At 63.6% G+C, this 57,671-nt stretch carries 44 protein-coding genes (1 of these 44 running past the window's edge); 21 read left to right on the top strand and 23 right to left on the bottom strand.

The features are described from left to right. From B5X90_RS17300 to B5X90_RS17285, 4 genes are all read right to left on the bottom strand, one after another. A protein-coding gene (locus B5X90_RS17300) for a metal-dependent hydrolase family protein (RefSeq protein ID WP_079555187.1) crosses the window boundary here: on the bottom strand, positions 1-885 show its 5' portion. The gene continues 369 nt to the left of window position 1, outside the view; the window shows 885 of its 1,254 coding nt (coding positions 1-885); it begins with the start codon at positions 883-885; its stop codon lies beyond the left edge, outside the window. A gap of 64 nt (positions 886-949) precedes the next feature. Next, positions 950-1,405: a hypothetical protein gene (locus B5X90_RS17295; RefSeq protein WP_079555186.1), complete on the bottom strand. Its 456-nt coding sequence runs from the start codon at positions 1,403-1,405 to the stop codon at positions 950-952. A 43-nt stretch (positions 1,406-1,448) separates the two neighbouring features. After that, positions 1,449-3,122, bottom strand: coding sequence for a hydantoinase B/oxoprolinase family protein (locus B5X90_RS17290; protein ID WP_079555185.1), 1,674 nt, complete (start codon positions 3,120-3,122; stop codon positions 1,449-1,451). Positions 3,123-3,132: 10 nt separating this feature from the next. Next, positions 3,133-5,184 (bottom strand): hydantoinase/oxoprolinase family protein, encoded by a 2,052-nt coding sequence (locus B5X90_RS17285; protein ID WP_079555184.1) that lies wholly within the window; start codon positions 5,182-5,184, stop codon positions 3,133-3,135. Between the two features lie 667 nt (positions 5,185-5,851). Here B5X90_RS17285 and B5X90_RS17280 point away from each other — a divergent pair. The 3 genes from B5X90_RS17280 (at position 5,852) to B5X90_RS17270 (ending at position 9,390) form a co-directional block, all read left to right on the top strand. Further along, complete coding sequence (locus B5X90_RS17280) at positions 5,852-7,204, top strand: MFS transporter (protein WP_256860307.1); 1,353 nt, start codon at positions 5,852-5,854, stop codon at positions 7,202-7,204. Beyond that, positions 7,201-8,025: an aspartate/glutamate racemase family protein gene (locus tag B5X90_RS17275; protein WP_256860306.1), complete on the top strand. Its 825-nt coding sequence runs from the start codon at positions 7,201-7,203 to the stop codon at positions 8,023-8,025. Before B5X90_RS17280 ends, B5X90_RS17275 begins: the two co-directional genes overlap by 4 nt. A 366-nt stretch (positions 8,026-8,391) precedes the next feature. Next, the gene (locus tag B5X90_RS17270) at positions 8,392-9,390 is read left to right on the top strand and encodes a zinc-dependent alcohol dehydrogenase family protein (RefSeq protein WP_179129183.1); all 999 of its coding nucleotides are present in this window, start codon (positions 8,392-8,394) and stop codon (positions 9,388-9,390) included. Between the two features lie 188 nt (positions 9,391-9,578). Here B5X90_RS17270 and B5X90_RS17265 read toward each other — a convergent pair whose 3' ends face one another. The 3 genes from B5X90_RS17265 to B5X90_RS17255 are packed head-to-tail and all read right to left on the bottom strand — an operon-like array spanning position 9,579 to position 13,430. Continuing rightward, entirely contained in the window at positions 9,579-11,138 is a 1,560-nt protein-coding gene (locus B5X90_RS17265) for a PucR family transcriptional regulator (RefSeq protein WP_256860305.1), read from the bottom strand. Beyond that, on the bottom strand, positions 11,131-12,213 hold the full coding sequence (locus B5X90_RS17260; protein WP_079555182.1) for a DUF917 domain-containing protein: 1,083 nt from the start codon (positions 12,211-12,213) through the stop codon (positions 11,131-11,133). The genes B5X90_RS17265 and B5X90_RS17260 overlap by 8 nt, the downstream gene beginning before the upstream one ends. Continuing rightward, the gene (locus B5X90_RS17255; protein WP_256860304.1) at positions 12,210-13,430 is read right to left on the bottom strand and encodes a hydantoinase/oxoprolinase N-terminal domain-containing protein; all 1,221 of its coding nucleotides are present in this window, start codon (positions 13,428-13,430) and stop codon (positions 12,210-12,212) included. Before B5X90_RS17255 ends, B5X90_RS17260 begins: the two co-directional genes overlap by 4 nt. Positions 13,431-14,105: 675 nt before the next feature. On the opposite strand from B5X90_RS17255, the gene B5X90_RS17250 reads away from it, so the two are divergent. Then, positions 14,106-16,688, top strand: coding sequence for an ATP-dependent Clp protease ATP-binding subunit (locus B5X90_RS17250; protein WP_079555180.1), 2,583 nt, complete (start codon positions 14,106-14,108; stop codon positions 16,686-16,688). 247 nt (positions 16,689-16,935) lie between these two features. Here the strand turns inward: B5X90_RS17250 and B5X90_RS17245 are convergent, their stop codons facing one another. Continuing rightward, complete coding sequence (locus B5X90_RS17245) at positions 16,936-17,595, bottom strand: SDR family oxidoreductase (protein ID WP_079555179.1); 660 nt, start codon at positions 17,593-17,595, stop codon at positions 16,936-16,938. A 1,003-nt stretch (positions 17,596-18,598) separates the two neighbouring features. On the opposite strand from B5X90_RS17245, the gene B5X90_RS17240 reads away from it, so the two are divergent. From B5X90_RS17240 to B5X90_RS17230, 3 genes are all read left to right on the top strand, one after another. Further along, positions 18,599-18,931 (top strand): hypothetical protein, encoded by a 333-nt coding sequence (locus B5X90_RS17240; RefSeq protein ID WP_079555178.1) that lies wholly within the window; start codon positions 18,599-18,601, stop codon positions 18,929-18,931. A 1,093-nt stretch (positions 18,932-20,024) separates the two neighbouring features. Further along, positions 20,025-20,633, top strand: coding sequence for a TetR/AcrR family transcriptional regulator (locus B5X90_RS17235; RefSeq protein WP_256860303.1), 609 nt, complete (start codon positions 20,025-20,027; stop codon positions 20,631-20,633). A gap of 87 nt (positions 20,634-20,720) precedes the next feature. Beyond that, a complete protein-coding gene (locus tag B5X90_RS17230; protein WP_079555176.1) occupies positions 20,721-22,199 on the top strand; it encodes a gamma-aminobutyraldehyde dehydrogenase in 1,479 nt (492 codons plus the stop codon). 473 nt (positions 22,200-22,672) lie between these two features. Here B5X90_RS17230 and B5X90_RS17225 read toward each other — a convergent pair whose 3' ends face one another. Together B5X90_RS17225 and B5X90_RS17220 are read right to left on the bottom strand one after the other, a co-directional pair. After that, the gene (locus B5X90_RS17225) at positions 22,673-23,017 is read right to left on the bottom strand and encodes a DUF202 domain-containing protein (RefSeq protein WP_079555175.1); all 345 of its coding nucleotides are present in this window, start codon (positions 23,015-23,017) and stop codon (positions 22,673-22,675) included. 3 nt (positions 23,018-23,020) lie between these two features. Then, the gene (locus B5X90_RS17220; protein ID WP_079555174.1) at positions 23,021-23,437 is read right to left on the bottom strand and encodes a YidH family protein; all 417 of its coding nucleotides are present in this window, start codon (positions 23,435-23,437) and stop codon (positions 23,021-23,023) included. 243 nt (positions 23,438-23,680) lie between these two features. Between B5X90_RS17220 and B5X90_RS17215 the strand changes: the two genes are divergently transcribed. The 4 genes from B5X90_RS17215 to B5X90_RS17200 all read left to right on the top strand — a co-directional run bounded on the left by B5X90_RS17215 (position 23,681) and on the right by B5X90_RS17200 (position 30,102). Further along, positions 23,681-24,295, top strand: a complete 615-nt coding sequence (locus B5X90_RS17215) for a PadR family transcriptional regulator (RefSeq protein ID WP_079555173.1) — start codon at positions 23,681-23,683, stop codon at positions 24,293-24,295. 57 nt (positions 24,296-24,352) lie between these two features. Next, the gene (locus B5X90_RS17210; RefSeq protein WP_079555172.1) at positions 24,353-26,140 is read left to right on the top strand and encodes a sulfatase; all 1,788 of its coding nucleotides are present in this window, start codon (positions 24,353-24,355) and stop codon (positions 26,138-26,140) included. Positions 26,141-26,156: 16 nt separating this feature from the next. Next, positions 26,157-27,524, top strand: a complete 1,368-nt coding sequence (locus B5X90_RS17205; RefSeq protein ID WP_079555171.1) for an MFS transporter — start codon at positions 26,157-26,159, stop codon at positions 27,522-27,524. 94 nt (positions 27,525-27,618) lie between these two features. After that, positions 27,619-30,102: a beta-glucosidase H gene (locus B5X90_RS17200; protein WP_079555170.1), complete on the top strand. Its 2,484-nt coding sequence runs from the start codon at positions 27,619-27,621 to the stop codon at positions 30,100-30,102. Positions 30,103-30,714: 612 nt separating this feature from the next. Here B5X90_RS17200 and B5X90_RS17190 read toward each other — a convergent pair. The 8 genes from B5X90_RS17190 to B5X90_RS17155 all read right to left on the bottom strand — a co-directional run bounded on the left by B5X90_RS17190 (position 30,715) and on the right by B5X90_RS17155 (position 41,995). Next, on the bottom strand, positions 30,715-31,107 hold the full coding sequence (locus B5X90_RS17190; RefSeq protein ID WP_079555168.1) for a cupin domain-containing protein: 393 nt from the start codon (positions 31,105-31,107) through the stop codon (positions 30,715-30,717). Further along, positions 31,104-32,549 (bottom strand): NAD(P)/FAD-dependent oxidoreductase, encoded by a 1,446-nt coding sequence (locus tag B5X90_RS17185; protein ID WP_079555167.1) that lies wholly within the window; start codon positions 32,547-32,549, stop codon positions 31,104-31,106. Before B5X90_RS17185 ends, B5X90_RS17190 begins: the two co-directional genes overlap by 4 nt. A 15-nt stretch (positions 32,550-32,564) precedes the next feature. Further along, positions 32,565-34,229, bottom strand: a complete 1,665-nt coding sequence (locus B5X90_RS17180) for a dipeptide ABC transporter ATP-binding protein (protein WP_079555166.1) — start codon at positions 34,227-34,229, stop codon at positions 32,565-32,567. Next, positions 34,226-35,083, bottom strand: a complete 858-nt coding sequence (locus B5X90_RS17175) for an ABC transporter permease (protein WP_079555165.1) — start codon at positions 35,081-35,083, stop codon at positions 34,226-34,228. Before B5X90_RS17175 ends, B5X90_RS17180 begins: the two co-directional genes overlap by 4 nt. Continuing rightward, positions 35,080-36,105 (bottom strand): ABC transporter permease, encoded by a 1,026-nt coding sequence (locus B5X90_RS17170; RefSeq protein ID WP_372702894.1) that lies wholly within the window; start codon positions 36,103-36,105, stop codon positions 35,080-35,082. The genes B5X90_RS17175 and B5X90_RS17170 overlap by 4 nt, the downstream gene beginning before the upstream one ends. Continuing rightward, positions 36,092-37,720: an ABC transporter substrate-binding protein gene (locus tag B5X90_RS17165; protein WP_143264798.1), complete on the bottom strand. Its 1,629-nt coding sequence runs from the start codon at positions 37,718-37,720 to the stop codon at positions 36,092-36,094. The genes B5X90_RS17170 and B5X90_RS17165 overlap by 14 nt, the downstream gene beginning before the upstream one ends. 13 nt (positions 37,721-37,733) lie before the next feature. Next, complete coding sequence (locus B5X90_RS17160; protein WP_256860301.1) at positions 37,734-39,332, bottom strand: amidohydrolase; 1,599 nt, start codon at positions 39,330-39,332, stop codon at positions 37,734-37,736. A gap of 1,079 nt (positions 39,333-40,411) precedes the next feature. Beyond that, positions 40,412-41,995 (bottom strand): ABC transporter substrate-binding protein, encoded by a 1,584-nt coding sequence (locus tag B5X90_RS17155; protein ID WP_079555163.1) that lies wholly within the window; start codon positions 41,993-41,995, stop codon positions 40,412-40,414. 329 nt (positions 41,996-42,324) lie between these two features. Between B5X90_RS17155 and B5X90_RS17150 the strand changes: the two genes are divergently transcribed. After that, the gene (locus B5X90_RS17150; RefSeq protein ID WP_079555162.1) at positions 42,325-42,999 is read left to right on the top strand and encodes a TetR/AcrR family transcriptional regulator; all 675 of its coding nucleotides are present in this window, start codon (positions 42,325-42,327) and stop codon (positions 42,997-42,999) included. A 188-nt stretch (positions 43,000-43,187) separates the two neighbouring features. Here B5X90_RS17150 and B5X90_RS17145 read toward each other — a convergent pair whose 3' ends face one another. The 3 genes from B5X90_RS17145 to B5X90_RS21040 all read right to left on the bottom strand — a co-directional run bounded on the left by B5X90_RS17145 (position 43,188) and on the right by B5X90_RS21040 (position 46,988). Further along, entirely contained in the window at positions 43,188-44,111 is a 924-nt protein-coding gene (locus tag B5X90_RS17145; RefSeq protein WP_079555161.1) for a formylglycine-generating enzyme family protein, read from the bottom strand. Positions 44,112-45,397: 1,286 nt separating this feature from the next. Beyond that, positions 45,398-46,285, bottom strand: a complete 888-nt coding sequence (locus B5X90_RS17140) for a response regulator (RefSeq protein ID WP_079555160.1) — start codon at positions 46,283-46,285, stop codon at positions 45,398-45,400. A 397-nt stretch (positions 46,286-46,682) separates the two neighbouring features. Continuing rightward, on the bottom strand, positions 46,683-46,988 hold the full coding sequence (locus B5X90_RS21040) for a DUF7144 family membrane protein (RefSeq protein WP_179129182.1): 306 nt from the start codon (positions 46,986-46,988) through the stop codon (positions 46,683-46,685). On the opposite strand from B5X90_RS21040, the gene B5X90_RS17135 reads away from it, so the two are divergent. From B5X90_RS17135 to B5X90_RS17125, 3 genes are all read left to right on the top strand, one after another. Then, positions 46,982-48,283, top strand: coding sequence for a CYTH and CHAD domain-containing protein (locus B5X90_RS17135; protein ID WP_079555159.1), 1,302 nt, complete (start codon positions 46,982-46,984; stop codon positions 48,281-48,283). The genes B5X90_RS21040 and B5X90_RS17135 overlap by 7 nt on opposite strands. Positions 48,284-48,412: 129 nt before the next feature. Continuing rightward, on the top strand, positions 48,413-48,859 hold the full coding sequence (locus B5X90_RS17130; RefSeq protein WP_079555158.1) for a hypothetical protein: 447 nt from the start codon (positions 48,413-48,415) through the stop codon (positions 48,857-48,859). A 96-nt stretch (positions 48,860-48,955) separates the two neighbouring features. After that, positions 48,956-49,342, top strand: coding sequence for an SHOCT domain-containing protein (locus B5X90_RS17125; protein WP_079555157.1), 387 nt, complete (start codon positions 48,956-48,958; stop codon positions 49,340-49,342). A 736-nt stretch (positions 49,343-50,078) separates the two neighbouring features. Here the strand turns inward: B5X90_RS17125 and acs are convergent. Together acs and B5X90_RS17115 are read right to left on the bottom strand one after the other, a co-directional pair. Then, positions 50,079-52,061, bottom strand: coding sequence for an acetate--CoA ligase (gene acs / locus B5X90_RS17120; protein WP_079555156.1), 1,983 nt, complete (start codon positions 52,059-52,061; stop codon positions 50,079-50,081). Positions 52,062-52,067: 6 nt separating this feature from the next. Continuing rightward, positions 52,068-52,742 (bottom strand): acetate uptake transporter, encoded by a 675-nt coding sequence (locus B5X90_RS17115; protein ID WP_079555155.1) that lies wholly within the window; start codon positions 52,740-52,742, stop codon positions 52,068-52,070. A 1,054-nt stretch (positions 52,743-53,796) separates the two neighbouring features. Between B5X90_RS17115 and B5X90_RS17110 the strand changes: the two genes are divergently transcribed. From B5X90_RS17110 to B5X90_RS17085, 6 genes are all read left to right on the top strand, one after another. Beyond that, positions 53,797-54,141, top strand: a complete 345-nt coding sequence (locus B5X90_RS17110; RefSeq protein ID WP_143264797.1) for a hypothetical protein — start codon at positions 53,797-53,799, stop codon at positions 54,139-54,141. Beyond that, entirely contained in the window at positions 54,138-55,367 is a 1,230-nt protein-coding gene (locus B5X90_RS17105) for an Nramp family divalent metal transporter (RefSeq protein WP_079555153.1), read from the top strand. The genes B5X90_RS17110 and B5X90_RS17105 overlap by 4 nt, the downstream gene beginning before the upstream one ends. Continuing rightward, a complete protein-coding gene (locus B5X90_RS17100; RefSeq protein ID WP_079555152.1) occupies positions 55,364-55,768 on the top strand; it encodes a hypothetical protein in 405 nt (134 codons plus the stop codon). Before B5X90_RS17105 ends, B5X90_RS17100 begins: the two co-directional genes overlap by 4 nt. Next, entirely contained in the window at positions 55,755-56,102 is a 348-nt protein-coding gene (locus tag B5X90_RS17095; RefSeq protein WP_079555151.1) for a PRC-barrel domain-containing protein, read from the top strand. The genes B5X90_RS17100 and B5X90_RS17095 overlap by 14 nt, the downstream gene beginning before the upstream one ends. Positions 56,103-56,819: 717 nt before the next feature. Continuing rightward, the gene (locus B5X90_RS21300; RefSeq protein WP_179129181.1) at positions 56,820-56,963 is read left to right on the top strand and encodes a hypothetical protein; all 144 of its coding nucleotides are present in this window, start codon (positions 56,820-56,822) and stop codon (positions 56,961-56,963) included. 156 nt (positions 56,964-57,119) lie between these two features. Continuing rightward, positions 57,120-57,671, top strand: a 552-nt coding sequence (locus tag B5X90_RS17085) for an SGNH/GDSL hydrolase family protein (protein WP_143264796.1), incomplete at its 3' end; no start/stop codon positions are given.

The raw sequence follows: 57,671 nt of genomic DNA, 5'->3' as shown, positions 1-57,671 counted from the left end.
CTCTAGAACTTCCCGGTTCTTGGCCGCTCCCACTTCGGTGAGGCCGACTTCCGTGCCTCGCCGTTCCATGGCTTCGTAGGTCACCAAGGTGGGGACTAGATAGACGTCATTGTCAGCCATTAGCTGGGCGGTTTCTGCATCCAGCAGGTTGCCGTGTTCGATGCAGCGAACCCCGTTAAGTACTGAATGGCGAATGGCCTCGGGCGAATATGCGTGAGCCGTGGCGTAGCTGCCCCGGCGGGAAGCCTCCTCCGTTACGGCGCGGATTTCCGCCGCGCTGTACTGCGGAACCCGAATCGGATCGACCGGTGAAACGACCCCGCCGGAGGTCATTAGCTTGATAGCGGAGGCACCTGTGCGGAATCGGTGACGCACGGCCCGCAGCAGGTCATCGGCGCCGTCCACCACTTCGCACATGTGGCCGCCATGGAAGCATCCTCCGTGGTTCGCGGCCCGGATATCGCCGTGGCCGCCTGTCTGGCTTAGCGCCGGGCCGGTGAAGAAGTAGCGCGGACCGGGGTACAGACCCTCCTCGATGGCGCTGGCAAGGCCAACGTCACCACCGGCTACGTCACGAACCGCAGTGAACCCGCGCAGCAGGGCAGCCGCGAGGCGCCGTGCCCCGGCAAGTGCGGAATAGCTCAGTGGCCCCGTCTCGTTCCTGGCGGACGTCAGGCTCAGCGCGTAGGCATGAAAATGCGCATCGATAAGTCCTGGAATCACGGTTCGGCCACCTGCGTCAAGGACAGCGCCGGTCTCTTCCACCTCCCGCCCTACGGCAGTGATCCGGCCATCCCGGATGCTGATAGAACCCTCAATCAGGTCGGGTGATTCACCGTCGAAGATGAGGGCGTTCCGTATTGTCAGGCTTCCCCGAGTGGTCACGTGCTGTTCCTTCCTGTTGTCCCCCGCGGGCGGGCCCCCCAATTGGTGCCCGCCCGTGAAGGAACTAGTTGGCTGCGGTAAGGGATTTTTCGAGCAGATGGACGGACCGCCGTGCAACGTCCACGGCTGCGTCCACCGAATTCTGGTCGTAGCTGCCCTCAGGTGCGAGGAAGTTCATGGAACCGATAGTCCGGCCGTTGCTTAGGACCGGAACGTTGACGATGGCCCCGCAGCCCAATGACTCGATGGTTGCCGAATCAAAGAAGAATGCGCGGACCGCTTCCTTATCCGCCCCCAGGAACGGCTGCTGTCCATTGAGCACCTGCTCCAGCCACACCCGGTTCGTGTCCCCGGCGAGAGTCTTCTTCCCGCCCACCGGATAGACATTGGGATGGGTGGTGTAGACGCGGGCCATACTGGTGCCATTATCGGCAAGGACGGAGGCGGTAAAGAGCGTGACACCGACTGCCACCCGGGCGTGAGCGTACACGTCGTCAAAGGATTCAAATTGGGAACTCATAGAGTCCTTTCTTTTCTTGATGGAACCCATCCGCTGGCGGTGCTTAGTAGCCGTAGTGCGTCTTGGCGAAGTCCTCGGTGATGAAACCGTTGACGATGTCGTAGGTTATGTCCTCGCGGGAGCGCTTGGAGACCTCTCCGAAGCCGCCGCCGCCTCCCACGGCAAGGCGGACGACGTCGCCGGCCTTGACCTTGTGGGCGTTCGCCTTCAGGGTGCGGACCTCATCACGGCGGCCGGGGTTGATCACAACTTCGGGGCCCTGGGCGTCCGATCCGCCGAAGAGCCCCCAAGCGGGGGTCTTTGACCGTTCGAACCAGAGCCCGACCACGCAGTCGGCCAGGAATTCGTATTCGCGTACCACGCCGTTGCCGCCGCGGTACTGGCCGGGGCCGCCGGAGTTGGGGCGGATGGAGTACTCGTTGATCCGGAACGGGTAGCGGGTCTCCAGCATCTCGATGGGCAGGTCCTTGAGTGAGCCGTTGACGTTGTTGATCATGGCGGATTCACCATCCGTGCCCTGCCAGGCACCCCAACCGCCCAGAGTGGCTTCCATGGTGACGAAGTTCCGGCCGAAACGGGTGTCAAAACCGGCGGCGGTGATGATCATTGAGTCACCGTGGCTGGCGCTGGCGACGCGTTCCGGCATGGCCGGGGCCATTGCCTTGGAGACGAGGTCGATCAGAAGCCCGAGGTGGGAGAAGTACCACTGGCACGGGGCTGGCGTCACGGCGCCGAGCACTGAGCCGGACCGTACCTGGGTGGTCATTGGCCGGAAGGATCCGCCGTTGGAGTTGGACTCCGGGCTGACGAGGAGCTTGTAACCCACGCGCAGCGCCGAGACGGCCTGGGCGGCGCCGCAGTTGACCGGCCCCATGGTCTGGTCCGCCGATCCGGTGACGTCGAAGTCAACTGTGTCGCCAGCTACGGTGATCCGCAGCTTGATCGCAATGGGAGTGTCCAGATTGATGCCGTCGTTGTCCAGGAAGCCCTCGGCTTCGTAGATGCCGTCCGGGATGTTGCGTACCGTCGCACGCTCGATTTCCTCCGTCTGGCGGAATATCTCATCCCGGGCGGCATCGAGCTGCTCCATCCCGTACCGGCCCACGAGCTCCTTCATTCGGGTGGTCCCCATCCGGAGGGCGGCGATCATCGCGTGCATGTCACCAATGGTCTGGTAAGGGAAGCGCACGTTGGTCCGGATCAGGTCCACAACAGAAGTCTCAACTCCGGCCTCGACCAGCTTGACCGGCCCCATCCTGAAGCCCTCTTGAAAAATGTCCGTCGAGTCCATCGAACCACCGACATCCTTGGACCCCATGTCCATCCAGTGAGCACGGGTGGCCGCGAATCCGACTACCGCGCCTTCGTCGAAGATCGGAGCAAAAATGGTCACATCGTTCAGGTGGGTGCCGCCCAGGTATGAGTCGTTGAGAATCCAGATGTCCCCTTCCTGCCAGACCGTGCGGCCGTACATCTCCTCCACGGCGATGGAACAGGTTTCCAGATTGCCTAGGAACAGCGGCAGACCGGCGGACTGTCCGAGCACGCGGTGCTCGGTGTCCAGGAGGGCCACGACGCAATCCCCGCCCTCGTAGAGGATGGGTGAATAAGCGGAGCGGATCAGGGTGGCGTTCATGTCATCCGCGGCGCTGGTGAGCGCGTTGCGGATGATTTCCACGGTGACGGGATCAAGGGTTTTGACTGCTGTAATTGTCATTTTTGGTACCTCAGTTTCCTTCGACGTCTTCAGAGCGGATGACCAGGGAGCCGAACTCGTCGACCTTGACGTTGAACCCGGGGGGCACCACGGTGGTGGCGGTCTGCTCCACGATGATGGCGGGTCCTTCGAATGTGTGGCCGGCGCCGAGGTCGTCACGGCGGACCACGGTGGTGTCGTGTTCGACGTGGTCAAAGACCACCCGGCGGATTTCGTGCTTGAACTCCGGGCCCTGTGCGGTTACGTAACTCGGAGCTTCCAGCCGTCCCAGGTCGCCGACGGCCTGCGTGCGCAGCGTGACGATTTCGATCGGGGCGCCGAGATTGGAGTGGCCGTAGCGCTCGTGGTACATCGCGGAGAAACGGACAGCGAGGTTGGCGACGAAGTCCGGGGACTCGGGTTCGTCAGCGGACGTCAGCGGAACGTTCAGGGAGAACTCCTGCGACTGGTAGCGGACGTCCACGGACGCCGTGGTGGCGCGGCTTTCCTCCGGGACGCCTTCCGAGATCAGTGACGACAGGCCTTCGACTTCCATGGAGCGCAGGATGCCGGCCATGTCTGCAACGTCGATGTCTTCGTCGAGGTAGAAGTACGGTTCGGAAAAGTCCTTACGGATGTTGGTTTGCAGCATGCCCCAGGCCGAGAAAGCGCCGGGGAAGCGGGGAACGACCGTTTCCGGGATGCCAAGTTCCTTAGCGAGGAAGACGGCGTGCATGGGTCCGGCTCCGCCGAAGGCCACGAGGGAGAAGTCGCGGGGTTCGATACCCCGGGAGATGGTGATGGTCCGGATGGCCTGGGCCATCTGCGAGTTGGCCACGTCGCAGATGCCTTCGGCCATGGCGATGGGGTCCAGGCCGAGCTGGTCACCTACCGTTTTCAGGGCTGTGATCGCGGCTTCGCGGTCCAAGGCCACCTGTCCGCCGGCGAACCAGCCGGGGTCGACTCGTCCGAGCACCAGATTGGCGTCGGTAACGGTGGGTTCCGTCCCGCCGCGACCGTAGCAGGCCGGTCCTGGGGTGGCTCCCGCGGAGCGCGGTCCCACCCGCAGGCCGCCGGCTTCGAGCCATGCGACGGAGCCGCCGCCTGCGCCGACTGTGTGGATGTTCACGACGCTCATGAGCATCGGCAGACCTTCAAGGTGGGCCTCCATGGAGACGTCCGGCTTGCCGTCAACCACCAAGGAAACGTCAAAGGATGTCCCGCCCATGTCCACACCGATGAGGTTGCGGCTTCCCGAGACGCCCGCCAGTTCGACATCGCCCATGGCACCGCCGACGGGGCCGGAAAGCAGTGTCTGCAGCGGGCGCTTACGGGCGGACTCAGCGGTAAGCACGCCGCCGGAGGACTGCATAATGTGCAGCGGGGCTTCCACTCCCCGGTCAGCAAGTTTCTCTTCCAAGTCCAGGAGGTAGTTGCGTACGACCGGCCCCGTGTAGGCCTCGACGACGGCGGAGGACGTGCGCTCGTATTCGCGCCATTCCTTGGCTGCTTCGTGCGAAAGGGAGACTGTGAACTGTTCCCCGAGTTCCTCGATCAAGATTTCGCGGGCCCGGAGTTCGTGCGAGGGGTTCTTGTAGCTGAACAGGAACGCAACGGCGACGGCGCCGTAGCCCTCCTCCACTGCCCGGCGCGCGGCCTGGCGGACTGCCAGTTCGTCCAAGGGCACGAGTTCCTGGCCTTGACTGTCCAGCCTGCCACCGACGCCGATGACGTCCTTGCGCTCGATCAGCGGGGCAGGCTTGCGGTACTGGGCATTGTAGAGCTCAAGACGGGGGCCGCGGGCGATGTGATAGGTATCTTCGATGCCGGCCGTGGCCAGCAGTAGCACGGGAACCCCACGACGTTCTAGGAACGCATTCAGGCCCTGGGTGGTGCCGTGGACCAGGAAATCGATGTCCGATAGATCATCAACTATCGATTCCAGGCCTGCGATGACGCCGGCACTCAGGTTTCCCGGCGTGGTGGACGCTTTCGTAGCCGCGTAGGTTCCGGCGTCCTGGTCGTACGCCACAATGTCAGTAAAGGTTCCGCCGATATCCATCGACACCCTGTAGTTCGGCATGTGTATCTCCTCATGGTCTTGGAATGGAACTTTGTGTGTGGGAGATCACGGTACAGACGGGCCGACCAAGATGGGGGGCATACTGCATGATTCGGCTGCACCTGGACGGGCAGAGTGCATAGCAGTGGTGTGCGGGCACTGGAACTGTCGAGGCCGGTGGGCTCGGCGCGCCAGCGGCGTGAGGTTTATGAATTGGCGCTTGTCCTCCTCAGTGCGACAACGAAGGCGCTCCCGGATGGGCTGTAGTGGGACGGGTCATTCTGCCCGGGCAGGCAGAGCAGAAGTGCTGGAGACGAACCTGGCCGGCGCCCCCTTTTGGCGATCCCTCTAGGACGCCTGGCACCAGCCCGAAAGGCAATAACGGCGGATAGAGCCTGCCCATGTCACCAAAAACAAAGCCCTTTTGACCTGCGCAGAGGGTGCGCGTTTACAAGAGCAGTGCTTTCCGCCCAAACGGGCGAATCAAAGAAGTGCAAAGTGAACACCGTCTGAGCGCTCTTCGTTTGTAGTGTGAGGGCAATCACTCGGCGAGGGGTTAGGCGACCTACTCCGAGTGGAGGCTTGGGTGAGCTGCTCCGAGGTGAATTCCTTGATATCCGGACTGTTCTCCGTGCACAGAACCGCTGCGTGTACTTCTTATCCTGTCCAAAATATCGGAGGTCAAGACATGTCCAGTATCGACCCACTCATTTCAGGGCAAGCGCCCGGGACGGCGAGCCCACCTCGCTCCATGGCCGTCGGGCACGCGTTCCGCGACATGCCTTTCGGGTCCATCCACTTTAAAATCTGCGCGGTCCTCTTCTTCGCTTTCGCAATCGAAGCCTGGGAAATGCTCATGCTCACCTACGTTGCTGGTGATCTGGCTACTAGCCTGCAGGTCGGCATGACGGAGGTAGGAATCGCCATCTCGGCGCTCTTCCTGGGCATGATCCCCGGGTCACTAATTTGGGGGCCCATCTCTGACCGGATCGGGAGGAAGTCCACGTGTGCATGGAGCTTCGCCGGTTATGGCGTCTTCACGCTCCTGAGTTGCCTCGCACCGAACTTTGAGACCCTCTCGGTGGCTCGCTTCCTCTCCGGGCTGTTGTTCTCGGGCGTCTTCACTGTGACTTTCCCCTATTTTGAAGAGCTGCTCCCGGTTAAGGTCCGCGGAAAGGCCACGGTCTATCTTGCCGCAGGGTGGCCGATCGGTATCCTGGCCGCCCTCGGCACCGCTGCTCTGATCGGCGGGCACGGCTGGCGCTGGGTCATTGCTGTTAGCGCACTTGCCAGCCTGTGGGGCATCGTTCTGTACAAGATCGTTCCGGAATCCCCGTACTGGCTCGCGAGGCGGGGGCGGAATGAAGACGCGCACGATGTCCTCGACCGTCTGGGAGCACGCCCCATCTCCCGTGGCACCATTTTCACCGTGTCGGAGGGCGAGAAGCAGTCCATCTGGAGCCTCTTCAAGGGGAGAATGGGCCGGATCACGGTCATTCAAGTCCTCATCAACTTCACCTTCTCTTGGGGCTACTGGGGACTTCAATCGTGGATGCCAACATTGCTTCAGGGGCGAGGACTGAGCGCCTCATCAAGCTTTTCCTTCATTGCCCTGAGCGCGGTCCTCATGATCCCGGGATACATGACGGCCTCCTACCTGACCGGACGCTTTGGACGCAAATGGATATTCACGATCTATGTCCTCGCCGCGGCTGGCGGCGGTTTCTTCTTCGCGACAGCCTCAACCGAGACCGAGATGTATGTGGGCATGTTCTCTCTGGCCTTCTTCGCTCTGGGAGCCTGGGGTGTCTGGGACACGTGGATGGGCGAGCTCTATCCCTCGGCCCTTCGTGGCTCAGGTTACGGGTTCGGTATCTTCGGTCAGCGCGTCGCAAATACGGTCGCACCGAGTCTTGTCGGGTTCCTCCTAGCCTCCGCCACTGGAGTCACCTCGACAATTCTGTTTATCAACATGTTCTTGTTTGTCACGGTCATCCTCAGCCTGTTCTTGCCCGAAACCGAAGGAAGTGAATTGGAATGATCACCCCCACCGACAATCTTGACGATCTCTCGGAGAACGCCCGAATCCTGTGGATCAACCCGCTCTACACCGATGTGTACAATCGAGCGATGGCGGACTCCTTCCGCCAGATAGTCCGTCCGGGTACCGAAGTTGATGTCGTTTCCCTTGACGGAGAGGGCCCCTCCCACGTTGAATACAACGCCTTCGAGGCACTCATGCTTCCACAGCTGTTGCGAACGGTGCGGTGGGCGGAAGAAGAAGGCTATGACGCCGCCGTCGTCGGTTGTTTTTACGATCCGGCGCTGCGGGCGGCACGCGAAATCACCGATCGCATGGTGGTTGTAGGCCCGGCGCACTCGGCGCTGAGCATCGCCGGAAGTCTGGGCGAGCGATTCTCCATTCTCGTCGGACGAAAAAAGTGGATTCCCGAGATGGCCGAGAACGTCCATCGTTGCGGCGCATCAGAGCGTCTTGCCTCATGGCGCGTGCTCGAGATGGGCGTCGATGACTTCCAGGAGAACCCGGCGCTCACGGAAAAGCGGATCATGACCGAAGCCCGCAAGGCCGTGGAGCAGGACGGCGCAGACGTCGTCATCCTCGGCTGCACGGCCGAATTCGGATTCTTCCGAACGGTCCAAGAGGAAATTGGCGTACCCGTGATCGACGCGACTGTGGCCCCGCTCAAACACGCCGAGCAGCTCGTTGATTCGGTTCGCCGGTTCGGTTGGACGCACAGCAAGCGCCTGGGCTACGACGGGCCCACAGCCCAAGAACGCCAGCGGTTCTTCCCGGCTCTCGAGCCAAAGCACATGGTGTCAATGACCACGGTGTCCTCGTAAATACATTGCACTGCCCGTCACGCCGACTGCTTGCGCGTCACAGAGCCCCTCCACCCTAGGGCATCTTTGGCCGGAGGTTACCCCGATGCCCTCGCTTGCCTTGACATTCCGTGATCGAGGCAGGCGAGGGAACCCCCGCGGTCACCAGCACTGCGGGAACACGCAACCGCATCCTTCCCATAACCCCGGCGGCATCAGCGCCGGCTAACCCAATCAAAATCAAACGTGGCATATAGCACCAAGCAAAAACGGAGGTAAGGCTATGTCCAGACGGACCCTATGTATCAAGCCCATGATGACCCACGCTTACTATGTCCCTATCGGACTGCTGTCCCCCCTCGAGCCCGACCTCTCGCTGGACCAGCGATGAGCAGGCCGGAATCCGCGGTTGTCTTCCGCAGATTGGGCGGCCCCGAAGTGCTGGCCGTCGAAGCTGCTGCTCCACGTCAAGTCGCGGAAAACGATGTCCGCATCAACGTCGCAGCATTCGCACTCAACAGGGCAGATCTAATGTTCATCCACGGAGAGCACTACACCATCCCGGCGTTCCCCTCGCGCATTGGGTCCGAGGCAGTGGGTACCGTCACCGAGATCGGCGAGAACGTCACAGCCTTCAACATCGGCGACCGCGTCACGAGCATTCCCTTCTTCACCGCAACCGACGGCGTGCAGGGAACAACAGCTGTCCTACCGGCAGACTACCTAACCCTTGCTCCACCGGAACTTTCGGATGCCCAGGCCTGCTCTGTTTGGATGCAATATCTCACTTCTTACTTCGCCTTCGCAGAGGCAGCCAATCTCGGATGCGAAGACACAGTGCTCGTCACTGCCGCCGCCAGTTCGGCCGGGCTTGGTGCCATCGAGATCGCACGCGCACTTGGGGCGAAGGTGGTCGCGACGACACGGTCAGAGAAGAAGCGATCGCTCCTCCTCGAGGCCGGCGCAAACGAAGTAGCCCTCGTGGGGGTCGACGACCTCGGCGAGGTCATCGACCGCACCACCGATGGCAAGGGCGTGCGGGTCGCTTTCGACCCTGTCGGAGGAGAGTCCCTCGGCACCTACGTCGATCATCTCGCACCTAACGCCGTCATTTTCGGCTACGGAACGCTGAGCGATTTGCAGCCCGTTATCCCTATGGCCGCAATGTGCAGAACTCAATCGGTTTTCCACCCGTACTCAATGTTCAACCACGTCGGGCGGCCCGATGAGCGGCGGCGAGGTGTCGACTTCATCCTCAAGCGGATTAGCTCCGGGGCCCTGCGGCCTAGAGTCGACAGGGTTTTTGCTTTCGACCAAGTGCTTGATGCCTACCGCTACACGGAGTCGAACGAACAGTCAGGGAAGATTGTCGTCGAAATAAGTTAGCCCTGCCGCGCCTGGGCCCGCGTCCGTGTCCGTGTCCGTGGAACAGCCCGGGGCACGGACCGGGGTCGGGCTCAGGCATGGACCGCCGTCACTGACTGCTGACGGATGGAGACGCGCGCCGTGCTCGTGCCCGGCGTTCGATGGGGGCAGCTTTAAGCGCTGGCCGAAGCCAGAAATCCTCGGCGCAATCATTGATGGAATCGGACTGGGAACTCAGGGAGTCCTTTCTGGTTTTCGAGGGTGTCTTCGGAAGTCGTTTTGTCTCGCATAGATCGCCGCAGCACTTTGACGATGAGGTGGACGGACAGCAGCTCAGAGGGGATATCAAGCGGGACACCGAGTTCCCGTGCCCGGTTAAGCCGGGCCTGCAGGGTGTTCCGGTGCAGGTTGAGGGATTTGGCAGCGAGGCTGACTGAGCCGCGGTGATCGAGGAAGGCGGCCACTGCCGTAATGATCACGTCGCGGTCCGGGGAATTCATCAGTCGCGGCAGTGATAGTTCTGCCACGAGCGCGACGGCGTCCATGTCGACGAAGGTCGTGGCCGCGACCACCCCGAGGCTGGCGAAGCCTAGAACCGTGCCGGGCCCCGTTGACCGGGCGGATTGTCCAGCCAGCCGCGCCTCACGCACGATCAACGCCAGCGCCGGGGCATCCTCCTGCCATCGTGACAGTCCCGCCACCAGGCCAAGCTCGGCAAGAGCTGGCCCCAGACGTGTCCTGATTCGGGTTTCGAGCTGGGTCGAGGCGTCCTGATCCCCGGCGGGTACGAGCGTCAGCCAACCGCCTTGAACCTCAGCCAAGGGGCTGCGTGCTGTGACCTTGCGCCAGAGCAGGCGCAACACGGCCGTCAACTCGGGCGGGTGGTCTTGCACCTGCCCGCTGCGGAGCCACACGGCCACATACGGCTCCCCTCCGCGCCAGCCCAACTGGGTCAGCAGATGGCGGTGTTTTTCCTCGAACTCCGCGCCCGACGCGGCAGGGTCCTGATCCAACCCGGCGATCGCCGCGGTGGGAACGGCCCGGGCAGTACTAAGTAGCTCCTCCAACAGCCAGGCAGCCTTCACCGCGGGGGTGGCCACCTCAAGGATTGAGCGCACTAGCCGCAGGTTGTGGATGCCGGAAGTGGGCACGCGGGCCGTGAGGGTGCAGCGGACGACGCTGTTGGCCCCGCCGACTTCCACGGTGATGACTTCGTCAGTCTCCCGTGGAGGCAGCCCGACGGAGGCCAGAACCACGCCGTCGTACTCCAGCGAAACTCCGACCCCGTCCAGTTCCCTGGAAATGGTCTTGAGGACGTCACCGAGTGTGGTGTCCTTTGCGACTGTCCGGGCGACCCTGGCCAGTTCCGCATCGACCACCGACAGGGCCGCGCCGATCTCGGCCGCCAGTGCCAAGGCAAGCGCTGCAGGCTCCCCGTCAGTGGCCAGCAGCGTGATGCCCAACCGCTCCGCCAGTCCGACCGCCGCGCTTGCATAGGCGCTGCCGGCCACGACGACGGCGCTGGCGCGCCGCTCCCACGCATGGCGCAGCGCCGCGGACACCAGCCAACCCCCTGATCCCATCTCTGAGGAGAGGACCACCACAGTGTTGGGCCGCACCTGCCGGATTGCCTCAAGCTGGGAGACGAGAACAACACTTTCTATCAACCCGCTGGATGGAGTGAGATATAGCGGCGTGGCACCACGGAGGGAACCGTGCGCCAATAGCGCGGCGACATCGAGCCGGGTTTCATTTTTCGATCTACGCATGTCGCCGCCGTGGGTGGGCGATCGGAATGCCGAAGGCCTTGGGCTCGGTGAGATCAAGCCCCTCCTCCGAATACCACTGCGCCGCTGCCGTGATCTTCACGATGTCGATGACGTCGCCCACCTGGACGTCGTCGAGGTTGACCACCGTGCCCTGCTCGGAATTGAGTAGCGTCACCATGTCCGGGACGGCGGCTGTTATCTCACCATCCACGAGGACCAGCAGGATCTCATTCTGGAGTTCAAGACGGACGATGCGTCCGGTGGTTTCGTCTTCGAGCGTTACGCTGGACGGCTGCGCCGGCAAGCCGAGATCGGTGGGCCGGGAAAGGCTTTCGATGTGGCTCACTCGGGCCCGGGCGATGCGCGTGGCGCCGAGGAGATCGGCGAGCAACAACAACTTTCTATCAACCGAGGTGCTCGCGTCGAGGATTTGCCCGATCCGGATCATCCGGCTGACGGAGCCATGAACGCCATGTTCCCTCAGCTGTTGTGCGGAACACGGATACATGGCGGTGGCTGCCCAACCGCCGAGTTCGGTCACCAGTGCACGCACCAGTGTCTCGGCCCGCTGTGGGCTTTCGACCTCAACCACCGCCCGCTCCCCGGTTACCCCCATGAGCGCGATAGGGCCGATCGCCACGTTTCCAATGTTCAGAGTTGTCTGGCTGATCAAGGGGAAAACGCGGCCCATGGGGTCGGAATCGATGACGGACAGCGAGGACTGCAGCCCAACCATGAGGGGGACGATTCCATTGATGTTGGCGGCGGCGAGCGGATAGATCGCCCTCACCTTCCGGCCGAGACTGGCCTCGATGGCACTGATGCAGCCGAGGAACTCATCGCCCACGGGGGGCATGTCGGCGATGAAAAGGCCCTGCGTGACCATTCCGACCGCCACGACCAGATCGTCGGGAGCAAGCTCGTCGACGGTGATGAGTTCCAATGACCGGTCCTCCATCGCCCGCTGGATCATCTCAGCGTAGACGTAGATGGCCGTCGGGTCGATGGTGCAGGCCAGGAAGTGGGCACCTGTTCTGAGGTTCCGGACGTCCTCGGTAGTGAGTACGGTGCTCATGGGTTGGTTCCTCGCGCGGCTGCGGGCAGCACGTGTTCCTCGGCGGCGGACGTTTCTCCTGCCGCCTGGACCCGGATTCGAACGATTCCGGGGTTGCCGTAGGGCATGGCAAAGACGTTCGATTCAACGATGTGGGTCTGCCCGGGGCTGGCGCCCAACTGGACCGCCGCTGAGTGGGCGTCCTCTTCGGCGAGGTTCTGCACGCGTTTCAAGTCAACCCGGCCGCTAACGGTCTCGAGCCTGTCGATCCACGCCGTCAGCGGGGCCACGGCAGATCCTTCCAGTGCGGCGTCCTGCACCGCCGGCAGAGTGGGCACCAGCCCGAAGGGCAGCGCACTCTGCTGCCACTCGCGGAGGTCGGCAATCACGGAGGGGATGTCGGCGCGAACCGGATGGTGGACGGTGTACGGCTCCAGAATGGCGGCGTTGCTGGCGAGGCTTGCGTCAAATCCTTGGCGAATGAGGCTTCTGGTGACAGGCAGGCCTCCACGGGTGTGGCCCACGGTGACCCCGGCCTCCATGCAGAGAATGACTTCCCCTTCGGGCATTCCCGCCAACGTGGCCGCGCCAAGGATTCCCATCGCGGGCTCGGCGCGCAACCCGTGCACAGGCGCCAAGGCCAGCCGTGACAGAGGTGCGCGGCCGCCGTCGTTCTTTGCAAACGACAAGAGGGTGGCCGGGAGCTGGCGCCGGCCTGCCTCCTCAAGCATGGCAGCCAGCTCTTCCCCCGTCTCCATCAGGGCGCTGTTAAGGATGGCTGTGTAGTCGCGGTCCCGGAAAACGCTGGAATAGAAGTCATTGGAAATACTGATCCGCATATCTCTGTCGTTGCTTAGGATGGCATCGGCTATGCGCGTTTCATGGTCCTTTGACGCTGTCGAACCGACGGAAGTGATCGCCACGTTCCGCACGTCACCGGCAAGGATGCCGGGGAGATCGGCCAGGAACGCCTCCAGGTCCAACCGGGCCAGAGGCCGTCCCCGCAGGTCGTGACCCCCGCGGACATGCACGGTCCGGGTCACTGCCGGTTCAACAAGGGCTGGCAGCACGGTCATGTGAAAGTCGTCCGCGGGGGGACGGGGTGAAATACGGATGGCGACGACGTCTGCCAGTTTCCGCTCCACCAAGACCCGTCCGACGTCGGCAGTGATCTCGGTAATGCCTGCCCCGAACTCCCGACGGAGCCCGGACAGGCACGACTCCAAGGCATCCGACAAGCTGCCCGCGTGCACCTCCCGAGCGGCGGAAACTACAGTCCGCCCGTCCAGTACAACGGTCCGGCAGCTGGTTCCCTGTAGCCGCAGTCCCACTCTCATTGTTCAGTTCCTGCCTGGCGTCTACCAACGTTGAGTATCTGCCGAGTCGTGAATATCTTCCCTGTGTATAGAGTGCACCACTAGTCGTCCTCTAGTGCTCCCCCAGTCGCTGAGAGAGCATTGTTTCGTGCTCCTCGGCCTATTGTTCGTGCCGTTCTGAGGACGGCTGTTGTGGCCGCGGCGGCCTTCAGGGCGGCGAGGGCGGTGCCGACCGAATCGACGGTTCGGCGATTGCCGTGGGCAGCCAGATGGTTCACGGCCGCGGGAATAATCAGCGGGAACACCGCGAGCGCGACGGCGCGGCAAGCCATGGTTGCGCACCACTGTGCGTTCGATGAGGAAGGTCAGCACCGTGATGGCTCCCACAAGCGACAGCGCGTGCGGATGGGTGCTGGTGTTGCAGCGGCCCCGCCCGACCCGTGTTCCGGTCAGTTGTTCCAGTCCACGCCAGATAGTGCGGGGCGGAGCTAGCCCCTGATGCAGGATCAGGACCCAGGTGGAGATGGCCCAGTCCCGGGAATAAATCCGTTTTTCCAACGTTGAGTCAAGTACACTCAACTCTCTTACGGAGGTTTCATGGCTGAATTTTTTGGGCCGGCGGAGTCCGGCCACGGCTCGTTCGACGAATTCCTTGCCCGTTACCTGCAGGGCCAGCGCGCGGCCGGCCCCGGGCACCCGATGGACATCACCCGGCTGCTGAGCCGCCGCACCCATGACGTGCTCGCGCGTGCCGCACAGTTCGCCGCGCAGCACGGTCACATCCATGTGGACGCGCTGCACATCCTGCGTGTCATGGTCGAGAGGGAACCGGCCGCCGACTACATCCGCCACGCAGGCGCGGAACCTGCTGCCATCGCCACGGCGGCCGAGGAGCGTCTCCCGGAGCAGGCAACCGCCAGGGCGGAAACGACGCCGGCCCTGACGCCGTCGGCCCAGCGGGCCCTGCTCGACGCCTACCAGGTTGCCCGGGCATTCGGCTCAACCTACATCGATCCCGAACACGTGTTCTTCGCGCTCGTCGTCAACCAGGAGGCCCCGGCCGGCCAGGTCCTCGCCGCGGCCGGGGTGACGCCGGAGTCCCTGCAGTCCGGTCCGCGCGAGCAGTCCGCTCGGCGTGGGGCCACGCCGACCGGCGCGGAGCCCGGACTGTCGCCGGCGGCTGCCGCCGGGTCGGACACCCCGACCCTGGACACCTACGGCAGCGACCTCACGGCACGTGCCCGCGAAGGCAGCCTGGACCCGGTGATCGGCCGGAGCGCCGAGATCGAGCAGACTATCGAGATCCTGGCCCGGCGCACCAAGAACAACCCCGTCCTAGTCGGGGAAGCCGGCGTGGGCAAGACTGCGATCATCGAAGGGCTGGCCCAGGCGATCATCGCGGGTGCCGTGCCCGAACAGCTCCGCGGCAAGCGCGTCATTGCCCTGGATCTGCCGGCCATGTTGGCCGGAACGCGGTACCGCGGTGACTTCGAGGAGCGCCTGACCAAGGCGATGGACGAGGTCGGTTCTCACGCCGGGGAAGTTATCCTGTTCATCGACGAACTTCACACGGTCGTCGGAGCCGGCGGCGCAGGGGAAGGCGGCATGGACGCAGGAAACATCCTGAAGCCGCGCCTGGCCCGTGGTGAACTTCATCTCGTCGGCGCCACCACCCTGAACGAATACCGAAAGGTGGAGAAGGACGCGGCACTGGAACGCCGCTTCCAGCCCGTCCAGGTCGGCGAGCCGAGCATCGAGGACGCCGTACAGATCCTCGATGGCCTGCGCGGACGGTACGAGGAACACCACGGCGTCCGCTACACCGACGAGGCGATCCGCGCCGCCGTCGAACTCTCCGCACGCTACGTGACGGACCGTTTCCTACCCGACAAGGCCATCGACCTCATCGACCAGGCAGGTGCGCGGCTGAGCATCAAACTCGGCTCACAGACCGACGTGGCTGTTCTTCGCGAACAGCTCGCAACCCTGGAAAAGTCCAAGAACGACGCCGTCGCCGCGGAACGCTATGAAGAGGCCTCGCGGCTGAGGGATGAGATCGACGCAGTGAACGGGAAGCTATCCGCTTCGATTTCCAGTGCACCTGAGGCTTCCGAAGGCGCTGAGGCCGTCGTCAGCGAAGCGGAGATCGCAGGGATCATCTCACGGTCCACCGGAATCCCAGCCAGCCGACTCACAGAAGACGACCGGGAACGCCTGGCCAGGCTCGAGGACGAACTGCATCAGCGGATCGTCGGGCAGGACGACGCCGTGACGCTGATCGCGAAGGCGGTTCGGCGTAGCCGTACCGGCATGGGGGACGCGGACAGGCCCGTCGGCAGCTTCCTGTTCCTCGGCCCGACCGGTGTGGGCAAGACCGAACTCGCCAAGGCGCTGGCCGGGTCGATGTTCGGGGATGAGAATGCAATGGTGCGCTTCGACATGAGCGAGTTCGGCGAACGGCACACCGTAAGCCGGCTGGTCGGAGCCCCTCCGGGCTATGTCGGCTACGGCGAAGCCGGGCAGCTGACCGAACGAGTCCGTCGTAACCCGTACTCCGTGGTGTTGCTCGACGAAGTGGAGAAGGCCCACCCGGATGTGTTCAACCTTCTGCTTCAGGTGCTCGACGACGGGCGGCTGACCGACGGACAGGGCCGCATGGTGGACTTCCGCAACACGGTGATCATCATGACCTCCAACCTCGGCTCGGAGTTCCTGGCCAGCAAGGGCGGCGCGATGGGCTTTGTATCCAAGGCCGACGAGGGCAACGGCTTCGGCTCAGAGAAGGCGCTGCGGGACCGGGTGCTGGGCCGGCTGCGCGAGACGATGCGGCCGGAGTTCCTCAACCGGATCGACGAGATCGTCCTGTTCCGCAAGCTGGACCAGGCGCAGCTGCGCCGGATCGTTCGGCTGATGCTGAACCAGACGGAAGCCCGCCTGCAGTCCCAGGGCATCACTCTCGAGGTCAGCGAAACGGCTGTCGACTGGATCGCCGAACGCGGCTACGAGCCCGAATACGGAGCCCGGCCGATGCGCCGTGTGATCCAGCGCGAGCTGGACGACCGGATCGCGGATCTGTTCGTGGCGTCGGACCTTCAGTCTGGCGGCCAGGTGGCCGTCTCGGTCGACGGGCAGTCGCTCGTCGTCGAGGCCCGCCATGAGGCGATGCCGCTGGCGGCGTAAGCCACCTCCGGATCCGCCAGCGGGCGGATCCGGTAAACGGCCGGGTACACAGCCACCCTGTGTGCCCGGCCGAAGCTGTCGCGTCGTGCCGTATCACTGTGCCGTATCGCCATCTGCCCGAGGCGCCGTTTTCCCGGACTCCATGAGGTTGTGGTAGATGACGGTGATGCATTTCAGCGACCACCGTGGCGAGCAGCAGTCCATAATGAGTGCCAGCTGCTCCTTGTGCCCACTTTCCCCGAACGGGCTAGGCCACCGCCTGCAGGGCTGCAGCGATGGGCTGGCTGCCGTCGCGGAACCCGATAGTCCGGCCGATTGCGGCGGGCAGCTTCAGGACGGCCGCAGCGACGAGGGCGACGTTGGCGCGGGCGGTTTCGGCAGCCTGCCAGGGCTCGTTGACGTGGACGTCTATCAGGCCGCTGCCCGGCTTGTCCGTGAGCGCGCCGGGGCCGAGGATGGTCCAGTCCAGGCTGGTGCGACGCAGGTAGGAGTCAGCGGCGGCCTTGGCCTCCGCGTAGTGGAAGAAGGGGTTGTCCCGGGGCACTCCGTGGTCCGGTCCGGCTCCAAGATAGGACACCATGACGTAGCGGCCGACGCCGGACTGGGCAGCGGCGTCCATCGAGCGGATCGCGGCGTCACGGTCCACGGCGTAGGTCCTCCCGGGGTTTCCGCCGCCGGCACCGGCCGACCATACGACGGCGTCGTGACCCGAGAGCGCCTCCGCGATTTCCGCCGTCGTCGCATTCTCCACGTCCAGGACGACTGGGGTGGCGCCGGTTGCCGCGACGTCGGACTCGTGTTCGGGGTTGCGGAAGATGGCGGTGACCTCCTGCCCGCCCGTGGCCAGGACTTTGGAGAGTTCCCTAGCCACTTTTCCGTGGCCGCCGATGATTGCGATGCGGGTCATAGACCCATTCTGTCCCACGTCCCGGCTTCCCGGCACCCTTTGCGCTGTCAGATTCGGCGGCGTTGCCGGGGCAAAGTCAAGGAGTCGGAGCAACGCCGGGGTTTAAGCCGCCGCTTGCAGCGGCTGGTTCAGCCGGTTGGCCGGGGTCTGCAGTCACTCCAGGCAGAACCCGCCTACTAGTCGCGCACGGTCATGCGCTTACCCGGTAAGCAGCCCTGAACAGTTGACACATCAATGAGTGCAAGCCAGCCAAGGCAACCCGCTCCCCCAGCCAGCGTCACGTCATGCACTTAGCGGCCCTCCCCGCCATGAACGTGTAACCAGTGACACCCTTACCCAAACACGAGAGGAGGCAACCAGCACACCGCAAGCCCACTCGTCGGGATACGGATCTTGTTTGTTGTGACAAGTTCTCGGCTGCAACATATCCGCCACCACCCGTATGCGGCTAAGCCCACGGGCTGGGCTACGTAGCTGACCGGCCTGAACGATGTTCCCGGCGTCTACCTGCTTCCAGTTATCTCATGACCGAATCCGCAGACACTCACACGAAAAATGGGCAGCCGGGCGCATTGACCTGATGGACCCGCGGCAAGGACTGAAGAGAAGCGCCGGTCCTTTCGGCCACCACCGTCACGCATGCCGTGCGCGCCGGCGCCCTGAAGGACTGGCACCTAGCCTCCGGCGTTCTGCTGGTGAACCGACACCGGGGCGGCGTTCGTCATGGCGCCGTTCCCTGTGGTTGGGGCGCCCTTCTACCTCGTGCACAACGTTTCCGGCGCCTCAGGAGGAGACCTGCCAGCACGACGTCGTGTTCCTCGTGGCCTCGCTCCTGGGCTACCTCAACGCCGAGGCCGGTCCTTTTCCTCTGGTGGCTCTTCGTGTACCGCAAACGGAACCGGACCGGCGGCCGCAGCACCCCCAAGAGCCACTGAAACGGCCCCGTCGGGCCGGTCCAACGTCTGGGATTGTCCCCCGGACTCCGGAAAGGCAGGATGTTCCTATGCTGCCCGAGGAGCGCTTCAAAGCACTGGTCGACGGGTTCGCCGCCAGTCCGGGCGTCAACGTACCGGGCGAACCGGGGCGGCACGGATTCGGTTCGTCCGCACTGAAAGTCAACGGCTCGATTTTCGCGATGATCTCCGACGGCAAGCTGGTCCTGAAGCTGCCACGTGATCGGGTCACCACGCTGATCGGGACCGGAGCCGGGACGCCCTTCGATGCGGGAAAGGGCCGGCCGATGAAAGAGTGGCTCACGGTCACCGGCGACGATGAGGTGTCATGGCTGGCCCTGGCCCGTGAGGCCCTGGACTTCGTCGGGTCCGCTCACCACTGACCTTCGGCCGCCGTCAGCACGGGGCGCCGGAAAATGTGCATCCGGAAGGGCACCGGATCCGGCGCTTCTACCCCGTTACCAGGAACGAAGTGGTGTCGCGCCTGTTTGAAGCCCTCGCCTTGGACGGCGCGGGACGGCACGGGTCTAGGGTGCCTGGTACCTCGTTATAGACGGTTTGCATCGATGCCGCCCGATCAGGAGGAGATCGCTGGCCGGCTCGCTCACAGGGACCTGCTGGGGCGCGCCTGTGTGAAGGATCCCCACGGCGATATCTACCGGGCCGCACAGCACGGCAGAGACTGGCATCTGTCGTCGTTCTCTCGATTCATCCTCTGCGTTGAAATCCCTGCCTCAGCCAAGACCACCCGTAGCGAGTACCTCCGCTCCGGTGTCCGTGCACGTCGTCGAGTTGCGTCGAATTCTCCGCTCATTCGCTATGGGATCTTCGGCGTCGTACAAGCCGGCCCCACCGTGTGTCCCCCGCCAGCGAGGCCTTAGTCGTTGGTGTTCATCTGCGCATCGCGCATGTCGGCGCGCATATCCCAGGGAGCCTGCGGGGGGACTTTGCCCGTCTCGAGCAGCGATTTGAGGTTAGAGGCAACGGGCGCCCAACCAAGAGGCGACTCGTTGGGTGATCCCCACTACCTTCAGTAGATCTTGCGCCGCGTCCAAGGCTGCGTCTAACACCAGTCGTGTTTGAACTACTACGACGAGGCGATCGGGCGCTGTTTGAACGGTCATGACTCCTTACTTTGCGGCTGACGATTTTCGCAGTCATCGTTGTCGACCGCTTGTGAGGAGCGGCTATTAGGTGGTGGGATCCCGGCGGTCCTGACAAACCCGGCGTTCATACGCCAAAGCTTCCTTGCGCCGAACCCGTATCCCGCCCACAGTATGTCGCAAGAATCTGCGTGTCACCGCAGTTGACAAGGACGATGACAATCGCGTTGACATTGGTGTACGGTGGAGATCGCATTAGAGAAGAGCACTCCAGGAGAGGCGGTGATATGTGGCTCAGCCCAGGAACGGTCGAGTCGAGGTCCAACCCACCCGCAAACCAGCACGGCTCGATGCGGATACCATCGTCGAGGCCGTGTTGGAACTTGCACATGACGATCCCCAGTCCCGCTTCACTTTCAAAAGCCTCGGTGACGCGCTAGGGGTGGACCCCACCGCCATGTACCGCCACTTCCGTAACCGGGAGGCGATCCTACGGGCGGCGCTGGACAGGCTCTTCTCCATGGCACTAGCAGGAGAAACCACCGGAAATGCACCCAAGGATTGGCGGACCCGCCTGGAGCGATACCTCAACTCCCTGATCGAAGTTTTCATCGAGTACCCTTCGATTGGATGCGATGCCTTTGCCACCGACACATTTGGCCAGGGCGAACTGCACACCATCGAATTCATCCTTGGTTGCCTGAGGGACGCAGGACTGTCGGGCGACCGCCTCGTGCACTACTACGGTGCGCTGGAGAGCTACACCCTGGGACAGGGTTCCGGGATCGCCCAAGAAGTGCTGGCCAAACCGAATTCGGATGGCCACGAGCCTTGGCTTCAAGCGGTTGCAGTCGCCTCGGTGAGGGGCTTCCCGCTTATCGAAGAACACCGCCATCGGCTAGTGAGTCTTGACGGTCTCAACGTATTCTCCGCAGGTCTCGGCGCCATTCTCGATTCCGCCGAGCGCGAGGGCACCCAATAGCCAGAACCTGCTAGGAGGGGTCCGCCGGTAGACCGCCGTGTCACGGCGGCCCGGCATCAACTACCTATCCATCCCCGAGGGAGCATCATGTATCAATTCATCAACGGCCGCGCCCAGCAGGGCACTGCAGCCCATACGCACGAGGTCCTGAACCCCGCCACCGGCGAGGTTGTGGCCACCGTGGACCTTGCCAGCGCGGACGACGTTGACCGCGCTGTGGTGGCGGCCCGGGCGGCCTTCGCCCCATGGGCCCACACAGCACCCGCTGAACGATCCACGATATTGCATCGTTTCGCATCGATCCTCACAGAGCGGGCCGAGGAATTCGCCCGCGTGGAGAGCAGCCAGACCGGCAAACCCTTGAGATTGACCCGTTGTTTTGACGTCCCGGGCACCATTGACAATGTCGAGTTCTTTGCAGGCGCCGCGCGGCACCTTGAAGGCAAGGCAACGGGCGAATACTCGCCCGGGCACACGTCCAGCATTCGACGCGAACCTATCGGAGTGGTGGGCTCAATTGCCCCCTGGAACTACCCGCTCCAGATGGCGGCATGGAAAATTCTTCCGGCCATCGCTGCAGGCAACACGATCGTCTTCAAACCCGCCGAGATTACACCCCTGACGTCAGTGATGTTCGCCCAAGCGCTCAGCGACGCCGGCCTGCCGCCCGGCGTCGTCAATGTCCTGGTGGGCACCGGTCCCGAAGCGGGTGCGGCACTGATGCGCCACGAGGGCGTAGACATGGTCTCTTTCACGGGCTCCACTGCGATCGGCCGGACCGTGATGGAAGCCGCCGCAGTCAACACCAAACGGGTTCATCTTGAGCTCGGGGGAAAGGCACCGTTCGTCGTCTTCGAAGACGCGGACGTGGACGCCGCAGTGAACGGTGCCGTCGCCGGGTCCCTGATCAACTCGGGCCAGGACTGCACGGCCGCCACCCGGGCTATCGTGCACCGTTCGATCTACCAGGAATTTGTGGACAAACTCGCAGATCGTTTCCGGGACATCCGCCTGGGTTTGCAGGACGACGATGGCGCGGATCTTGGTTCCCTGGTCTCCCTCAAGCATCGCGAGCACGTGGCCGGCATGATTGAGCGTGCCCGCGGCTATGCGACGGTGATAACCGGCGGTGAAGTGCCCAGCGAAGGCGTCCTGGCCCGAGGGGCCTTCTACCCGCCCACGCTCATCATTGACGCCGCTCCAGATAGTGAGATCGTCAAGGATGAAGTGTTCGGCCCGGTCATGGTGGTATTGCCCTTCGACGACGATGACGAGGCCATCCGTTTGGCGAACGACACTGTCTACGGGCTGGCGGCCTCCGCGTGGACCAGCAACGTGCGCCGGGCGTTGCGCGCGACCCGGGAGATCAACGCCGGATGCGTGTGGGTCAATGACCACATCCCGATGAGCTCCGAGATGCCCCACGGCGGCTTCAAGCAGTCCGGCTTCGGAAAGGACATGTCCTCCTACTCCTTGGACGAGTACACCCAAGTCAAACACGTCATGTTCGAACTGAGCGGGCGCGCGGAAAAGGAGTGGCACCGCACCGTTTTCCAGCTGCGCTGATGAAGGTGGCAGCTTGCCCTCGTCATGCTTTCGCGCCAGGCACCGCGCAATGGAGACGAAATTGCAGCTTGCGCCTCAGCGTCAGTGGACTTTGGCGACTGAGGCGCCGCATTGTCGGCGCGCATGCCGCTAGAGCCTTTCCGGCCTTGAACTCTATGACGAAATAGCCCGTTGACCCATCCCCGGGCTAGAAACGCCCGGCCTGGCCGGTGTACCGGTAGTGGTGTACTCGTCGCCGCGGTCCTTCGTCGTGCGTTCGGCTTCGGTGCACGCCGTACCCGTATTCAGGATCCTCACCATCAGCGGCGGATTATCAGGGGACGGCCCTTCGTTTTCGCGAAACGAGACGTAGAACCGCGTCAGGTCAAGCTCTTGGCCCACAAGACCACGATGAACCGGGCCAGGTGGCTCCTCAAGACGAGGGGCGTCGCCGGGGGATGCGCCCACTTTTGCGGCGTTGCCCTGGGGGTTTATCAGCGTATCGGCAGGAAAAGGACGGTGTAAGTTCCCATTGCTGCGAGGGTCACAACTGCGGCCGAAACGGTTGCTGTGGATGTGATGTCCGGGTTAATTTTTTCCTCGTTGATCCCGTGGACGGAGCGGAGGAGACGGCGCTTGCGATTGACCTCAATTCCCACCGAGATGAGCGTGGCGGCGGCCACTGGCGTGCCAACGAACCAGCCGTGGTGCGGTATCCAGCGCAGGAACGTGGCTGCAGCAACCATGAGGGACAAGATGGTACGGCCCCAGGCGAGGTCGGTGCGTTCAGGCTGGAGTCCCGAGTCGGCGTGGCTTGGTGTATTCCGCTGCGGCGGCATGAGTCAGATGGGTCGGACGATCACGAAGACAACCATGACCGTGGCAACGAAGGCACCGGCGACCGCGAGAATCGGCGCGATGAAGGGCAGTGGCAACGGGGTTTTGCGTCGCATGGAGCGTTCGACGTTCAGCCAGCGGAAGAACGAGCCTCCCCCGATCGAAAGGGAGAGAACGAGCAGGAGGACGGCAATGGTTTTGCGCAGTTCGGGAGCAAAAAAGTCGGCACTGAAGGCTTCGATGGCCACACCGCTGGCGAGTAACGCGAGGGAGGTACGGATCCACGCAAGGAACGTCCGTTCGTTGGCTAACGTGAACCGGGGGTCGGGTTCGGTACCGCCGCCCAGAAGGCGGATGGAGATACCGCTTCTCACGAGACTTCCTCTTGAGGCTGGAGCTTCTTCCACGTGTCTGCTTTCCATAGTTGTGTGGTCGTTGCAGGTATGGCTTGTGCCTGTGAGCTCAGTGCGGTTAATCCTCTGGCGAGCGAAAGTGCTGAAGCCACAGAGCACGCCGTGATGGGCGTGCCACTCAGGACACGGCGCTATTCTACTTTAGTCATAATTTCAGCATTTTACTTGTGCTCTGAGTTGAGCATTCTACTTATGCTATCCTTCATCAGAAGTGTGAGACAAATTACCCGTAACACCGCCAAGGGAGCAGGCATGAAACTCGAACACATTCTCCTCGGAGTCCTGCTGGAGCATCCGAGCACAGGGTACGAACTCAAGAAATTCCTCGATTCCCACGGTCGATTCCTTCGCTCGAATACCCAAATGAGCCAGGTCTACCGGTCCTTGGGGACTATGGAGAAGCAGGGCCTGGTGACATACAGTGTGGATCCACGCCCAGGCGCCCAGGACGCGAAGACGCACCGTGTCACCGACGAGGGGGCGACTGTGTTTCTTGACTGGTTGACCGGGCCGTACCACCCCGCCAGCCGCTTTCAGGATCCTGAGCTTAGTGCCCGGTTGGCGTTTGCCGGATTCATGAGCGCCGAGCAGCTCCTTAGAATTCTCGACGTCGAAATCCAGACCCGCCAAGAGGAAGTCGCACGATACCGATACCGCGACCGGCGCGAGACTTGGGCACCGACCATCGCCTTTGACTCCGAGCTGGCTGAATCGGTGGGGGAACGGATGCACACCAAGGGAGCGAATGCCATGGACGCCCACGTTGCATTTTTGGTGGAACTGCGGCGCGACCTGCTCGACGGCAAGCTCTCCTCCCGCTCGCTGACGGCGGTCCCTGGCGACATGCCGGTCAACAACGCCCGCTGAAGTTCAGCACTCGCCTCAACGGCGCTTAGTTGTTCATCATTCTTCCGGAAGGGCCCCATGCGTGCCATAAATCTCATGTTCGATAGCCTCAACAGGCACATGTTGTCCCCGTATGCCCTGGACACGTTCGTCAACGCACCCAACTTCGCCCGCCTTGCGTCCAAGACGGTGACCTTCGAAAACTTTTATGCCGGCTCCATGCCGTGCATGCCCGCCCGCCGTGAGCTGCATACGGGCCGCTACAACTTCCTGCACCGTGGGTGGGGGCCACTGGAGCCCTTCGACGACTCCATGCCCGAGATGCTCAGCCAGGCCGGCGTCCACACGCACCTTGTCTCCGACCACCCTCACTACTGGGAAGACGGCGGTGCAACCTACCACCCACGCTACACAACGTGGGAGTTCTTCCGAGGCCAGGAAGGCGACCCCTGGAAGGGCGTAGTAGAACCCGTGGGCAACTCACATGACCCCTACGGCGGAATGAAGCGGCAGGACCAGGTCAACCGCACCTACATGGCCACCGAGGCCGAACACTCCCAAACCAAGACAGTGGACGCCGGTCTGCACTTCTTAGATACCAACCACAAGGCCGACAAGTGGATGCTCCAAATCGAGCTTTTCGACCCGCATGAGCCCTTCTTCACGCACAACGCATACAAGGCTATGTACGAACACGACTATGACGGTCCGGAATTTGACTGGCCCGGCTATCAGAAGGTCACCGAGCCCCAAGACCAGGTGAGGCACGCCCGCTTCCAATATGCGGCTCTGGTTTCCATGTGCGACAAGTCCCTCGGACGGGTAATGGATGCCATGGACCGCTTCGACATGTGGGAAGACACCCTCCTGCTGGTCAACACTGACCACGGATTCCTGCTCGGCGAACATGGATGGTGGGCAAAATCCGTCCAACCGTGGTTCAACGAGCTCGTCCACCTGCCCATGTTCCTGTGGGACCCGCGCACCGGCGGCAAGGACACCCGCCGGGGAGCTCTCGCGCAGACCATTGACATCGCCCCCACCATGCTGCGGTTCTTCGGCCTTGAACCTACCCCCGATATGCAAGGCCAGGACCTCGCCCTCGTTCTCCACACCGACGCGGAGGTCCGGGAAGCTGCCCTGTTTGGCATCCATGGCGGCCACGTCAACGTCACGGACGGCCGCTACGTCTACATGCGCGCCGCCATCGACGCCTCCAATGCGCCCTTGGAGGACTACACGCTCATGCCGACCCACATGCGTTCACGGTTCGGCGTCGACGAACTCGCCCAATGGCAACCCGCAGAACCGTTCACCTTCACCAAAGGACTGCGCACCCTTCAGGTCGACGCGTCCTCGATGATGAACTCCTGGGTCCACGGGACGCTACTTTTTGACCTCGAAACCGACCCCCAGCAACAGCACCCTGTCGTGGACGACGAACTCGAGCTTCGCATGCTGAGGCTTTTGGCAGGTCTCATGCACATAAACGACGCACCCCAAAGCCAGTTCCAGCGGCTCGGTATCCCCTTCGACTCCGAACCAAACGCACAGCACCTGCTCGCCAGCAAGCAGGCAGACAGGGCCAGGCAAGCCCTGGAGCCGCTTCCTCCCCTAGCCGACTTCCCAGATGGGGGCACGGCACTAACGGTCCCCGTCCTTGAACTCCTTCAGGATGCCCGAAGCCGCCAAGCCCTGGAAAAGCATCTCCCCGACCTTGTCCATACGGAGATGGTTAACATCCCCGCCGACCTTAGCCTCTATCGGCTCGCAGCCGTCATCCCGCTGTCTCCGAGCGTTCTCCAAGCCATCTCGAAGGAACTAGCTGCCGTCCCTACGGCGAGTCACGACAGCCTGACAATGTAGACAGGACCAAAAGCCCATGACCACCCAAGCCGGCTCCGCACTTGCCGCAGACACTGTCTCTGAGGGAGCGGCCCAAGCCAGTAAACTCCCCTACCGCTGGAGGAACCTTATAGTCCTCACCGGCGTCACTGTTGTCGATAACACCGAAGCCGGTCTCAGCGCCACCCTTTTTCCCACCATCGCAGACGCCCTGAAACTGCAGAGCGGCCATCTGGGCCTGCTCGCCGCCCTCGGAAGACTTGTTTCGGTCCCGGCCGGACCTGCCTGGACATGGCTTGCGGGGAAGATGGGGCGCCGCAACGCGCTCGTTGCCACAACCCTCACCGGCGGAGTCTTCGGTATTGCCGCAGGTTTCTCCCAGGACTTCGCCCAACTGTTGATATTCAACACGCTGATGTCGGGGGCGATCATCGGTGGAAGCCCCATCGCGAACGCAATCATCGCTGATTCCTTTGACGACAGCGAGCGGGCAAAGGCGGTCGGCTACTTCTACGGATTCATGAGCCTCATCAGCTCTTTCATCGCCCCTCTCATCGCACTGTTCACTGGCATTAATGACGGCTGGCGGTTCGGCATGTGGACCATCGGAGCGATATGCATCCTGGCCGGCCTGGTGGTGTCTCAATTTCTGAAAGACCCCGAAGTAGGCGCGTCAGAGAAGCAACTCGCCGATCTTGGAAGCCGCGAGCATTTAGCCCCCAAGGCCACAGTGCGCTCCGTCCTCTCGCTGTTCCGCGTTCCCAGCTTCACGGTCATGATGCTCTCGAGGCTTCTCTCGGGACACCTGCTCATCATGATCTTCGGCATACAATTCCTCGTCGCCGAGCGGGGATTTACCAACGCGGTCGCTGCGATAGTCTTCGTACCGTTCGGCCTTGGCTACTTCGCCGGCACCGCTGGAGGCGGCTGGCTCGTGGCCCTGCTGGACCGGATCTTGCCGGATCGCGGCCGGGTAGCCTACTTGCAAGGAGCCCAATTCCTCTTCGCCGCCGTGGCGTTCTTCGCAACGCAATTCAGCTATGACAACATCGGCATCTACGGCGCATTTTGGGCACTGATGGGCTTCGCCCAAGGTGCCAACCCGCCCGCTAACAGGCCCATTGTCGCCGCGGTGGCACTCCCCGAACTGCGTGGTCAAGCCTTTGCGATCTTCCTGACCGTGTTCGAGACCATCGGCTGGGCCGTCTTCTCGCTCGTGGCCGGAGCACTCGCCGAGACGCTCGGCATTCAGGCGGTATTCCTCTGGACTCTAGTCATCCTCATGTTGATCAACGCAGCAATTCTCACGGCCCTTTATTTCTGCTACCCGCGGGACGTCGCTCGTGTCCGACACACTCTCCAGGAGCGCCGCCAGGAAGCCCTCACACAGGAACGACAAGCGTGACAGGGCCCGCCCCTTCGACACAATTTCCTCTCAATCACTCAACTGACCGAGCGGGTTCCGTTCCGCGACCAGCACGGCAGACAAGAAAGAAGTCATGGAAACCCTCACCTCAAAACTGTCCCCCGAAGCCGCCAGCGACCATCGGCTCAAGGCACTGCTGGCCAAACTCATGCTCGAGGACAAAGTCCAACTCCTGACCGGTCGTGATTTCTGGACCACGTGGCCGATGGAGAAGATCGGCCTGCGGCGCATGCTGGTCTCCGACGGCCCGTCGGGTGTGCGCGGAGAGGTCTGGGACGAGCGCGAACCTTCCATCAATTTCCCCTCCGCCGCCGCAATCAGCTCCAGTTGGGACCCGGCCATAGCGGATCGGCTCGGTGCCGCTTCCGCCGTCGAAGCCCGCCGCAAGGGAGTCGACGTCGTCCTGGGCCCGACGATCAACCTGCACCGCTCCCCGCTGGGCGGCCGGCACTTCGAAGCGTTCAGCGAGGACCCCGTCCTCACTGGCGAATTGGCGGCAGCGTATGTGGCCGGTGTCCAGCGCAATGGCGTGGGCGCCACGCCGAAGCACTACGTGGGCAACGATTCAGAAACGGACCGTTTCACCGTGGATGTGCTCGTCGACGAGCGCCCCCTCCGGGAGCTGTACCTGTTGGCCTTCGAAAAGGCCATCGTTGAATCCCGTGCCTGGCTGGTGATGAGCGCCTACAACGCGGTCAACGGAGCCACGGCCACGGAAAACGAGCTGCTGGAGACGCCGCTGAACAGCGAATGGGGTTTCGACGGTGTCGTGATCAGTGACTGGACCGCCGTGCGTAGCATCAACTCCGCCAACGCCTCACAGGACCTGGTCATGCCCGGCCCGGACGGCCCGTGGGGTCCAGCACTCGTGTCAGCGGTGAAATGCGGGAAGATTCCTGAGGCCAGTATTGACCGCAAGGTGCTGCGGATCCTGCAGCTGGCTGCCCGGGTCGGCGCTCTGGAAGGGTTCGACCCTGTGCAGGCTGAACCGGTGGACCGTGAGGATCCGGGAGCGTTTTGCCGCGAAGCGTCCGCGGCCGGCACCGTGATGGTGAAGAATGACGGCGTGCTGCCGCTCGACTCTGCTTCTGTCGGCAAGATCGCCGTGATCGGGAACAACGCGTTGCAGGCCCGCACCCAAGGTGGCGGCTCGGCGACGGTGTTGCCCGAGAAAATCGTCACACCGCTGGACGGGATCCGTGCCGCCTTCGGCAAAGATAAGGTCAGCTACAACGTCGGCGCCGTGGTCCAGGAAGGCGTCGCCGAGCTGCCGCTGGAGCAGTTGACCAACCCGGTCACTGGCGACCCGGGACTACGGGTGCGGTTCTTTGCCTCCACCGACGAGGAAATATTCGCGGAGGACCGCCGTTCAACCGCCTTGGTCTGGTTCGGCGGCGACGCGCCGATCGCGGAGTCTTCCATGGTGCAGTTCCATACCCTCTACACCCCAGAAGTGACCGGCACGATCCGCCTTGGCTTCGCCACCGCCGGTCACGGCCGGATCTTCGTCGACGGGCAACTCCGGCACGAGGCCACGATCGTCCCCGTTGGCACTGATCTGGGGGCCGCATTCCTGGCCCCACCTTCGGAAACCGTCCCCGTCCACGTCACCACCGGGATACCTGTCGACGTCCGCGTCGAACTGGACATCGCCAGTCAGGCCGATGCGCTGTCCAACGCGCTCAGCATCACAATCGGCACGGAGGCGGACCACTCCGACCCCGATGCGCTCATCATTGAAGCAGCCACGGCTGCCCGGGAATCCGACGTCGCCGTCGTCGTGGTCGGCACTAACTCCCGCGTCGAGTCCGAAGGCTATGACCGGTCCAGCCTGAACCTGCCGGGGCAGCAAGACCGCCTGGTGCACGCCGTCGCGGCCGCCAACCCGCGCACGATCGTGATCGTCAACTCCGGATCCCCCGTCCTCATGCCCTGGCGCCACGACGTCGCGGCCACCTTGATCGGATACTTCGGCGGCCAGGAGTTCGGCAACGCCCTCGCGGACATCCTCACCGGCGCGGCCGAACCCGGCGGACGGCTTCCCACCACCTGGCCCGCCACCGAAGGCAGCGTCCCCGTCCTTAACACCACCCCGGACGCAGACGGGAAACTCCGCTACGACGAAGGCATCCATATCGGCTACCGGGCCTGGCTCAAAGCCGGTACTACGCCCGCTTACGAATTCGGCTACGGCCTCGGCTACACCACTTGGACGCTGCACTCCTTTGAAGTGCCCGCCACCCCAGTCTCACCCGACGAGGTCCTGCCTGTCGCCGTTAGTCTGACTAACACGGGTAACCGGGCAGGAAAGCAGGTGGTGCAGATTTACGCCGAAAAGTCCGGCTCGGCCGTGGACCGGCCGGTCCGCTGGCTCGTCGCCTCCACACCGGTGTGGGCAGAAGCCGGCGAAACCGTATCGGCTGTCCTAAATGTTCCGACCCGCCTCCTTGCATACTGGGACAACGGCTGGACCTACGAACCCGGCGAATACCAACTCCGGGCCGGAGTATCAGTGACAGATCTGCCCGCCGCCGCCACAGTTGTCGTCGCACCATGACAATAACAGTCCCAACCGCATCATCCCCGGGGATGGTCGAGGTCATTGTCACAGACTCCGCACAGGTCGACCAGGCCCTCAAGGACGGGGTCGCGAAAGTCATGGAGGCAGCCACCCGGCACCATACAGGCGTCATGGTCACCCGAACCGGCCCAGGCCGGTACATCGTCCGGGCTCACCCTGCGGTGCCATACGGTCTCATCCGGCAACGACACCAATAGGCAAGGCCCGCAAAACGCCCGACAGCCACACTCACGACGGAAGCGCGGCTATTGGGAGTTGGAGTGTGTGGCTGATGGGGAGTGTCTGAATAACGTGGATCCGGGGTTGGCTGACACGCCGGGAGTTACCTGGCGGGGAGGATTGATCATGAGCGGAACCATGGATCCCATGGCGACTCAAGCGGATCAGCAAGAGTTGGCGCAGCAGCACCTGGCCCAAGCCCGGGAGCAGGAATCGAGCTCGTCGGCCCGGGCGGGCTGATGAACCGGTTGCCGCTCCCACCAACCGGGAAATGCCCCGCCCAAGGTGAGCCAAGAATGCCGAATAGGGCCTGTGCCCGCTGGCAGCCAGCGGGCACAGGCCCTATTCGGTCGTGCTCAACTGGATTTGCTAGTCGGCCGAGACCAGGTACATTTTGCGCAGCGGCTCATGCAGCGTCCAGGTGGTGTGCATGCCCTCGGAGAGGTGGCACACGGTACCAGGCATCAGGCGAAGTTCGGCTGCCTCGAAGCCGTTCGTCGCATGGACCTGCACGGTTGCAGAACCGCTGAGCACCACGAACAGTTCCTCGGCCTCCACGTCGCTCATGGCCCCTTGGCTCATTTCCCATAACCCGATTTCCACGCCGAAGATCTCGCCCAGGCGCTTCGCTGCGCTGCTCGGCTCCCCCGGCACGTGGCCGGGCGGAACCGGGTCGTGCTCGAGCACGATTCTGGCCGTGTTGATGGTCCGGCGTTGGCGATGCCTTACGGGTGCGGGGTCCGGAGCCGTGGACGTGTTCATGAGTCGAACCCGATGCCCACGGCATCCATGGTCTTGAGGAACAGGCCCCGCTCTCCCCCACGGTGGTCCGCACGGGCCATGGCCGCGGTCATCATTTTGACCCCTAGCCAGGCTGCCGGCTCCGGAGGGAAGGGCAGCGGCTTCTTCTTGACCATTTCCAACTCGGTCAATTCGGTGCCCTGGCCCTCAAGCAGGTCCAGCATGACCTTCGCGCCGAAGCGCGAGGCCCCAACACCCAGCCCGGTGAATCCGGCGCAGGAGGCAACCTTGCCTTTGTAGGCCAGATCGAAGAAGGAGAAGAACCGGCTGCATGAGTCGATGGCCCCGCCCCAGGCGTGCGAGAACTTCAGTTCCTGCAGCTCTGGAAAGGTGGCAAAGAAGTGCGCAGCGAGCTTGGTATAGGTCTTCTCGCTGTCGTAGTGGTCGTGGTCGACCCTTCCGCCGAAACGGTAGATGGCATCCCAGCCGCCGTAGAGGATACGGAACCCTCCGCTTTCGTCAATAATCGGGCGCGAGTAGTGGAACCGGTTGTTCAGGTCCACCAGACCGTGCAAAGTGTCCCAGCCGATGGCTTCGCGCTGCCTCTTGGTCAACGGGTCGGTGACCAGCACGTAGTCGTAGACCGGTACGGTCATCAGCGCGTTGCGCTTGAGCAGCGACGGGAAGGCGTTTGTGGCCAACGCAACGCGGCCCGCATTCACGGCACCTGACGTGGTCCTGGCCACGATCCGGCCACCGGCTTCCTGAAGTCCGTTGACCTTGGACTGCTCAAAGACCTTGACCCCGAGCTTCTCACAGGCCCCAAGCAGGCCCCAGGCCAGCTTGGCGGGGTTCACCAACACGGTGTCCTGCTTGGACCACGAGCCGGAGAGGAAGGCATCGGACTTGAGGAGTTCCGCGGTTTGGCCGCGGTCGAGGTACACGACGTCCCCGCCGTTCGCTTCCGCGCGCAGCCAGGCGTCCTGGTGCGGCTCGGTGGCCACCGTCAGGGTGCCCTCGCGGATAAGGTCGCAATCGATCCCGTGGCGGTCGATGGTCGCGATCAGCTCGGCAAGGTTCTCGTTGCCCAGTTCGGTGAGCCGTGCGTTTTCCTTGGGCAGGTGGGCCTCTCCGTTGGATGCGCCGTGCACCAGCGAGGCCTCGCAGAAACCGCCATTACGGCCCGAGGCCTCCGATCCGATCCAGCCGGCCTCGAGGAGCACCACATCGGTTTCCGGGTTGCGTTCCTTGGCCTGGAGCGCCGTCCACAACCCGGTGTAACCGCCACCGACCACCAGCAGGTCGGCGTTTATCTGTGCGCGCAGGGGTTCGCGCCCGTCCGGTCTAGCCGGAGTATCGAGCCAGTACACCGCGCGCTTGGTCTCTCGCAGGGCCGCGGCACAGAGCGCCGGGTCGATGGTTATTTCGGCGTTCTCAAAGAATGTCGGTTTTGATGTAGTCATTGCCTTGTTTCTTGTTTAGTGGCTGTTGTTCTTGGCCGGTTCCAAATCCGCATCCTGCGGAGCGGCTTCTGTGCTTCTGTCGCTACTCCAGCGGGGACGCGGCACGGAGGCCAGCAGCGCCTGGGTATAGGGGTGCTGTGGATTGTTCAGTACCTGTTTCGTCGGCCCGCTTTCCACGATTGATCCGGCCTGGACCACCAAGAGCTCGTCACAGATCTCCCCCACGATCGCCAGGTCGTGGCTGATGAACAGCACCGAGACGCCGCTCTCGTTGCGCAGCTTGTTGACCAGTTCAAGAACCTGGGCCTGGACTGAGACGTCAAGCGCGCTGGTCGCCTCGTCGAGCACCAGCAGGCGCGGATTCAGGGCCATGGCCTTGGCAATGGCAACGCGCTGCCGCTGACCGCCGGACAGCTGGCGGGGGTAGAGGTTAGCGTGCTTTTCCTCAAGGCCTACGGATTCAAGCAATTCCTTGATTCGCGCCTTCATGGTCTTGACGTCGAGCTTGTAGTGCAGTTTCAGGACCGTTTCCAGGGCCTTGGCCGGGGTGAGCCGGGAATCCAGGGACTGGTAGGGGTCTTGGAAGACCATTTGGACGCGTGATGCCGTCTTCAGTCGGCGTTCCTTGGCGCTGCCGCCCTTCACCTGGCCACCAGCCGTCGTCATTTCACCCGTGTCTGCGTGCTCGAGGCCGGCAATGATGCGACCGAGGGTGGATTTTCCCGAACCCGACTCGCCAACGACGGCGAGTCCGCCACCCGCCGGAATGGCCAGCGACACGGATTTCAGCGCCTCAACCTGCGGCTGCCCGTGGATGTGGTAGGTCTTTGAGACGTTGTCCACGCTCAGCACGGGGGCGTCGCGGGACCCGGTACGGTGGACGCTGGTCTGCAGCGCATTCTGCATGCTTGGCGTTGCCGCAACCAGTTTCCTGGCGTAGTCGGAGACGGGGCGTTCGAAGACCTGGCGGGTCTCGCCGTGCTCCTGGACAACGCCGTTGCGCAGCACGTAGGCGCGGTCAGCGATCGACGCGGCCAGGGCAAGGTCGTGGGTGATGAAGAGCATGCCCATGGAGCGCTCGGAGACGGCCTCGGAGAGTAGCTGGATCACCGCCGCCTGGGTGGTGACGTCCAGGGCGGTCGTCGACTCGTCACAGATCAGCAGTTTCGGGTCGTTCATCAGGGCGCCGGCGATCATCACGCGTTGCAGCATGCCGCCGGAGAACTCGTGCGGGTACTGCTTCATCCGGGCCTCGGGGCTTGTCAACCCCATGGAACCAAGCAGTGCGACCGCGCGGGCCTCAAGCACAGCCTTGTCTGTACCCGGAACCTGCATCATCGGTTCGATCAGGTGGGCACCGAGGGTGCGCACCGGGTTGATGGACGAACGCGGGTCCTGGAAGACCATGGCGGCACGGGTGCGGCGCATGGCGCGCAGCTCGGCCGCGGAAGCCTTCAGGACCTGGACGCCCTCAAGGTCGATCTCGCCGGTGACGTCGGCCGAGGAAGGCAGCAGGCCCAGCACGGCGCGGGCCGTCAGCGACTTCCCGGATCCGGATTCGCCAACCAGCGCCACGGTTTCGCCGCGCGCGATGTGCAGCGAAACCCTGTCCAGCAGCAGGGTCGATCCCCTGGGCTTGGTGATCTCGATGCTTAGGTCAGAGACGTTTAAGAGGTTCATGCGAAGGGATCTCCCAGCTTGTCTGATAGCCAGCCACCAACGGTGTTCACTGCCACGACTACGAGCACCACGGCAAACGCCGGGATGAGGGCCGGCATGAAGTTTCCACTGACCAGTGCGGTCTGGCCTTCGTTGATCATGTTGCCCCAGTCGGCCTGCGGCGCCTGGATGCCGAGGCCTAAGAAGGACAGGGCGGCCAGCTCAACCAACACGTAGCCGAAGTTCTGCGTAGTCTGCGACCCGACGACGCCCAACACATTGGGCATGACGGCGCGAGTGGCGATCCACGGCGCGGAGAAGCCCTGGACCTTGTAGGCCGCAACGTACTGGCGGTGTTTTTCCGTGGCCACCAGCTGGCGGGTCAGGCGGCCGATGTACGGGGTGTACGCTATCGACATCGCCAGGACGGGGGCCACCAGGCCCTTGCCGAAGAGTGCCACGGCAAGGATCGCCAGCAAGAGGCCGGGGAAAGCCAGCACGATGTCGAAGACACGGCTGATGACTGCATCGACTCTGCCTCCGGCCCAGCCCGCCCACAAACCGATCAGCAGGCCCAGGATGCTGGAGAGCAGCACCACGAATGCCGGGCCGGCCAGCGCGGTGCGAGATCCGTGGACCATGCGTGAGAGGATGTCGCGGCCCAGGGCGTCGGTGCCCAGCCAGTGCTGTGGCGTCGGACCGGAGTTGACCCGCAGCAGGTCAACTGCGGACGGCGGGTACGGTGCCACCAGGGGTGCAAGGAGGGCGATGAACAGCACCAGTGCCAGGAATGTCGTGGAGAGGATTAGTCCCCATCGGCGGTTTTTCAGGCTCAGGCGTTTGATCGGCAAACGCGAAGCAGTTTGAATGCTCATCGTGCTCCCTCTCCGGCCTTCAGGCGCGGATCGATAACGGGACCCAGGAGGTCCACCAGCGTGTTGATGGCCACGAATGCGGTTACGACGATCAGCACGATCGCCTGCACCACGGGAAAGTCCAGGCGGTCCACGGAGGAAACCAACAGGGAGCCGAGTCCGGCCAGGCCGAAGGCCTGCTCCACGATCGCTGACGACACCAGCAGGCCCGCAACCAGCAGGCCGGAGACGGTGAGGATCGGACCCGTGGCGTTGCGCAGGACGTGGCGGATGACCACCGCCGCCGGGGTGACGCCGCGGGAACGGGCCACCTCGACGTGCTCGCGGGCGAACTGCTCGACCATGGCCGAGCGGGTCACGCGCCCCACCACGGCGATGAAGGAGAGCGCCAATGCCAGGGAGGGAAGGACCAAGTGGTACACCATGTCCCCGAACCCGGTTCCCGATCCGAAAGACGGGAACATGCCAAGCTGCACCGCAAAGATGGCGATCAGGACAATCGCACCCACGAACGAAGGGACGGCAGCAAGGCCGGACATCGAGGCCACGATCGCCCGGTCGGCCCAGGTACCGCGCAACAACGCGGCTGCGATGCCCGCGGCCAGGCCGAGGATCGCGATCATCGCACCGGCCATGACCACCAGGCCCAGGGTAACGGGCAGGCGGTTCAGAATCACGTCGGTGACGTCCTGGCGGTACTGCAGTGAACGGCCGAAGTCGCCCTCCAGCACGCCGCCGATCCAGTTCAAATACTGCTCCAGCGGGGGCTTGTCCAGGCCGTATATGGCCGTGACTTCGGCGATGGCTTCCGGATTGGGGCTGCGCCCGCGAAGCAGGAAGTTGATTGGGTCTCCCGGCACCAGCCAGCGGGAGAAGAACACGATCACCGAGGACACGAACACGGTGAAGAGGAATGCGCCCACCTTTCCGGCCGCGAGTTTCAGCGCCGGGCCCGCCTGCCGCCGGGGCTTGATTGCCCCCGGAACGGGCGGGGCGCCTACGGCGAGGTTACTTTGCGCCAATTTCGGCCGCCCAGGGGTAGTACAGGTAATTCACCGACGGTGAGGCACCTGTGATCTTGTTGTTCAGCCAGATATTGGTCGGGCTTTCGTAGAGAGGTAACCACGGAAGCTCCTTATTGGCAGTCTTTTGGGCTTCGACCGCCTTTGCCATGCTCTTGGCCGGGTCGGTGTTCTGCAGACCGGCGTTCGTTGCGTTGTCGAACTCCGGGCTGGACCAGTTGCCGTAGTTGGAGAAGTCCCCGGTGCGCAGGATGCTGAACATCTCCAGCGGGTTCGCCGTGGAGAGGTACCAGTTGGTGTAGAAGAGGTCGGTTCCCTCGCGTGCCGCCGGATCCGAGAAGAGCGAGGTATACGCGCTCGGGGTCACTGTGTTGATCGTGGCCTTCAGGCCGATCGATTCCGCCGCGGCGGCAGTTGCCTGGGCGACCACAGCGAAGCCGTTGCCCATTGGCGCGGTCGTGATGGTGATTTCCTGGCCGGCAACGCCCTGCTCCTGAATGATTTTGGCAGCTGCCTCGACGTCGTAGGGGTAGTCGATGAGATCCTTGAATGCGGCGTCTCTGGTTGCGGCATCGGCCGATCCCCAGACTGATTCGGCGGTCAGGGAGTTGGTCAGAGTGGCGTAGCCGGCTTCCGCCGCCTGCGTCAGGCCGTTGCGGTCGATCGCCATCAGTAGGGCTTTTCGGACCTTTGGGTCGCCCAGCGGGCCCTTCGAGTTGCAGACAACCAGGCTGCTGACCGAGGAATTGAGGCCGAAGAGGACCTGGCCGGCCCCGGAGGCTTTCAACTCGCTGATGGCGTTGGTGGGAAGCATCCAGCCGCCGTCGACCTCGCCGGACTTCAGCGCGTTGGTGCGTGCCACGGGGTCGGTCTGGATGACGAACTCCAGTTCCTTGGCCTTGGCCTTGAGATCCTTGTTCCAGTAGCTGTCGAAGCGGGCGAGCTTGATCGTCTCGCCGCTCTGCCAGTTCTCGAACTCGAACGGCCCCGTGCAGTTCACGCCGCCGGTGGAGTTTCCGTAGTCGCTGGCTGACTTCTTCAGCGTCGCCGCCGACTCGACGACGCCCGCTGCACCTGACATCGTTTCGTTGAACAATGCGTCCGGAACCTTGGTTCTCACGGTGACTTGGTGCTCTCCGGTCTTCTTAATGTCCTTGACATTGGCGTAGGCCGCGTACCAGAAGGAACCCACAGCAGGATCCAGGTGGCGGTTCATCGAATAGACGACGTCGTCCGCGGTCAGCGGAGTCCCGTCGTGGAATTTCACGCCCTCCCGAATCGTGTACACCCAGCTGGTCGGAACGGGGTTCTCGAACTTCGTGGCCAGGCCCGGGGAAACACTCATGTCGGCATTCAGGCGCAGCAGCGACTCACAGACGTTGGACAGGACCTGGTTGTCTGCATAATCGAACGCGTAGGCGTAGTCCAGCGAGTGCGGCTCGGCGTAGAGCGACCAGGTCAGTTTATCGAGTTCTCCGGTTGGGGCCGGGGTGCCCGTGGTGAGGTCGAAGCTGGGCTTCGCCGCCGGCCCGGCAGCGTTCGGCGAGGTCGAGCAGGCGGCAAGTGCCAGGATGGAACCTGCCGCGAACGCAGCCTGGAGGGGCTTCTTAATCATGTTCTTCAAGGCCTTACTTGGATGAAATAGGGACATCGGCTGCTGCATAGACGCACGCGCCGTCGATCCAGGTGGAGATGACGCGACTGCGGAAGATTTCCTCGGCCGGCACGTCGAAGGGGTTTGGGGAAACCACCGCGAGGTCGGCGAAGTAGCCCGGGGCGATGCTTCCGGTGGTCGTATCGCGATGGTTCACGTAGGCGGTCCCGGAGGTGTAAGCGGCAAGGATCGTGGCCAGGTCAAGGCGTTGCTTTTCGCCGCCGAGTGGCTTCCCGTCGCCTTGGGGAGCCACGCGGTTCACCGCCGTGTGCGAACCGGCTAGGGGGTCGGCACTGGAGACCGGCCAGTCGCTGCCGGCAGCCAGCATTGCACCATGGTTGACCAGGTCCCCGAACGGGTACTGTCGGTCCTGCGCGGATTCCGGCATGAACGGCAGGGTGAGCCGGTCAAGCTGGTCCTCGTGGCAGGCCCAGAGGGGCTGCAGGTTTGCCACGGCATCGAGCTGGGCGAACCGTGCTGCGTCTACCGCCGAGACGACCTGCAGGTGTGCCAAGTGGTGGCGCAAGCTGCTCGGCCCGTTGGCCTTCCGCGCTGCTTCCAAAGCGTCCAGTGCATCGCGCACTGCACGGTCGCCCAAAGCGTGGAAGTGGCACTGGAAGCCCGCGGCGTCCAGTGCCGTAACGTATAGCGCCAGATCTTCGGCGGAAATGAAGGAAAGCCCGTTGTTGTGAGTGCTGTGCCCGCACTTGTCACGATAGGAATCGATCATGGACGCAGTGAAGTTCTCGGCAATGCCGTCAACCATGATCTTCACGGTGCCCAAGTTGAAGCGCTCGGGTAGCCCCAGTGCCTCGGCTTCGGCGCGAGCCTCGATCATCGCATCGATTTGTTCCAGCCCCTGGTCGCGCCTCCACCACTGGGCGCCGCGAACGCGAACCTTCAGATTGCCCTGGGCAATTAGCCGGTAGTAGGCGTCCTTGGGATCGGGGATGCCCGAGCCGGCACCGACCAGCGCGTCCTGCCACCCGGTGATACCCTGGGCGATCAGCTCGTCCTGCGCACGGGAGAGGCCGGTCACCAGGAGATCCAGCGAGGCAGCGGGGGCGTTTTTCTGGACCAGGGCCATGGCACCTTCATGCAGCGTTCCGGCCGGTGTGCCGTCGGCCAGCCGCTCGATGCGTCCGTCGGAGGGGTCCTGGGTGTTTGCATCCACGCCGGCCGCGCGGAACGCCGCACTGTTAGCCCACATCGAGTGGTGGTCGCGGCTGGCCAGCGAAACCGGGCGATCGGATACAACGGCATCGATGTGCGCCGCCAGCGGCGCGCCACCCTCGTAGTGGTCCATGGACCAGCCGCCGCCCTGAATCCAGGCAACATCCGGGTTGGCTGCCGCGTAGGCAGCTATTGCAGCAATGGCTGCCTCGGCGTTTTCCGCTTCGGAGAGGTTGCATTGGAGCAATTCCGTCCCGCCCCCGGCCGGGTGAATGTGGGAGTCCTGGAAGCCGGGCATGAGCAGGGCGCCGTCGAGCTCGACGACCTTGGTCTGGGAACCGAGGTGCAACGCTAGTTCGGCCTCGGGCACGATTGCCCCGATGCGGCCGTCCTTGACCAATACCGCCCGGTCAGCAACCGGTGCCCCGGAACCCAAAAATATACTGCCGCCTCGAAACGCGACATCCGCAATTGCCTGCACTTTGTGACCCTCATCTCAGTAGCCTGTTTGATAAGACACTAAGCCAGGTCAAGGCCGCTGTCAATGTCGTTGACATGGATGTTGTCAACTATATTTTGGTTGCTGGGAGGTGGCTTGCGCCGCCCGCCGGCGGGAGGGCCCGAGCGACGCACGGAAGACAAAGTGAAGAAGCCGAAAGCGGCAAGGGTCGCCGTTCTTGATGGCGAGGTGCTGTGGAGGCCGCTCCGCGTGTTCCTGCCGACACGGGCACGGTGGCTGACCTATCGCGACTTTGGCCGCAAGCTTTCCGTTGATCGACCGTCATTTTTCCGGCATCTTCAGAGCAAAAGGCGTGCTGATGCAGGAACTGCCCTACGACGCCTCCGAGACGATCCGTGACAGGACAACGGCGCCGCAACCTCTTGGGAGGGCCGCCAGGCGGATAGGCGAATCGACACTGGACGCGTTCTTGGAGCAGCCTGCCGTTGCCATCAGAGAAGAAACGAATACCACCGACGTCCGCCAAGTATTGGCTTCGCGCTGGCGCCGTTCTTCCTGTTTTCCGCGGGGCCCCAGGCGTCGGGACCCCGCGGAACAATATGCAACGTTCGGTTCCTGCATGCTGCCGGCGCTGCAGCATTGGCCCTGGACCATGCAAAAGCGGCCGGTTCCTCAACCGCCGCAGGGTTTACTGGCCCTTTCATGTCCGGCCCCTCTGCCGTCGGTGACCGCGTCGGGTCGCAGCGACGTCTAGGCCCTGAACCATCGGGAGATGTTCCCTGCCGGGATAGAGCAGCTTGTGACCACGGCCAAGGACATGGCTCGAGGACATCCTGCCTCGCAGCCATGCCCTCGACCCTCAAGCAAGATTTCGCATCATGGGCTCCCTGGTTGAGAAGATCGTCGATCTTCTACCGCTCAGATCCATGCCACGAAAACGCCCTTGGGCGGAGTCGATTTCGAACCAAGGGGCATTTTCGACAGCTTTCTGCAATTGCCATTCCACCAGGGAAATGCTCCTACCGCTTGCCGATCTTTGCAGCCCAGGGGAAGTACAAGAAGTTGAGCGACGGCGAGGCGCCGGTGACCCTGTCGTTCATCCACATCACTGTAGGGCTCTCGTAAAGCGGCAGCCAGGGCACCTCCTGGTTGAGGATTTTTTGCGGTTCAAGCGACTTCGTGAAACGCTCGGCGCCGTCCATGGTTTGCAATCCGGCGTTCACGGCCTTGTCATAGTCCTTGTTTGACCACTGCCCGTAGTTGGAGAAGTCCCCGGTCCGCAAAACAGAGAACATTTCCCGGGGGTCGCCGACCGAGAGATACCAGCTGGTGAAGAAGAGGTCCGTTCCCTTGCGGGCTTCAGGATCCGAAAAAAGTGCCGTGTAGGCGCTCGGGGTCACGGTATTGATCTTGGCCTTTAGCCCGATCGATTCCGCGGCCGCGGCGGCGGTTTGGGCAACCACAGCGAAGCCTTGTCCCATGGGAGCAGTGGTGATGGTGATTTCCTTGCCCTCAACGGCTTGTTCTCTGATGATCTTGCTGGCAGCTTCGACATCGTAGGGATAGTCCGCCAATTGCTTGAACGCGGCCTCACGGGTGGCAGGGTCCGCGTGGGCCCACACCGATTCGGAGGTCAGCGAGTTGGTGCGCTTGCCGAGACCGGCCTCGGCAGCCTGGACCAATCCGTCGCGGTCAATGGCCATCAGCAGCGCCTTGCGGACTTCCGCGTTCCCCAATGGGCCCTCGGGGTTGGAGACGACCAGTGACTGCACGGCAGTGTTCAACCCGAAGTAAATCTGCCCGGCACCCGAGGTCTTCAATTCGGCGACGGCGTTCGGGGGAACCATCCACCCCCCGTCGACCTCGCCCGATTTCATCGCGTTTACGCGTGCCACCGAATCGGTCATGATCACGAAATCGAGTTGCTTGGACCTGGCCTTCAGATCAGCGTCCCAGTAGTCGTCAAACCGAGAGAGGGAGATCTTTTCACCGTTCTGCCACTTCGTGAGCTCAAACGGACCCGTGCAGTTCACGCCGCCGCTGGAGTTACCGTAGTTGGCACCAAACTTCTTGAAGGAGGCGGCCGAATCGATGGCTCCTGCAGCACCGGACATCGACTCATTGAACAGTGCGTCGGGCACCTTCGACGTCACCGTGACCTCATTCGGACCGCTCTTCTTGATGCTTTCAACGTTCTGGTATACCGAGTACCAGAACGACCCGACTCGTGGGTCCAGGTGACGATTCATGGAGGCCACGACATCATCCGCCGTGAGCGTCGTTCCGTCATGGAATTTAACTCCCTCGCGGATGGTATAGACCCAGGTGGTGGGGGTCGGGTTCTCGAACTTTGTGGCCAGGCCGGCAGAAACTGACATGTCTTCGTTGAGGCGAAGCAGGGATTCGCAGACGTTGGCGAGGACCTGGTTGTCCGCGTAATCAAAGGCATAGACGTAATCCAGCGAGTTGGGCTCGGCGTAGATGGACCAAGTGAGCTTGTCGAGGTCGCCGGTTGGCGCGGGGGTGTTGGCGGTTGTTTCATAACTCGACGCCGGAGCATTCGAACCGCCATCCGGAGGGGAGGAGCAGGCGGAAAGGGCCAAGACCGCACTTGCCGCAAGCGCACGTTGCAGGGACTTATTTCTCAATTTTGGGGCTCCTAGCTCGGAGGGAACTGCTCGATGATTATCAGAGGAAATCGGTGGGCGAGGACCTGGACGCGGTCGGTTACGCGTCGGCACGATGGAGATGGTGGCTCCCGGAAATGACCTGAGTACCAGCTCCCCGCCCCCACCTCCCCCGAGGGATAGCTACGACACTAAGGACGGTCAACGGGGTTGTCAATGCTGTTGACAGATATATTGTCAGCTTGAATGTAGGATGATCGAAAAAGTACAACTGCTCCCGCACAGCGGGTGGAACGGAGAACCGCGTGTCAGGCAAACCATCCGTCGGAAGGCCGGCCAAGGCGCCGCTGGATCGCGAAGTCTTCGTCGAGGCTGCGTTTCGGCTTGCCGCACGACCGCACACGGTGACCCTGACTTATCGTGATCTTGGCAAGGAGCTGGGTGTTGATCCCACCGCGATATACCGGCATTTCCAGAGCAAGGAAAGCCTCATGCAGGAGCTGTTGGACCGACTCTTCAGGATGGCACGCGACAGGATGACCGTCCCCACTGCGCGGTGGGAAGAATGCCTGATGGAATTCGCCGGAGTAACCCTCGATACCTTCCTGGATTACCCCGCCATCGCCGTGAGGGCAACCTCGCTGACCACCAGCGGGAAGGGCGAACTCGACAGCATCGAATTGATACTGTCCTGCTTCTCCGCGGCCGGCCTGAGCGGTGAGGCCCTGGTCGAACAGTATGCAATACTCGGCGCATACATCCTTGCAGGTGCCGCCGGTCTAGCCAGGGACCAGGCCGAATCGCCCGATTCCGATTCACGCGGATGGTTCACGGGTCCCTTGCTCGCAGACCCTTCAAGCCATCCGCTGGTCTCATCGCTTCGCGAAGAAATCCTCTCCCTCGACCACCGGGAAATGTTTCTGGCCGGCGTGAGGCAAATCCTCCGCGCCGCAGCCGCCCAGGTAAATAGCAGAGACTGAACCGTATCGCTCCCTCAAGGCCCTCGTCCGGATAGCCCGAGCTTGGTCCGGGATGCTCCCGTCCCCGTGCTCTACGCAATTACGCGATCAGCCAATTCCGGCCACCCACGCACGCGGTGCGGAACATTTCTTGGGCCCCTGTCGAGCGGGCGGTGCGGGGCGGCCCTTGTCCGGTGGGTCCTGCACACTCACCCGGGGCTGGCAGGCACCAGGGCTACGGTGCGGAAGCCGCAATTCCCGCTGGAGGAATCCGGGGTGTTAGAGGTGCGGGCGGCAACCCGGTAGCGATTGCAGTACGAATCGTGGCAGAGGTAAGAGCCTCCGCGCATCACCCGCCCGGAACCGGCCGGCGGACCTTGCGGGTTGTCGAAGGGGGACGCGCCGTAATACCCGGGATGGAACATGTCCGAGCACCATTCCCAGACATTCCCGGCCACCTCATGAAGCCCGTAACCATTCGGCGGGAACGACTTCACCGGGGCCGTGCCGCAGAATCCGTCTGCGGCGGTATCCAAGGTGGGGAAAGTGCCCTGCCAGATGTTGCATTGGTGTTTTTCGGATGGGAAGAGCTCGTCCCCCCAGGCAAAGCGTTTCCCGGCGAGTCCGCCGCGGGCCGCGAACTCCCACTCGGCCTCGGTGGGCAGGCGCCGTCCCGCCCAACCACAGTAGGCCCGGGCGTCAGTGTGTGAGACGTGGACCACCGGATGGTCGGCAACCTCGGACCAGTGCGAGTCGGGACCGGCGGGGTGGGCCCAATCGGCACCTCGCACGTTCAGCCACCACGGCGCCCCTGCTGCCGGACCCAGGACCTCCGCCCGCGGCGCTTTCACGAGCAGATGGAACACCGCCGAACTCCCGAATTCCTCGGCCTCGGTCCGGTAGCCCGTGGCCTCCACGAAACGCGCAAACATCCCGCTTGTCACCGCAGTCGCATCAATGCGGAACGAGTCGACTTTCACGGCATGAACCGGGAGCTCCCCGTCGGCTGGGTATCCCTCGTCGAAGGCATCCCCCATCAGGAAGGTACCGGCGGGCACAAGAACGTCCTCGTGACCGCCCCCGCCGGTGGGCGGGAAGAGTCCGCCCTCCCAGATGCGTGAGGGCGCAGCCATCCGAGGTGGAGCGCAGCACGCCCCGGGACCGGGGTGCGCTGGTGTCCCTTGGCTGTCCATGGATTCTGCCTCATGTGAAATTCGCCGGCCTCGGAGCGGACCGTGGGGGTAAGCCTACCAACACCATTCCACTGATGCCATTGGACCCGCAGCATACTTGTGTCATGCTTTTTGTCCGCATCGCAGCCGCAGGTCCCTTCGCCACAGAACGTTGCCGCTGGAATCCAAACTCCTGGTCGTAAGACAGTCAATGACAGCCCCGGCACTTCCCTTGGCGAGCAGACTGCGGATGAGATGGCGCCGATGCTTCGTGGGAAGCTCTGAAACACAAGGGAGGGGCCGCCCGAAGGATTCAATCAGCTCTATCAGCCTTGTGGCCCAGGGCAGGCAACATCCAGAACGAGCCTCCGGTTGGAGAATTCGAAGCAGGATCAAATCTGATGACACTGGCATTGGCCCTCGTGAGTCTGTTTCGCGCTGTTCTTGCCGAAGCGGACCGGCATTAGAGCTGCGCGCCGCGTGAGCTCAACCGTCTTTTATTCGTCGGAGGCGCTTCGTCCAGGCCCTCCACCAGCCAGCCCTCCTCGTAGTCCGGATGGTGACTCCGAAGCGGGCCAAATGAGCACGTACCCGCTGGTTCCGCCTCTTTGTGATGAAATGTCGGTCACGAGCGGGACGTTGTCAGGAAACCAATGACGTCCGCCATGCCCCTTGTCCTTTCGACCCCAAAGTGTTCTCGTGGCAATCGCCATGGTGTGGCCGCCGACGGTTCTGGAAGGCAGCCCCAGGACCGTCAGGATCGGCGGCGGCCCTCCCCGCAGACGCTTCGGGGGCTTCTGAGAGCCAACGTCCCGTGGTTTGCGGGTTTCAGCCAACGATTTGCCGCGGCCCGCGTCACGGCGCCGACGAAGTCGATCAGGGCCCGCTTCGTGCCGGGGACGGCTTCCTGGGACAACTGGCCGGGTGGATTTCGACTTCGCCGCGACGAAGCACGCTCTTGGGGCTTGTCCGGCCCTCCCGTCGGTTCACCGGCGCGGAGTACTCTTTCGCCTAAGGCGCTTTTTCGCCCACTGTCCGGGTGCGAGCTCTTATCGTGCCCCATTCGGATGCTGCCCGAAATTGCCGTGGTGCGGAATCCCGGGCCGGCAGTTTCCAATACCGGTGATGATGTCCCAGACGGTGGCCGGCACGCATAGATCAGACGCTGCGAGTCGATAAGTACCAAGACCTGATGCCGGGGTGCGTCTTCCTGGGTGCGGCACCCGTGTTGCCAAGGCCTTGGGCTGCTATGCCCGGCTGAGCCGTGGGCGGCGGCCCGTCGGGCCGGTCCAGGTTGCGGCAAGGGCGTCGGCAAGTCGGAGGGCGCCCTCTGCCCGTTCGGCTTCCGTGGGCGGAACGGTGCGGGTCTCGCTCGTGCAGTTCAGCAGCGCCGCCGTGACATCCGCGACCCGGTCCGGGAGCAGGCTGAGCCGGTAGCTGCCGTAGCCGGGGTCCTCGGCGTGGTCCAGGGCCCCAACGATCAAAACGGCGATCTGGGTTCTGCGCCCCATACGGAGTTTTGTCAGCATGGCCGAGACCATGTTCTTGATCGTTTTCTCTGAGAGCCCCATCTCCCGGCTGATCTGGCGGTTGGTCAGTCCTTTACCCAGACGGACGGCGACATTCATCTCCTGTCTCGTCAGGGTCAGTAGCCTCTCATCCGGGCCGCTGGGCCCGGGGCTGTGAACCTGGCCCAGGAGCGCCGGCCGGAACCGACCGCTGTAGGCAGTGTGCCCAGCCAATGCGCGGCGGATCAGCCGGAGCTGTTCACTGCTGCCATCCTGTTTCGACAGGCACCCCCACGCGCCGGCGAGGATGGAGTCGATCAGCACCTCTTCGTCGGCGTCCCCAGTCAAGAGAACACACCGGGTAGCAAGACCGGCCGCGACGATGGCCCGGCACACCTCCGCCCCGGAACCGTCGGGGAGATGATCGTCAAGGATGGCTAGTTCCGGCCGGACGTCCGCGATCCGCCGGACCGCTTCCCGCGCGGACCCAGACTCTCCGGCGATACTGAAACCCTCGGATTCCAGCACCTGGCGCAGGCCGCGCCTCACGACCTCGTGGTCATCCAGCAAGTACACGCTCCGGCCGGGTAATGGCTGCTGCGGGAGGAATTCGGGGTCAGCGATCATAGCCGTTCCGTTCTGATTGTCCGTGAGACCCCGGACGCGCTCATTCGGATGTTTATGGCCGACCCGCCGGACTACGGCGACCAGCGCCGGACCCCATCCGGCGCTCCCCGATCAGCGGACCTTCATACGCCAAGGCCCATTTCCCAAAGGCTAAACCAATTAATGCTCCGGCAAAAGTGAGAGGGCCCCGCCGCCAGCTCGTTGCGGCCAGCCGCATCGGTTCCCGGGGAGCCTCTCCTGGAACAAACGCGGGTCACCTGCGGCTTTCAAAAGGCCTGGGCTTGGCCGTCCTTGCCCCAGCCGGCGAGGCGTGTGTCGAAACCGGGCCGTGGTGAACGTGGGCGCGCCCTGGGATTACGCGCCGTCCCCGTCCGGGCGGAAATCAGTTCGCACCCGATCAGGAGCGGACGTTTGGCGGCGTTTCTGCGGTCCGTAACTCACTGCCGTGCGCGACAATCGCGTAGACGATCAGCTCGTCGATGGCGATGACGATGGCGGACCACCACGGCTGCGCCGGGATGAGAATCAGTTGCACGACCGCGCTGAGACCCGCAAGGACGACACCAACGGCCCGGGCCCAGGTTGCAACGGAGAAGAATGCAACGGCGGTGAGGACGAGTACTTCGACACCAAGGACCTGCGCCTGGCCTCCGCGGCGGTCACCCTGCGCCGCCGGACCGGCGGCGAGGACGGCGGATGGCACCTGAAGCTGCCGCGGGTTCCGACGAGCGGACGGAATTCCGCGAACCCCTCGGAGAGCCTGACGACGGCGTCCCCGACGCCCTCCTCCGGCTGGTCCGCGTGCACACCAGGGGCGAGACCCTGGTCCCGGTGGCCAGGCTGAGGACCAAGCGCACCGTATACCGGCTCAGGAACAAAAAGGACGCCGTCCTCGCAGACATCAGCGATGACCGGGTCCAAGCTGAGGTGCTGGCCCCCATCCCGGGCACCCGGCGCTGGCGGGAATGGGAAATAGAAATCACCGCGGCCCCCGGGCACTGCTCGAGGCCGGGCAGGACCGGCTCGCCAGCGCCGGCCGCCAGGCCGTCCACGCACCAGTCCAAACTCGCACGCGCCCTGAACCGCGACCCGGTATCCCCCGGGCCGGTGCCGGCACCGAAGCGGAAAGGACCCGCCGGCGATGTCATGCTCGCCTACCTCAAGGACCAGGTCAGAGAGCTCAAGGAACAGGACCCCCTCGTGCGGGAGGACACCCACGACGCGGTCCACAAGATGAGGGTAGCCACCAGACGCATGCGTTCAGTGCTGGCCACCTACCGGAAACTGCTGGACGATGCCGAGACGGTGAAAAACCTGCGCGAGGAACTGAAATGGCTCGCCGGCGTGCTCGGTGAGGCCCGTGACGCCGAGGTCATGCACGCACGCCTGAAGGAGATGGTCGCCCACGAACCCGGCGAGCTGGTCATGGGACCGGTCACCCGCCGGGTTGATCTTGAACTCGGCGGCGCCTACCAGAAAGCCCACGAGAAGGCACTGAAGGCATTGGACGGACAGCGCTACTTCCGGCTGCTCGATTCCCTCGATGCCCTCGTCACCGTCCCGCACCTCTCGGCACTGGCCTCCCAACCGGCGGTCAAGGTCATCCCCGGCATGGTCGAACGCGACGTCAAACGGCTGCGCACCGCGGTCAAGGAAGCCAAGCGTCATCCTGCCGGCACCGGTGACCACCCCGCCCTGCACGAGGCCCGGAAAGACGGGAAACGCCTGCGGTACGCCGCCGAAGCCGCCGCCCCCGTCAACCCCAAGCAGGCCGCCCGCCTGGCCGACGCCGCCCACGGCGTCCAGAAAATCCTCGGTGACCACCAGGACAGCGTCGTTACCCGCCAGCTCCTGCGCAGGCTCGGCGCCGAGGCCTTCACCCTGGGCGAGAACGGATTCAGCTACGGACGACTCCACGCGCTGGAACAAACCCTTGCACTCGAAGCCGAAGCACAATTCCACCGCCAATGGAAAAAATTCCCTGCCACCCCGCTCTGAACAAATGCTGCATACTCACCCGGGATCACCTTCCCGGGATGAGGTCCGCGCCGCCATACGGACAGAGAATGGGTATACCTGCGTGTGGCAGGGCTCCCTGCCACACTCTCTTTCGGAAAGGAGCCCCCGATGTCCAAAGAACACCCGATCCTTGCAGGACCGATCGCCGTCGCGGCAGCCCTGGCGCTGCTCACGTCCTGCGGCACATCCAGCCCCGGCACATCCGTCAGCAGCGCCAGAGCGGAGAAGAACGTTTCGCAGGCATGCACGGCCGCCAGCGCCTACGCCGCATCCCTGACAAATTTCAAACAGACACTCAAACCGGGCGCCACGATAGAACAGATCAAATCGGCGCGAGAACAGGTCGCCAAGACCTACGACGACCTGGCCAAGGCCAGCCAGGACGTCGCCAAAGACGAGATGGACGCCGTCAAGACGGCCGAAAACAAGTTCGACGCGGCCGTCAGAGCCGTCCCGGATGACGCCACCCTGACCCAGGCGGCCGCGTCCCTGCGCGACGATGCCGCCAACGTCCAGGCCGCGGTCAGTGACCTCCAGACGGCGACCAAATGCTGACGCCCATACCCTTTCGGCAGACCCTCAGCTGGCCTCAGTCCTGCCCCGGATGCAGTCCCTAACAACACCGCTCCTACCGAAAGCAGGGAAGACGACATGAGTTTCTGGGAAAACTTCTGGGAGATTTTCTGGTGGTTCTTCTTCGTCTACGCGTTCATCGCCTTCCTCTGGGCGTTGTTCGCCGTTTTCGGGGACCTCTTCCGCGACCACACGCTGAGCGGCTGGTGGAAAGTAGTCTGGGTCCTCTTCCTGGTGTTCGTGCCCATTTTGAGCGTGCTGGTGTACGTGATTGCCCGCGGCAAGGGCATGGCCGAGCGGTCCATGGAACGGGCACGGGCCCACCGGGAAGCCTCGGACGCATACATCCGCAGCGTCACCGCGCCCAGCCCAACCGGGGAGATCGCCAAAGCAAAGGCACTCCTGGACTCCGGAACCATCAGCGCCGCCGATTACGAAAGGATCAAGCGCAAAGCACTCGCCTGAGACCGCTGTGGCGCCGTGGCGCCGTGGCGCCGTGGGGCAAAATAATTTGCCCCAGGCCAAGGATTGACCCTGAACATGGTCTTGCCAAAGTCCCACCAACGTTCGGTGTCCTCAGGCGCGAGAAGTGCTGCCCGGCAAAGCCCGGACCGGGAAGTCCGTCGCTGGCCTCCACGCCGCCGGCCCATCACGGGGCGGCCATGGCAGGATGGGCTCCGCTATGGACAGCCGGTTACGGCGCGCCCCGGACGCGGACTGGGTGTTGATGTACCGGCTCGGGCTGAGCCGGAAACGCATCGCTGCCCTCGTGCGCGCCCAGCCCGCCGCCGTCGGATACCAACTGGATATCGCCCGCCGCCAGGACCCGGGGGGCTCGAGGCCGAGCACCAGGCCGTTGCCGCACCAAGTCCTTATCCCTCCCCAAAGGTCTCGCCCGCATGGACGAGGTCATCGCCTGGGTCACGGCAGAGGCCCAGCCCCCCCGATGACCACTCTGGGCAGACGGGTAAACGGTCGATGGCCCGGAGGCTCGCCGGTCGCCGGCGCGAAGCGGCCGAAGGGACCCTGGACCCGACCTACCGTGTCGTTCTGGCCCATTGCGAAGTGCACCCAACGGATGTACAGCCCGGCCATGATCACCCGAAAACTCTGCAGGTTCCGGTTGCGAAGGCGTCGACCGGGTGGAGAAATTCAGTGAGATCGTGTCACGGGTGTCTTGACGGCAGTTCCTGGGCGCCAACTAGTGCAGCCCGCCCGCGCCGCCGCCGGGCATGCCCGCCTTGATCAGCTCCATGACTGAGGAGTCCGCCAGGGTGGTGACATCCCCGATCGGCCGGTCCTGCGCCACGTCTTTGAGGAGCCGTCGCATGATCTTGCCGGACCGGGTTTTAGGCAGCTCCGCTACGACCATGATTTGCCGCGGCCGGGCGATTTTGCCGATTTCCTTGGCCACATGTTCCCGCAGCTCCTGCACGACCTCGGGTCCGCCGTCGCCTACCTCGCTGCGGAGGATGACGAAGGCGACAATGGCCTGCCCTGTCGTGTCGTCCAGGGCTCCGACGACGGCGGCTTCGGCCACCTTCGGATGGGCGACCAGCGCCGATTCGATCTCCGTCGTCGAAAGCCGGTGTCCTGCCACGTTCATCACGTCGTCCACCCGGCCGAGAAGCCAAATATCCCCATCCTCGTCCTTCTTCGCGCCGTCCCCCGCGAAGTAGAGCCCCGGGAACCGTGACCAATACGTCTCCACGTAGCGGTCGTTGTCTCCCCAGATGGTGCGCAACATGGATGGCCAGGGTTCCTTCAGCACCAGATAACCGCCGGAACCGTTAGACACAGGTGCGCCCGCGTCATTGACGACGTCCGCCACGACCCCGGGCAGCGCCCTCATGGCGGCGCCCGGTTTTCCGGCTGTAACGCCCGGGAGCGGGCTGATCATGATGGCGCCGGTCTCGGTCTGCCACCAGGTGTCCACAACGGGCGTTTGGTTGTGTCCGATGTTCTCGCGATACCAAATGTATGCGGCCGGGTTGATCGGTTCGCCTACGGTGCCGATCACGCGCAAACTCCTGAGCCCGTACTTGGCCGGTATCTCGGCACCCCATTTCATGAACGTACGGATAGCCGTCGGGGCGCAGTAGAGAATGGAGACTTTGTACTTGTCGATGATCTCCCACCAACGGCCCTGATGCGGGGTGTCCGGCGTGCCCTCGTAGAGCACGGAAGTAGCACCGTTAGCCAGGGGACCGTACACGATGTAGCTATGCCCGGTAACCCAGCCGATGTCCGCAGCGGTCCAGAAAATATCGGATTCAGCCTTGAGGTCGAACACCGCCCAGTGGGTGTAGGCGCATGCCGTGAGGTAGCCGCCGGTGGTGTGCAGAATGCCCTTGGGCTTGCCCGTGGTGCCCGATGTGTACATCACGTACAGGGGATGTTCGGCGTCGAAGGGCTCGGCGACATGATCGGCAGAAGCCAGCTCCACCGATTCGTGCCACCAAATATCCCGGCCCGGTGTCCAATCGACCTCCTGGCCAGTGCGGCGGACCACCAGGACATTACGAACATCAGGGCAGTCCATCAGGGCCTCGTCGACCGCGGGCTTCAACCCGCTGGCCTTCCCGCGGCGGTAGGCGCCGTCGGAGGTGATGACGATACGCGCGTCGCAGTCGTGGATCCGGGTCCGCAGCGCGTCCGCCGAGAACCCGCCGAACACGACTGTGTGCGGTGCCCCGATTCGTGCGCAGGCCAGCATCGCCACGACCGTCTCGGGAATCATCGGCATGTAAATCGCCACCCGGTCTCCAGCGGAGACACCCAAATCGGTCAGCGTGTTCGCTGCCCGGCAGACCATGTCGGTGAGCTGGGCATACGTGATGGCACGGGTGTCCCCGCCTTCACCTTCAAAGTAGTAGGCGACCTTATCTCCGCGGCCGGCAGCTACATGCCGGTCCAGGCAGTTGTAGGCGGCATTGAGCCTGCCCCCGACGAACCACTTGGCGAATGGCCGATTTGACCAGTCCAAGACCTCATTCCATTTTTGGGACCAGTCCAGCCGCTCCGCCTGCCGCGCCCAAAACGCCAGCCTGTCGCCGTCTGCTGCGGCATAGTCCGACGACGTGGCGTTAGCCTGCGCGGAAAAGCCCTCTTCCGGAGGAAAGCGCCGCTGTTCGCGCATCAGGTTTGCGAGGGTCTCAACCGATTCTGTGGGGTCTGTAACCATGGCCTTTCACCGACGCCCCACGGGAAAAACAGTCCGTTTGTAGGTGGAGTTCGCAACCACCGCGAGGGAGCAATACCATGCAACCAGCGCCGTCACGATCCCCAGCCAGCCGCCCAGCATTGACAGCCCGGCTGCCCCGAAGAAGGCACCAAGAAACAGGGCAATGAACGTCAGGGTCAAGAAGACGAAGACGGCAAAGACGCCCATGCTGATGCGCCACGCGGAAATGGTCATGTAGGCCGTAAAGATCGCCCAGGCCAGAAGGTAAAGGCCGACTCCCTTGCTGGCGTCCGCTGCCGGAAGGCTGCCCGCGCTGAACTGGCTCAAGAACCAGAAAGACAGCCAGAAGGCTCCGTATGAGCAGAACGCCGTGGCGCCAAAGACGTTGCGGTTGGCAAATTCCCAGAGCCCGGCGGCGAACTGCGCCAAGCCGCCGTAGAAAAGTGCCAGTCCCAGGACTACCGGTTCGACCGTTTTCGGGATCAGGCCGGCGTTGATGACACTGAGGACAAACGTGGTCAAGGCGAAAGCGCCCAGTCCTAGAGCCGCCGGATCGGCAAAAGGTGGGCTGGTACTCGCCTGTGGAGAAACAACAGCGTCTTGGGTTGGTAGGAGATTTTCAGCCCTGCGACCACTCCCCGCCGGGACGGTCCCGGCCGCGGAGCTTGATTCGACACTCATGGCACGACTCCTTGGTCAGCACCAGCACCATTGCTGGTGATGCCTTTCAGATTACTCCTGAGTGCACACGGTAAATATCCGAATTGGTTCCAATTCGGGTTGCAGCACATTCTGGCGTAGATCACATCACTTGGCCCTATGGTGACCTTCCGGCAAGGACCATGCCCCCCCTTGGCGTGGACCCTGCCGCCTACAGCCGAGCACGTGCGTGCAGCTGGAATCTAACGGCGTCATGCGGCCTGCCATCCGGACCGCGACTTCGGCCGGACAGATAGACTCTCCGCGCAAATTACAGCCTGACGCTCGCCTCTTCCCGAAGTTCAGCCTTCCGGAGCCAGGCTTGGAGAGCGGGAGACTCCGGACACCCCGTTCAGGCAAAACTCATGCGCCAGGTCAGCCGACAGGCTGGACCCCAGCCGCAACTACCTAGTCACCGAAGGCGGGTCCCGCCTCGGGTCCCGTCTTCCTGACCCCACCGGAATGGCGTAAGGACGCGACCGCTTTGCTCGACGCATTCGTCGCACGGGAGTACAGAAGGGGCACGTCGTCGCCTACGTGAGCGCGGGAAATACGAGGGCGATCGAGCGGATCAAATGAAACGTGCTCCAATGACGCCGAGGAGGGCCAGCCACCGCCGCCGCGTCCCGCCCCACTGCGAACCCGGACGTCCACGGCGTGCGAAAACATACCCCCGCACCCGCCAGGCCGCAAGAGCCCGAGGCCCACTGGATCCGAGTGCCTGGGCCGCATCCAGCAGGGTACGCGGGGCGCCGGTGCAGGACGTCGAAGCCCCGTCTAGGCCAGCCGCTCTTTTCCGTGCTTTTTTCATTCCGGGAGTGCTATACCTAGCTCAGAGGCGCGTCCTCGCCGCGGAGGCCACAGATGCCGGCCGGGGCCGGTTCCCGAAGTGGAGGCGGATATGGCGATCGGGTCACAGCGGTCCCGGACCGCGTTCCGCCGTGCTTGGCTTGTCTGTGCCGGCGTCGCGGGTGCCGTCCTTCTGAGCGGTTGCGCCGGGGCGCCGGGCAGCGTCCCTGACACCGTATTTACGGCGGTGAAAGACAGTTCCTCCGCAGTTGCCACCGCCCGGCTCGCGCTGGGGCTCGACGCCAGCGGAAAGCTGACCATGGCGGCGACGGCCACGACCCTTGACGACTCCCTCAAGGAACTTGAGACGGCCCGGACGAGCCTCCTGCAGCTGTCCCCTACCGTCCAGAACGACCGCGACCTGCGCCGGGAGGCCCTCGCCGTCCTGGATGAAGGCATCTCAGGACTGACGACGGCGCAGGACGCGGTCGCCAGCACCGACGGCAGCCCCACCATCCAGGACGGCGACCAGCTGCTGAAGGCTGCCGCCGGCCAGATGTCCGCATTGACGGCACAGCTGGGGGGACAATGAAACGTCTCCTCGGTGTGGCCTTGGGGGTCCTGACCGCCATCGGCGGCTTCGTGGACATCGGTGATCTGGTCACCAACGCCGTCGTCGGCTCACGGTTCGGGCTCTCCCTGGTCTGGGTCGTCGCAATGGGTGTGGTCGGCATTTGCGTGTTCGCCAACATGTCCGGGCGGGTGGCTGCCGCGTCGGGGCGGGCGACCTTCGAAGTCATCCGCGAACGGCTCGGTCCCCGGGCAGGCCTTGCCAATCTGGCCGCGTCGTTCCTGATCAACCTGATGACCGTCACAGCGGAACTCGGGGGTATTGCCCTGGCGCTGCAGTTGGCCAGCAGTGTTCAGTATCTGCTGTGGGTTCCCGTGGCCGTGGTCGCCGTATGGCTGGTCATCTGGCGGGTGAGGTTCTCCATCATGGAAAACGTCACCGGACTGCTCGGCCTGACGCTCATTGTTTTCGCCGTGGCACTGTTTCTGCTGAAGCCGGACTGGGGCTCCCTTGGCGCCCAGGTCCTGGCCCCGTCCGTCCCGGAGCAGGAAACAGCAGCCTCGTACTGGTATTACGCGGTGGCCCTGTTCGGGGCGGCCATGACGCCCTATGAGGTGTTCTTTTTCTCCTCCGGGGCCGTGGAGGAAGGCTGGTCCATCAAAGACCTGGCCCAGTCCAGAATCAACGTGTTGGTCGGGTTTCCGCTCGGCGGCCTGCTCTCCGTGTCCATTGCCGCCTGCGCCGCCGTGGTGCTGCTCCCGGCAGGGATCGCCGTCACCTCCCTGTCCCAGGTCATCCTGCCCGTCGCCGAGGCAGCCGGGAAAGTCGGTCTGGCCTTTGTCCTGGTCGGCATTGTCGCAGCAACCTTCGGAGCGGCCCTGGAGACCACTTTGTCCAGCGGGTATACTCTGGCGCAGTTCTTTGGATGGTCCTGGGGCAAGTTCCGCCGCCCGGCCCAGGCCGCGCGCTTTCATTTGTCCATGATCATCTGCCTCCTGATCGGCGCGGCAGTCCTGGCCACCGGAGTCGATCCCGTCCTGGTCACGGAATACTCGGTCGTGTTCTCGGCCATCGCGTTGCCGCTGACCTATCTGCCCATCCTGATCGTGGCCAACGACCCCCAGTACATGGGCGAACACGTCAACGCCCGCCCGGTGAACGTGCTGGCCATGATCTATCTGGTCATCATCCTCGCCGCGTCCCTCGCCGCCATACCACTGATGATCGTCACGGGAGCCGGATCATGACCACAGCACGCAGGCCCAGATACCTCCGGACCCCGGGGCGGACCCTCGATGCCCAGCTGCACCTGCTGGACCGGCAGGTACTGGACGTGGACGGCGTCCCGGTCACTACGGTCGACGACATCGAAATCAGCGCCCCTCCCCCGGACACACCCATACCGGCCGGAACCCCCGCCCCGACGCTCACCGCCCTGCTCACCGGGCCGGTCCTTGGAACACGGATTTTCGGAGGCCGGCCCCCGTCATCCCGGCTCATCCGCATCCCCTGGCGTGACGTCGCCGACGTCGGGGTCGTCATCCGGCTGGGCGTCCGCGGAGAGCCCCTGGACGCGGACTGGGTGGAACGCTGGATTCGCGACAAAATCATCGCCCGCATCCCCGGAGGCCGCCATGATCCTCGGTGATCTCCTCGGGACACCCGTCCACGACGCTGCCGGTCTACGCCTCGGACGCGTCGCCGATGCCCGGTTCACCATCAACGGACCACCCGGCCAGCTGCTCGCCGATGCCAGGCTGCTGGGCCTGATCGTCAGCCCGCACAGCGCCTCCTCATTCCTGGGCTACGAACGCACCGGCATCGCCCGGCCCTGGCCCATCGCCCACCTGCTCCGCTGGCGGCACCGCGGCTCTTTCCTCGTGCTCTGGGCCGACATCGACATGATCGGCACGGACACCGTCCGCCTCCGGGAAGGATTCACCGCATACAACCCCGCCCTGAACGACACCGGAAACGAATGACTTCCGGCCTGAGTCGCCGCGTACGGCGAAGTTCATCTTCCCGAGTCAAGTTGGTCGCTTCTTCGATTTTCTCCCGTCTTTCCAAGCGCCGCCGGGGCCGAAGCGCTTGATGGAGGCATGCGAAGGGTCACCGGATGGGCTGACGACGGCCGGAAGGCTGGGCAGCACCGTTGTCCTGGCCGCAGGATACGCCTCGCCCGAGTTTTCCCGGCGCCGCCGGGCGCTCCCGATGCCGCGATCTGACGGTGAGTAATTCGCTCTCCGCGGTGGGCGAGCCTTGCCGCGTCTAACTTCCCGGCGTTACTGGTACTGCTGGTCGACATCTTCGCCACAATGGCCCCTGGGCACGACGCCTGGGTGCTGGGAGACGAGCCGTGCGTGGTGATTGACTGGCAGGGATTCGCCGACTACGCCAAACTCTGAACAGGACCCAGCCCGAACCGGGACACGAGCTGCTAGCCCGATTCCGCCGGCTGGACACCCCTCGGGGCCAGGGCATCGGTCCTTTGGTACAGCGGCGTCCCGCCCGCAGTTTTGCACAGAACCCCGGCCGAATCCCCCGTGGCCGCAGGCAGATCCAGCCGCCCGGCAAAGGGGCTGAACTTCTTGCGTTCCCGTCCAGCCGGTGATATAGAAAATTTATATCAGCCAACACAGATTACGGCGGGTTGTCTGCCGGAGAAAGGGCCATTACAGAGCGGAGGAGGGGTGAGTGGGATGACCGTAGAGCTTGACCGTTTGCGCTCCCTGGCCTCTGTTATCGGGGCCGCCGAGGACCAGCTTGCCGTGGCCCGGTGGACCCTGCGGGAAACGGCCGTGGCACGGGCCAGAACAAAGGACTGGTCAGGGACGGAACAATGAGGCCCCGGGCCCCGTCGCCGTTGGGGGATGTGGCAGCACTGGCCTGGGTGCGCACTTTTGCACGCCAAACGTTGCTCTCTCGTCCCTGGCCTGGCGACGGCCGGCGACGAGCTGGTGGGCGTAGCGCCCGCGCTGGAGCGGGGGCAGTATGAGGGAATGAACGCTTCCAGCGCCGATGGTCCGGCGCAGGGTGGCTCCGTTGAGTACGCGGCACGCCTGCACCCGTGGACCCGTTATGTGGCTCTGGGAGATTCGTTCACTGAAGGTGTCGGAGACCCGGAACCGCGGAGCCCCGGGGGTCTGCGGGGCTGGGCAGACCGGGTCGCCGAAGAGTTGAGTATCCGGCACGAGGATTTCGCTTACGCGAATTTGGCAGTCCGCGGGCTGCTGCTCGGGCAGATCCTGGATGAGCAAGTTGGTCCTGCGCTGGCGCTGCGACCGGATCTGATCACGCTCAACGCCGGGGGCAATGATCTGATTTTCCGACGGAGCGACCCTGACAAGCTCGCTGTCCGCCTCGATGCCGGTGTCGAACTTCTGGCCTCCACGGGGGCAACGGTAGTGCTCTTCGCCGGTCCGGACTGGGGCGCGACACCGGTACTGGGACAGGTCCGCGGGAGGGTGGCCATCTTCAATGAGAACCTGCACATCATCGCTGCCCGCCACGATGCCGTGATCGCTGACCTCTGGGCGCTGCGTCAGCTCACG

It is taken from the genome of Arthrobacter sp. 49Tsu3.1M3 (assembly GCF_900168135.1).
In the GTDB taxonomy this organism is placed as follows: domain Bacteria; phylum Actinomycetota; class Actinomycetes; order Actinomycetales; family Micrococcaceae; genus Arthrobacter.
Note: the sequence above shows the minus strand (reverse complement) of the source record. Positions and strands in the feature narration are given on the sequence as shown.

What these genes read in the sequence shown, in the direction of transcription:
- B5X90_RS17200 (WP_079555170.1), top strand. Translation starts at nt 27,619, where the DNA reads ATGGAAACCCTCACCTCAAAACTGTCCCCCGAAGCCGCCAGCGACCAT.
- B5X90_RS17105 (WP_079555153.1), top strand. Translation starts at nt 54,138, where the DNA reads ATGAAACGTCTCCTCGGTGTGGCCTTGGGGGTCCTGACCGCCATCGGC.
- B5X90_RS17100 (WP_079555152.1), top strand. Translation starts at nt 55,364, where the DNA reads ATGACCACAGCACGCAGGCCCAGATACCTCCGGACCCCGGGGCGGACC.
- B5X90_RS17290 (WP_079555185.1), bottom strand. Translation starts at nt 3,122, where the DNA reads ATGACAATTACAGCAGTCAAAACCCTTGATCCCGTCACCGTGGAAATC.
- B5X90_RS17225 (WP_079555175.1), bottom strand. Translation starts at nt 23,017, where the DNA reads ATGCCGCCGCAGCGGAATACACCAAGCCACGCCGACTCGGGACTCCAG.
- B5X90_RS17115 (WP_079555155.1), bottom strand. Translation starts at nt 52,742, where the DNA reads ATGAGTGTCGAATCAAGCTCCGCGGCCGGGACCGTCCCGGCGGGGAGT.
- B5X90_RS17190 (WP_079555168.1), bottom strand. Translation starts at nt 31,107, where the DNA reads ATGAACACGTCCACGGCTCCGGACCCCGCACCCGTAAGGCATCGCCAA.
- B5X90_RS17220 (WP_079555174.1), bottom strand. Translation starts at nt 23,437, where the DNA reads ATGGAAAGCAGACACGTGGAAGAAGCTCCAGCCTCAAGAGGAAGTCTC.
- B5X90_RS17135 (WP_079555159.1), top strand. Translation starts at nt 46,982, where the DNA reads ATGGCACCTGAAGCTGCCGCGGGTTCCGACGAGCGGACGGAATTCCGC.
- B5X90_RS17280 (WP_256860307.1), top strand. Translation starts at nt 5,852, where the DNA reads ATGTCCAGTATCGACCCACTCATTTCAGGGCAAGCGCCCGGGACGGCG.
- B5X90_RS21300 (WP_179129181.1), top strand. Translation starts at nt 56,820, where the DNA reads ATGACCGTAGAGCTTGACCGTTTGCGCTCCCTGGCCTCTGTTATCGGG.
- B5X90_RS17215 (WP_079555173.1), top strand. Translation starts at nt 23,681, where the DNA reads ATGAAACTCGAACACATTCTCCTCGGAGTCCTGCTGGAGCATCCGAGC.
- B5X90_RS17180 (WP_079555166.1), bottom strand. Translation starts at nt 34,229, where the DNA reads ATGAACCTCTTAAACGTCTCTGACCTAAGCATCGAGATCACCAAGCCC.
- B5X90_RS17295 (WP_079555186.1), bottom strand. Translation starts at nt 1,405, where the DNA reads ATGAGTTCCCAATTTGAATCCTTTGACGACGTGTACGCTCACGCCCGG.
- B5X90_RS17205 (WP_079555171.1), top strand. Translation starts at nt 26,157, where the DNA reads ATGACCACCCAAGCCGGCTCCGCACTTGCCGCAGACACTGTCTCTGAG.
- B5X90_RS17095 (WP_079555151.1), top strand. Translation starts at nt 55,755, where the DNA reads ATGATCCTCGGTGATCTCCTCGGGACACCCGTCCACGACGCTGCCGGT.
- B5X90_RS17265 (WP_256860305.1), bottom strand. Translation starts at nt 11,138, where the DNA reads ATGCGTAGATCGAAAAATGAAACCCGGCTCGATGTCGCCGCGCTATTG.
- B5X90_RS17145 (WP_079555161.1), bottom strand. Translation starts at nt 44,111, where the DNA reads ATGGCTGCGCCCTCACGCATCTGGGAGGGCGGACTCTTCCCGCCCACC.
- B5X90_RS17185 (WP_079555167.1), bottom strand. Translation starts at nt 32,549, where the DNA reads ATGACTACATCAAAACCGACATTCTTTGAGAACGCCGAAATAACCATC.
- B5X90_RS17210 (WP_079555172.1), top strand. Translation starts at nt 24,353, where the DNA reads ATGCGTGCCATAAATCTCATGTTCGATAGCCTCAACAGGCACATGTTG.
- B5X90_RS17175 (WP_079555165.1), bottom strand. Translation starts at nt 35,083, where the DNA reads ATGAGCATTCAAACTGCTTCGCGTTTGCCGATCAAACGCCTGAGCCTG.
- B5X90_RS17250 (WP_079555180.1), top strand. Translation starts at nt 14,106, where the DNA reads ATGGCTGAATTTTTTGGGCCGGCGGAGTCCGGCCACGGCTCGTTCGAC.
- B5X90_RS17275 (WP_256860306.1), top strand. Translation starts at nt 7,201, where the DNA reads ATGATCACCCCCACCGACAATCTTGACGATCTCTCGGAGAACGCCCGA.
- acs (WP_079555156.1), bottom strand. Translation starts at nt 52,061, where the DNA reads ATGGTTACAGACCCCACAGAATCGGTTGAGACCCTCGCAAACCTGATG.
- B5X90_RS17165 (WP_143264798.1), bottom strand. Translation starts at nt 37,720, where the DNA reads ATGATTAAGAAGCCCCTCCAGGCTGCGTTCGCGGCAGGTTCCATCCTG.
- B5X90_RS17130 (WP_079555158.1), top strand. Translation starts at nt 48,413, where the DNA reads ATGTCCAAAGAACACCCGATCCTTGCAGGACCGATCGCCGTCGCGGCA.
- B5X90_RS17125 (WP_079555157.1), top strand. Translation starts at nt 48,956, where the DNA reads ATGAGTTTCTGGGAAAACTTCTGGGAGATTTTCTGGTGGTTCTTCTTC.
- B5X90_RS17240 (WP_079555178.1), top strand. Translation starts at nt 18,599, where the DNA reads ATGCTGCCCGAGGAGCGCTTCAAAGCACTGGTCGACGGGTTCGCCGCC.
- B5X90_RS17285 (WP_079555184.1), bottom strand. Translation starts at nt 5,184, where the DNA reads ATGCCGAACTACAGGGTGTCGATGGATATCGGCGGAACCTTTACTGAC.
- B5X90_RS17270 (WP_179129183.1), top strand. Translation starts at nt 8,392, where the DNA reads ATGAGCAGGCCGGAATCCGCGGTTGTCTTCCGCAGATTGGGCGGCCCC.
- B5X90_RS17230 (WP_079555176.1), top strand. Translation starts at nt 20,721, where the DNA reads ATGTATCAATTCATCAACGGCCGCGCCCAGCAGGGCACTGCAGCCCAT.
- B5X90_RS17260 (WP_079555182.1), bottom strand. Translation starts at nt 12,213, where the DNA reads ATGAGCACCGTACTCACTACCGAGGACGTCCGGAACCTCAGAACAGGT.
- B5X90_RS17245 (WP_079555179.1), bottom strand. Translation starts at nt 17,595, where the DNA reads ATGACCCGCATCGCAATCATCGGCGGCCACGGAAAAGTGGCTAGGGAA.
- B5X90_RS17140 (WP_079555160.1), bottom strand. Translation starts at nt 46,285, where the DNA reads ATGATCGCTGACCCCGAATTCCTCCCGCAGCAGCCATTACCCGGCCGG.